This window comes from Mesorhizobium sp. M0968, from assembly GCF_040319065.1.
GTDB lineage: Bacteria > Pseudomonadota > Alphaproteobacteria > Rhizobiales > Rhizobiaceae > Mesorhizobium.
In genome coordinates this window covers 166,519-223,271 of sequence record NZ_JAMYNL010000004.1, presented here as the reverse complement: position 1 = coordinate 223,271, position 56,753 = coordinate 166,519, and the positions used below count along the sequence as shown (strand labels likewise).

Annotated in this window: 56 protein-coding genes and 1 riboswitch (2 of these 57 only partly in view); of the genes, 34 read left to right on the top strand and 22 right to left on the bottom strand. The window is 63.0% G+C overall.

Features of this window, described 5'->3' with window-relative positions; genetic code table 11:
- The 3 genes in view from NKH67_RS09030 to NKH67_RS09020 are tightly spaced (at most 14 nt apart) and all read right to left on the bottom strand, a layout consistent with a single transcriptional unit that may run on beyond the window.
- Positions 1–90 carry the beginning of a PDR/VanB family oxidoreductase gene (locus NKH67_RS09030; protein WP_353030625.1) on the bottom strand. 876 nt of this gene lie to the left of the window's left edge, so 90 of the gene's 966 nt are visible here — the first part of the coding sequence; its start codon is at positions 88–90; the stop codon falls past the left edge of the window.
- A complete protein-coding gene (locus NKH67_RS09025; protein WP_353030623.1) occupies positions 87–683 on the bottom strand; it encodes a dimethylamine monooxygenase subunit DmmA family protein in 597 nt (198 codons plus the stop codon). Before NKH67_RS09025 ends, NKH67_RS09030 begins: the two co-directional genes overlap by 4 nt.
- 14 nt (positions 684–697) lie before the next feature.
- Positions 698–1,831, bottom strand: coding sequence for an aminomethyl transferase family protein (locus tag NKH67_RS09020; RefSeq protein ID WP_353030621.1), 1,134 nt, complete (start codon positions 1,829–1,831; stop codon positions 698–700).
- Between the two features lie 287 nt (positions 1,832–2,118).
- Here NKH67_RS09020 and NKH67_RS09015 point away from each other — a divergent pair, with 287 nt between their 5' ends.
- From NKH67_RS09015 to NKH67_RS08940, 16 genes are all read left to right on the top strand, one after another.
- Positions 2,119–2,406 (top strand): hypothetical protein, encoded by a 288-nt coding sequence (locus tag NKH67_RS09015; RefSeq protein WP_353030619.1) that lies wholly within the window; start codon positions 2,119–2,121, stop codon positions 2,404–2,406.
- An 11-nt stretch (positions 2,407–2,417) separates the two neighbouring features.
- The gene (locus NKH67_RS09010; RefSeq protein ID WP_023673992.1) at positions 2,418–2,795 is read left to right on the top strand and encodes a hypothetical protein; all 378 of its coding nucleotides are present in this window, start codon (positions 2,418–2,420) and stop codon (positions 2,793–2,795) included.
- Between the two features lie 15 nt (positions 2,796–2,810).
- Positions 2,811–2,972, top strand: a complete 162-nt coding sequence (locus NKH67_RS09005) for a hypothetical protein (RefSeq protein WP_023673991.1) — start codon at positions 2,811–2,813, stop codon at positions 2,970–2,972.
- 15 nt (positions 2,973–2,987) lie between these two features.
- Positions 2,988–4,388, top strand: coding sequence for an APC family permease (locus tag NKH67_RS09000; protein WP_352472309.1), 1,401 nt, complete (start codon positions 2,988–2,990; stop codon positions 4,386–4,388).
- 46 nt (positions 4,389–4,434) lie between these two features.
- Positions 4,435–5,115: a hypothetical protein gene (locus NKH67_RS08995; RefSeq protein ID WP_353030617.1), complete on the top strand. Its 681-nt coding sequence runs from the start codon at positions 4,435–4,437 to the stop codon at positions 5,113–5,115.
- Positions 5,112–5,444 carry a hypothetical protein gene (locus tag NKH67_RS08990; protein ID WP_353014207.1) on the top strand — a complete coding sequence of 111 codons (333 nt, stop codon included), beginning with the start codon at positions 5,112–5,114 and terminating at the stop codon, positions 5,442–5,444. The genes NKH67_RS08995 and NKH67_RS08990 overlap by 4 nt, the downstream gene beginning before the upstream one ends.
- 84 nt (positions 5,445–5,528) lie before the next feature.
- Positions 5,529–6,422: a class II glutamine amidotransferase gene (locus NKH67_RS08985; RefSeq protein ID WP_352542208.1), complete on the top strand. Its 894-nt coding sequence runs from the start codon at positions 5,529–5,531 to the stop codon at positions 6,420–6,422.
- Between the two features lie 94 nt (positions 6,423–6,516).
- A complete protein-coding gene (locus NKH67_RS08980; RefSeq protein ID WP_245274607.1) occupies positions 6,517–7,179 on the top strand; it encodes a GltB/FmdC/FwdC-like GXGXG domain-containing protein in 663 nt (220 codons plus the stop codon).
- 6 nt (positions 7,180–7,185) lie between these two features.
- Positions 7,186–8,514: an FMN-binding glutamate synthase family protein gene (locus tag NKH67_RS08975; protein ID WP_352634391.1), complete on the top strand. Its 1,329-nt coding sequence runs from the start codon at positions 7,186–7,188 to the stop codon at positions 8,512–8,514.
- 33 nt (positions 8,515–8,547) lie between these two features.
- Positions 8,548–9,855 (top strand): type III glutamate--ammonia ligase, encoded by a 1,308-nt coding sequence (glnT, locus tag NKH67_RS08970; protein ID WP_023673983.1) that lies wholly within the window; start codon positions 8,548–8,550, stop codon positions 9,853–9,855.
- A 36-nt stretch (positions 9,856–9,891) separates the two neighbouring features.
- Entirely contained in the window at positions 9,892–11,145 is a 1,254-nt protein-coding gene (locus tag NKH67_RS08965) for a sarcosine oxidase subunit beta family protein (RefSeq protein ID WP_352542209.1), read from the top strand.
- A 17-nt stretch (positions 11,146–11,162) separates the two neighbouring features.
- The gene (locus NKH67_RS08960) at positions 11,163–11,438 is read left to right on the top strand and encodes a sarcosine oxidase subunit delta (protein ID WP_352455208.1); all 276 of its coding nucleotides are present in this window, start codon (positions 11,163–11,165) and stop codon (positions 11,436–11,438) included.
- A complete protein-coding gene (locus tag NKH67_RS08955) occupies positions 11,438–14,422 on the top strand; it encodes a sarcosine oxidase subunit alpha (RefSeq protein WP_353030614.1) in 2,985 nt (994 codons plus the stop codon). The genes NKH67_RS08960 and NKH67_RS08955 overlap by 1 nt, the downstream gene beginning before the upstream one ends.
- Entirely contained in the window at positions 14,415–15,044 is a 630-nt protein-coding gene (locus tag NKH67_RS08950) for a sarcosine oxidase subunit gamma (protein WP_353030612.1), read from the top strand. Before NKH67_RS08955 ends, NKH67_RS08950 begins: the two co-directional genes overlap by 8 nt.
- Before the next feature lie 267 nt (positions 15,045–15,311).
- Positions 15,312–17,681, top strand: coding sequence for a trimethylamine N-oxide demethylase (locus NKH67_RS08945; protein ID WP_353030610.1), 2,370 nt, complete (start codon positions 15,312–15,314; stop codon positions 17,679–17,681).
- 397 nt (positions 17,682–18,078) lie between these two features.
- On the top strand, positions 18,079–19,788 hold the full coding sequence (locus tag NKH67_RS08940) for a trimethylamine N-oxide permease (protein ID WP_352542214.1): 1,710 nt from the start codon (positions 18,079–18,081) through the stop codon (positions 19,786–19,788).
- 146 nt (positions 19,789–19,934) lie between these two features.
- Here the strand turns inward: NKH67_RS08940 and msuE are convergent, their stop codons facing one another.
- The 3 genes from msuE to NKH67_RS08925 form a co-directional block, all read right to left on the bottom strand.
- Complete coding sequence (gene msuE, locus NKH67_RS08935) at positions 19,935–20,495, bottom strand: FMN reductase (RefSeq protein WP_352455213.1); 561 nt, start codon at positions 20,493–20,495, stop codon at positions 19,935–19,937.
- Positions 20,496–20,607: 112 nt separating this feature from the next.
- Positions 20,608–21,963 carry an LLM class flavin-dependent oxidoreductase gene (locus tag NKH67_RS08930; protein WP_352502051.1) on the bottom strand — a complete coding sequence of 452 codons (1,356 nt, stop codon included), beginning with the start codon at positions 21,961–21,963 and terminating at the stop codon, positions 20,608–20,610.
- Positions 21,964–22,096: 133 nt separating this feature from the next.
- Positions 22,097–23,590: an aldehyde dehydrogenase family protein gene (locus tag NKH67_RS08925; protein ID WP_352472296.1), complete on the bottom strand. Its 1,494-nt coding sequence runs from the start codon at positions 23,588–23,590 to the stop codon at positions 22,097–22,099.
- A gap of 177 nt (positions 23,591–23,767) precedes the next feature.
- Here NKH67_RS08925 and NKH67_RS08920 point away from each other — a divergent pair, with 177 nt between their 5' ends.
- Positions 23,768–24,139 (top strand): DUF4258 domain-containing protein, encoded by a 372-nt coding sequence (locus NKH67_RS08920; RefSeq protein WP_352472295.1) that lies wholly within the window; start codon positions 23,768–23,770, stop codon positions 24,137–24,139.
- Positions 24,132–24,590 carry a helix-turn-helix domain-containing protein gene (locus NKH67_RS08915; protein WP_352455217.1) on the top strand — a complete coding sequence of 153 codons (459 nt, stop codon included), beginning with the start codon at positions 24,132–24,134 and terminating at the stop codon, positions 24,588–24,590. The genes NKH67_RS08920 and NKH67_RS08915 overlap by 8 nt, the downstream gene beginning before the upstream one ends.
- A gap of 58 nt (positions 24,591–24,648) precedes the next feature.
- On the opposite strand, the gene NKH67_RS08910 is transcribed toward NKH67_RS08915, so the two are convergent.
- The 3 genes from NKH67_RS08910 to NKH67_RS08900 all read right to left on the bottom strand — a co-directional run bounded on the left by NKH67_RS08910 (position 24,649) and on the right by NKH67_RS08900 (position 29,811).
- Positions 24,649–27,783, bottom strand: a complete 3,135-nt coding sequence (locus tag NKH67_RS08910; RefSeq protein ID WP_352472294.1) for an efflux RND transporter permease subunit — start codon at positions 27,781–27,783, stop codon at positions 24,649–24,651.
- 208 nt (positions 27,784–27,991) lie between these two features.
- Positions 27,992–29,140, bottom strand: coding sequence for an efflux RND transporter periplasmic adaptor subunit (locus NKH67_RS08905; protein ID WP_352472293.1), 1,149 nt, complete (start codon positions 29,138–29,140; stop codon positions 27,992–27,994).
- Between the two features lie 62 nt (positions 29,141–29,202).
- The gene (locus NKH67_RS08900) at positions 29,203–29,811 is read right to left on the bottom strand and encodes a TetR/AcrR family transcriptional regulator (protein ID WP_352472292.1); all 609 of its coding nucleotides are present in this window, start codon (positions 29,809–29,811) and stop codon (positions 29,203–29,205) included.
- A 404-nt stretch (positions 29,812–30,215) separates the two neighbouring features.
- On the opposite strand from NKH67_RS08900, the gene NKH67_RS08895 reads away from it, so the two are divergent.
- Positions 30,216–30,770, top strand: a complete 555-nt coding sequence (locus tag NKH67_RS08895) for a tetratricopeptide repeat protein (RefSeq protein WP_352472291.1) — start codon at positions 30,216–30,218, stop codon at positions 30,768–30,770.
- A gap of 192 nt (positions 30,771–30,962) precedes the next feature.
- On the opposite strand, the gene NKH67_RS08890 is transcribed toward NKH67_RS08895, so the two are convergent.
- The 3 genes from NKH67_RS08890 to NKH67_RS08880 are packed head-to-tail and all read right to left on the bottom strand — an operon-like array spanning position 30,963 to position 33,228.
- Positions 30,963–32,603, bottom strand: a complete 1,641-nt coding sequence (locus NKH67_RS08890; protein WP_353030607.1) for an acyl-CoA synthetase — start codon at positions 32,601–32,603, stop codon at positions 30,963–30,965.
- Between the two features lie 47 nt (positions 32,604–32,650).
- A complete protein-coding gene (locus tag NKH67_RS08885; protein WP_352472289.1) occupies positions 32,651–32,965 on the bottom strand; it encodes a type II toxin-antitoxin system RelE/ParE family toxin in 315 nt (104 codons plus the stop codon).
- 17 nt (positions 32,966–32,982) lie between these two features.
- Complete coding sequence (locus tag NKH67_RS08880) at positions 32,983–33,228, bottom strand: type II toxin-antitoxin system ParD family antitoxin (protein ID WP_353030605.1); 246 nt, start codon at positions 33,226–33,228, stop codon at positions 32,983–32,985.
- A gap of 146 nt (positions 33,229–33,374) precedes the next feature.
- Here NKH67_RS08880 and NKH67_RS08875 point away from each other — a divergent pair, with 146 nt between their 5' ends.
- From NKH67_RS08875 to NKH67_RS08860, 4 genes are all read left to right on the top strand, one after another.
- A complete protein-coding gene (locus NKH67_RS08875) occupies positions 33,375–34,340 on the top strand; it encodes a sugar-binding transcriptional regulator (RefSeq protein ID WP_352472287.1) in 966 nt (321 codons plus the stop codon).
- Positions 34,341–34,421: 81 nt separating this feature from the next.
- Positions 34,422–36,476, top strand: a complete 2,055-nt coding sequence (locus tag NKH67_RS08870; protein ID WP_352472286.1) for a bifunctional aldolase/short-chain dehydrogenase — start codon at positions 34,422–34,424, stop codon at positions 36,474–36,476.
- A 75-nt stretch (positions 36,477–36,551) separates the two neighbouring features.
- Positions 36,552–36,809, top strand: a complete 258-nt coding sequence (locus NKH67_RS08865; protein ID WP_352472285.1) for a type II toxin-antitoxin system RelB/DinJ family antitoxin — start codon at positions 36,552–36,554, stop codon at positions 36,807–36,809.
- A 1-nt stretch (position 36,810) separates the two neighbouring features.
- On the top strand, positions 36,811–37,083 hold the full coding sequence (locus NKH67_RS08860) for a type II toxin-antitoxin system YafQ family toxin (RefSeq protein WP_352472284.1): 273 nt from the start codon (positions 36,811–36,813) through the stop codon (positions 37,081–37,083).
- Positions 37,084–37,101: 18 nt separating this feature from the next.
- On the opposite strand, the gene NKH67_RS08855 is transcribed toward NKH67_RS08860, so the two are convergent.
- From NKH67_RS08855 to NKH67_RS08830, 6 genes are all read right to left on the bottom strand, one after another.
- Positions 37,102–37,551, bottom strand: a complete 450-nt coding sequence (locus tag NKH67_RS08855) for a GNAT family N-acetyltransferase (RefSeq protein ID WP_352472283.1) — start codon at positions 37,549–37,551, stop codon at positions 37,102–37,104.
- Entirely contained in the window at positions 37,548–37,823 is a 276-nt protein-coding gene (locus NKH67_RS08850) for a DUF4440 domain-containing protein (protein WP_352472318.1), read from the bottom strand. The genes NKH67_RS08855 and NKH67_RS08850 overlap by 4 nt, the downstream gene beginning before the upstream one ends.
- Positions 37,824–37,833: 10 nt before the next feature.
- Positions 37,834–37,980, bottom strand: coding sequence for a hypothetical protein (locus tag NKH67_RS08845; protein WP_352472319.1), 147 nt, complete (start codon positions 37,978–37,980; stop codon positions 37,834–37,836).
- 240 nt (positions 37,981–38,220) lie between these two features.
- Positions 38,221–39,276, bottom strand: a complete 1,056-nt coding sequence (locus NKH67_RS08840; RefSeq protein WP_352472282.1) for a substrate-binding domain-containing protein — start codon at positions 39,274–39,276, stop codon at positions 38,221–38,223.
- Between the two features lie 46 nt (positions 39,277–39,322).
- On the bottom strand, positions 39,323–40,318 hold the full coding sequence (locus NKH67_RS08835; RefSeq protein WP_352472281.1) for an ABC transporter permease: 996 nt from the start codon (positions 40,316–40,318) through the stop codon (positions 39,323–39,325).
- Positions 40,319–40,401: 83 nt separating this feature from the next.
- Entirely contained in the window at positions 40,402–41,913 is a 1,512-nt protein-coding gene (locus NKH67_RS08830) for a sugar ABC transporter ATP-binding protein (RefSeq protein WP_352472280.1), read from the bottom strand.
- Between the two features lie 135 nt (positions 41,914–42,048).
- On the opposite strand from NKH67_RS08830, the gene mtnK reads away from it, so the two are divergent.
- From mtnK to dhaL, 10 genes are all read left to right on the top strand, one after another.
- On the top strand, positions 42,049–43,320 hold the full coding sequence (gene mtnK, locus NKH67_RS08825; RefSeq protein ID WP_352472279.1) for an S-methyl-5-thioribose kinase: 1,272 nt from the start codon (positions 42,049–42,051) through the stop codon (positions 43,318–43,320).
- Positions 43,317–44,411, top strand: a complete 1,095-nt coding sequence (gene mtnA / locus NKH67_RS08820) for an S-methyl-5-thioribose-1-phosphate isomerase (RefSeq protein WP_352453242.1) — start codon at positions 43,317–43,319, stop codon at positions 44,409–44,411. Before mtnK ends, mtnA begins: the two co-directional genes overlap by 4 nt.
- 181 nt (positions 44,412–44,592) lie before the next feature.
- Positions 44,593–45,477 carry a helix-turn-helix domain-containing protein gene (locus NKH67_RS08815; protein ID WP_031211585.1) on the top strand — a complete coding sequence of 295 codons (885 nt, stop codon included), beginning with the start codon at positions 44,593–44,595 and terminating at the stop codon, positions 45,475–45,477.
- A gap of 130 nt (positions 45,478–45,607) precedes the next feature.
- Positions 45,608–46,267, top strand: coding sequence for a 2Fe-2S iron-sulfur cluster-binding protein (locus NKH67_RS08810; RefSeq protein ID WP_352472278.1), 660 nt, complete (start codon positions 45,608–45,610; stop codon positions 46,265–46,267).
- A 3-nt stretch (positions 46,268–46,270) separates the two neighbouring features.
- Positions 46,271–47,257: an FAD binding domain-containing protein gene (locus NKH67_RS08805; protein WP_353030602.1), complete on the top strand. Its 987-nt coding sequence runs from the start codon at positions 46,271–46,273 to the stop codon at positions 47,255–47,257.
- Positions 47,258–47,328: 71 nt separating this feature from the next.
- On the top strand, positions 47,329–47,799 hold the full coding sequence (locus NKH67_RS08800) for a nuclear transport factor 2 family protein (protein WP_353030600.1): 471 nt from the start codon (positions 47,329–47,331) through the stop codon (positions 47,797–47,799).
- Between the two features lie 96 nt (positions 47,800–47,895).
- The gene (locus tag NKH67_RS08795; protein ID WP_352542230.1) at positions 47,896–50,205 is read left to right on the top strand and encodes a xanthine dehydrogenase family protein molybdopterin-binding subunit; all 2,310 of its coding nucleotides are present in this window, start codon (positions 47,896–47,898) and stop codon (positions 50,203–50,205) included.
- A gap of 116 nt (positions 50,206–50,321) precedes the next feature.
- A riboswitch (FMN riboswitch) is annotated at positions 50,322–50,468 on the top strand.
- Positions 50,469–50,545: 77 nt separating this feature from the next.
- Positions 50,546–51,019 (top strand): 6,7-dimethyl-8-ribityllumazine synthase, encoded by a 474-nt coding sequence (locus NKH67_RS08790; protein ID WP_352503004.1) that lies wholly within the window; start codon positions 50,546–50,548, stop codon positions 51,017–51,019.
- A 69-nt stretch (positions 51,020–51,088) separates the two neighbouring features.
- Positions 51,089–52,096, top strand: coding sequence for a dihydroxyacetone kinase subunit DhaK (locus NKH67_RS08785; protein ID WP_353030598.1), 1,008 nt, complete (start codon positions 51,089–51,091; stop codon positions 52,094–52,096).
- 9 nt (positions 52,097–52,105) lie between these two features.
- Positions 52,106–52,744 (top strand): dihydroxyacetone kinase subunit DhaL, encoded by a 639-nt coding sequence (dhaL, locus tag NKH67_RS08780; RefSeq protein WP_352835260.1) that lies wholly within the window; start codon positions 52,106–52,108, stop codon positions 52,742–52,744.
- Here dhaL and derI read toward each other — a convergent pair.
- From derI to NKH67_RS08765, 3 genes are read right to left on the bottom strand one after another with little or no spacing between them, the layout of a single operon-like run.
- Positions 52,741–53,184 carry a D-erythrulose-4-phosphate isomerase gene (gene derI, locus NKH67_RS08775; RefSeq protein WP_023676015.1) on the bottom strand — a complete coding sequence of 148 codons (444 nt, stop codon included), beginning with the start codon at positions 53,182–53,184 and terminating at the stop codon, positions 52,741–52,743. The two genes, dhaL and derI, sit on opposite strands and share 4 nt — an antisense overlap.
- A gap of 26 nt (positions 53,185–53,210) precedes the next feature.
- Entirely contained in the window at positions 53,211–53,969 is a 759-nt protein-coding gene (locus NKH67_RS08770; protein ID WP_353030595.1) for a triose-phosphate isomerase, read from the bottom strand.
- A gap of 10 nt (positions 53,970–53,979) precedes the next feature.
- On the bottom strand, positions 53,980–54,744 hold the full coding sequence (locus tag NKH67_RS08765) for a DeoR/GlpR family DNA-binding transcription regulator (protein WP_023676017.1): 765 nt from the start codon (positions 54,742–54,744) through the stop codon (positions 53,980–53,982).
- Between the two features lie 256 nt (positions 54,745–55,000).
- Between NKH67_RS08765 and fba the strand changes: the two genes are divergently transcribed.
- Positions 55,001–56,065, top strand: coding sequence for a class II fructose-bisphosphate aldolase (gene fba, locus NKH67_RS08760; protein WP_353030593.1), 1,065 nt, complete (start codon positions 55,001–55,003; stop codon positions 56,063–56,065).
- A 47-nt stretch (positions 56,066–56,112) separates the two neighbouring features.
- On the opposite strand, the gene NKH67_RS08755 is transcribed toward fba, so the two are convergent.
- Positions 56,113–56,753: the 3' portion of a sugar phosphate isomerase/epimerase family protein gene (locus NKH67_RS08755; protein ID WP_352452428.1), read on the bottom strand. Its footprint extends 298 nt past the window's final position; only the last 641 of its 939 coding nucleotides appear in the window; the start codon falls outside the window, past its right edge; the stop codon is at positions 56,113–56,115.

The following is a 56,753-nucleotide window of genomic DNA, read 5'->3' as shown; positions in this document are numbered from 1 at the left end:
GCGCCGGCGGAAATGAAAGCGCGTCACCAGCTCGTTGACCGGGACGACATCGCTGACGACGACATCGAGTTTGGTGGTGCCGGTGCTCATCGAAAGACCTCCTCGATCGGAGGAATTTCGCTGCGGTCCTCGGCGTTGATGCAGACGCCCTGGAAGGCGGCGAGGCGCCGCGAATAGTGATCGCGCACCAGAAGCAGCAGGCCGCAATGCGAACAGGTCGCCGGCTGCGTCGTCACGTTCTCGGTGATGCCCTTGCAATGGACGCACTGCATGCGGCGCGCCAGCGAGCCGCGATGCTCGGTCTGGATCGAGGTGTGGTCGATGCCGGCTTCTAGCGCCGCCTGCATGGCCTGGCCGATCAGCCCCTCGGTGCCGGCGAGATAGAGCCTGAGGCCCATATGGGCGTTGGCCAGCGTCTGCTTCAGCCGCGGCAGGGCGCTGGCGAAGGAATGGCTGAGGTAGAGCTGCGCCGGCTTCAGGGCTTCGAGCGCATCGGCGTATTTGCCGTCGCGGCCGGGAATGAAGATGATGTGGGCGCCACCGAAGAAATCCGCCGGTGCCTTGGCGGCCAGATCGGCAATCGCCAGCGCTCCCTCTGCATCCGCTATGAAAAGATGATGCTTGCCAGGCTGCGGAGACAGGGTCCCATAGACCGGCCGGCTGATGATGCTTTTCGCTGCCATACCCGCAGTATGCCTCAGCCTTTCGCCGTGCGCTTGGTCTTCTTCGGATCATCGAAAGGAAGCGGCTCGGCGGTTGCGCTGATGGTGCCGCTCTTGTTGCGGATCTCGAGCCTGGTGCCCTGCACCGCGCAGTCGACGTCGAGCCGGGCAATGCCCATCGATTTTTTGACCAGCGGCGAATACATGGCGCAGGTCACCACGCCGACCTTTTTGCCGTCGCGATAGACCGGCGCGCCCTCGTCGGCCGGCTCCTTGCCTTCGAGCAGCACGCCGAAGATCTTGAAGCGCTCCTTGTCCTTGAGGCGGTAGTGCTCCTCGGCACCGCGAAAGCCCGTCTTGCCGGGGCTGACGGTGAAGTCGAGACCAAGCTCCCACAGCGTGTCGCCCGGGCCTTCGTTCTCGAACGGGTATTTCTGCGAATTGTCGTAGGGGTAAAACAGCAGGTAGCTCTCGACGCGCAGCATGTCGAGCGTGGTGAAGCGGCACGGGATGATGCCGGCGCTCTTGCCCTCGTCGAGGATCCTGTCCCAGATCGTTCCGGCGTCCTGGCCACGGCAGAAGATCTCGTAACCGCGCTCGCCGGTGTAGCCGGTGCGCGAGATCATCACCGGAAAGCCGAACAACTGGGTCTGCATGTGGTGGAAATAGTTGAGGTCGCGAATGCCGGGCACATGCTTTGCCAGATAATCCACGGCTAGCGGCCCCTGCAGCGAAAGGTCGTGCAGATTGTCGTCGAAGCGCAGCGACACGTCGCGACCGACGGAAGCGCGCTGCAGCTCTTCATGGCCGGTGCCCGAGCCATGCACGACCATCCAGGAATTCGGGCCGGTGCGGTAGAGGATGCAGTCGTCGGTGAACTTGCCGGCCTCATTGAGCATGCAGGCATAGGCCGACTTGCCGGGATAGATCTTTTCGACGTCGCGCGTCGTCGCCAGATCGATCAGGTGCGAGGCGTGCGGCCCGGTGATGTGGACCTTCTTCAAGCCGGACACGTCCATCAGGCCGGCCTTGGTGCGGATGGCGATATACTCTTCGTCGGCGTCCTTGTCGTAGGTCCAGGCGGTGCCCATGCCGCTCCAGTCCTCGAGCTTCGAGCCGAGCGCGCGATGGCGGTCCGCAAGCGTCGAAAATCTCCAGGATGCCGTCATCCGCTGTCCTCCGTTCGAAAGAAACTTTTTTGCTTTGCCCTGCTCCCTGCACACAGGCGGGAGCGTTGCCTTGAATATTGACCGCAAACGCCGGGAGCCTGCAATACCCGTAAGCAAATAATTTCATTGTCAGGCAAATCCGGCGCGCCCAAAACAAACGGTTAACGTCGCGTAAAATCGTCTTGACAATTCCAGAATTCGGCCGGATTTTATGAAAAAAATTTCACTCTCTTGAAAGAGGGCAATGACCGGCCAATCTGGACCGGCGTTGAAAAAGGGGAAAGCCGATGTCCGACCTGCAACAGCGCGTGGAAGCGTTGTACCGTTCCGACGTGCGTGGATCCGTGCTCCTGATCGTCTGCCTGTGGGCGACGATCCTCTTTGTCCTGTTCATGACATGGCCATACGTCCCCGACGCCGGCATCAAGCTCGTCGTCGCGGTCGCCGCCGCCGCGGTGCTGATCTTCAACACGGCCGCCATTCTGGCGATGGTCAACCACTACAAGGAAGACAAGGACTTCATCTACGGCCTCGACATCAAGAACGCCGACGCCTACCGCAACCACAAGTCCTGAGGGGGAGACGCATGGCCCGCTATACACCGCCCGAACAGAGCAAGGCCGGACAGGTTTTCGATATCGCCGTCGTCGTGGTCGCGATTTTCGTCGCGCTGTGGCTGCCGCTGAAACTAGGCCTGGCAGGGGCGGCAAAATCCATCGACGCGCTCGACGCCAAGACGTGGGAAGCGCTCGGCCAGAACCCGACCATGGCCTCGATCTGGGAAAAGCTCGGCTACACGCCGGAAACCGCGCACGACATCATCCAGAACCGGTTCCACTACATCATCGACTGGCCGACGCTGATCATCATGGCGGCGGTGCTGATCGGCTATTTCATCTTTCTGTTCCGCGCATCGGACCGCGAATACCGCGACGTCATCGACGAAAAGTTCGGCGACAAATAGATAGGAAGCATCGTCATGTGGGTGGCACTCTCTTACGCATGCTGGGGCATCTCGATCGTGCTCGCGCTGTGGATGCTCTACGACTGGTTCAAGATCGACACGACCTATTCCGAAGAGATGCTGACCTCGTCCAGGGAAGGCGAACTTGAAGCCGTGTCCGAAAAACACCGGATCTGAGTGGGGGATTGAACGATGACGATCACGGCTGAACCAGCGGTGCAAGTGCAGGGCGACAGGGTTTCACTGCTCAGGGTGCTCGGCCCCGCCCATGTCTGGGCGCTCGGCGTCGGGATCGTTCTGGTCGGCGAATTCACCGGCTGGAATTTCGCGGCGGACAAAGGCGGCGCGCTGGCGGCGCTGATCGTCTGCTGGATCGTCGGGCTGCTCTACACCTCGGTCGCGATGATCGATTCCGAAGTGACCTCGACGGTTGCCGCCGCCGGCGGCCAATATGCGCAGGCCAAGCACATTGTCGGGCCGCTGATGGCCTTCAACGTCGCGCTGTTCCTGGTCTTTGCCTACACCATGCTCGAAGTGTCGGACGCGATCCTGCTCGGCGACACCATCGTCGCCAAAGCCGGCGTCGAGGGCCTCAACCACAATTCCTTCATCGCCGCGACAATCGTCGTGCTGGCATGGCTGAACTATCGCGGCGTGCTGATGACGCTCAACGTCAACTTCGTCATCACCGCCATCGCCTATGTCTCGATCGTCATCCTGTTCTTCTCGGTCAGCCCGTGGACGCAAGGCGCCGTGCTCAAGCTCAACGAGTTGGTGACCCCGGGCAACGCCCTGCCCTACGGCTGGATCGGCGTCATCGCCGCCTTCCAGTTCGGCATCTGGTATTATCTCGGCATCGAGGGCACCACGCAGGCCGCCGAGGAAGTGCGCTCGCCGGCGCGCTCGCTGCCCTACGGCACGATGGCCGGCATGATCACGCTTCTGATCGCCGCCGCCATGACCTGGTATGTCTGCGCCTCGATGATGCCCTGGGAATATCTCGGCATCACCTATTATCCGCTGTGGGATGCAGGCAAACTGACCGGCAGTGCGCTGCTGGAGAACCTGTTGTTCATCGCGACGCTGCTTGCCGCGCTCGCCTCCGCCAATGGCTGCATCAACGACGCCGCGCGCGCCTGGTTTTCGCTCGGCCGCGACCGCTATCTGCCGACCTGGTTCTCGGCGGTGCATCCGAAATACCGCACGCCCTATCGCTCGATCCTGTTTCTGCTGCCGATCGCGCTCGCCTTCGCCTTCATCGCCGACCTCAACCAGGCGATCACCTTCTCGATCCTGTCGGGCGTGCTGCAATACACTTTCATGAGCATCAACATCATCATGTTCAGGAAAAAGTGGCCGCTCGGCTCGATCCGCCGCGGCTACACCCATCCGTTCCATCCGCTGCCGGCGATCGTCTTGTTCTGCCTTTGCGTGGTCACCTTCTTTGCGATCTTCCTCGGCTTCGGCTCGCAGCTGATCGCCATGGTCGCCTTCTACTTCCTGATCTCGCTGTGGTTCCACTTCTACCGCTACAAATTCGTGCGCCGTGGTGCCCAGTTCACCATGCCGTGGCCGAAGCCGCAGGGCTACTGACGGCGCGCCCGGTCTGGGCGGGCATTTGCGTGACGAGGTGCGTTAGGTGATCTCAGCATTGCTCGCCGGGGCGGTTGCCCTGGCTCTCGTCCTCCATATAGCCTGGCTTGCGCGGGCCAGCCGCGCCAAGGCTTCGACCGGGCTTGCCGCCGACGAAGCTGGCGTCCGCGTCGTCGTCCCCGACGCGGCCAACGTCTCGGACGGCACTGCCGGCGTCGTCACCTTCGCCGGCTCGTGGAACGGCCGGCGGGTCCAGGTGCGGACCATCGTCGACACGCTGGCGATAAGGAAGCTGCCGGCGCGCTGGCTGAGTGTTTCGATCACCGAAAAGGTCGCGATACCAGGCACTTTCGATATGATGATGCGGCCCGGATCGCCGACGACTTTTTCCAATTTCGATCATCTCGTCCATCCGCTGCCGAAGGCGGCGGGGTTTCCGGCCGAGGCGGTGCTGCGGAGCGACCGCAAGGGCGTGCGCTTCCCCGAAGCCATCATCGCCGGCCACCTCGATGTCTTTGCCGAGGAGCGCGCCAAGGAATTGCTGATCACGCCGAACGGCGTGCGCATCGTCTGGCTGCTGGCCGAGGCCGAGCGGGCGCGCTACGGCGTATTCCGGCAGGCCGAATTCGGCGCGGTCAGGCTCGATCCGGTGCTGATCGAGAGGCTGCTGTCGTCGGCTTCGGCGCTGCGCGATGCCATCAATCAAAGCGAACGGCAAGCGGCATGATCAGCCAGATCACCACCTCCCCCGCACCACCGAGCCCCTATCTGGTTCTGGGCGCTGCGATCGTTTTGCCGGCGAGCGGGCATGTCGTGCTCGGCGTGCCGGTGCGCGGCCTGCAATTCCTGTTCTTCATGGTGATCCTTGCCTGGGTCACCGCCAAGATCGCGCCGCCCGACGCCAGCTTCGTCGGACGCCATGCCGGCGGCTTCCTGATCTATGCCCTGTCGATCCTGGATGCCTACAAGGTCGCTCGCATCCGCTATGCCAAATGGGTTCACAATGGCGGCCAGCGCAGCGATAGTGCGGCCGGCGGCGCCTCAGCCGATATATAACGACAGGAAAATTTTTTTCATACCAATTGAATTCCCGGGACTCATTCGATACATCTCGGAGGGAACAAACTCGCGGAGGCTGACATGTGCGGAATCGTCGGACTGTTTTTGAAGGACAAGTCGCTCGAGCCCCAGCTTGGCGCGATGCTGTCGGAGATGCTGATCTCGCTCAGCGATCGCGGTCCCGACAGCGCCGGCATCGCCATCTATGGCGCGCCCTCCAATGAAGCCAAGATCACCATCCAGTCGGCCAAGCCGGAGCGCGATTTCCGCAGCCTCGACGCCGAACTCGCCAAGGCAATCGGCGCGCCGGTGAGCATTGCTGCGAAGTCGACGCATGCCGTGGTCCGGACGACGCCTGCCAAGATCGACGAAGCACGCGAGACGATCCAGGCGCTGCGCCCCGACATCCGCATCATGGGCGCCGGCGACGTCGTCGAAATCTACAAGGAAGTCGGGCTGCCCGAAGCGGTCGTCGACCGTTTCGGCGTCCGCGAGATGACCGGCACGCACGGCATCGGCCATACCCGCATGGCGACCGAATCGGCGGTGACGACGATGGGCGCGCATCCGTTCTCGACCGGCGCCGACCAGTGCCTGGTGCATAATGGCTCGCTGTCCAACCACAACAATGTCCGCCGCGAGCTGATCCGCGAAGGCATGACATTCGAGACCGAGAACGACACCGAGGTCGCTGCCGCCTATCTCTCCTCGCAGATGGCGCATGGCAAGAACCTCGGCGAGGCGCTGGAAGGCACGCTGAGCGATCTCGACGGGTTTTTCACCTTCGTCGTCGGCACCAAGAACGGCTTCGGCGTGGTGCGCGACCCGATCGCCTGCAAGCCCGCAGTAATGGCCGAAACCGACCAGTATGTCGCCTTCGGCTCGGAATATCGTGCGCTCACCAAACTGCCCGGCATAGACAATGCGAAGGTCTGGGAACCCGAGCCCGCAACCGTCTATTTCTGGGAGCATTGAACCAATGCCGGCAAGCAATGCCTTCAATACGGGCAACCTCTCCAAGGCCGCGCGCGAGCCGGGCCATGCGTCACGGGTCTTCGATCTGGCCGAAATGTCGCTGCGCGAGCTCAACCAGGCGCTGCACGATCTGGCGCCCGGTTCGAACGAGACCGCCTGGGAGGTGCTCCACCCGCGAGGCAGCCATTCGGTCGCCGTCGGCGTCGACCAGCCGGTCGCCATCGATGTGCGCGGCAGCGTCGGCTATTATTGCGGCGGCATGAACGACGGCGGCACCATCACCGTGCATGGCTCGGCCGGGCCCGGCGTCGGCGAGAACATGATGTCCGGCCAGATCGTCGTCAAAGGCGATGCCAGCCAGTATGCCGGCGCCACCGGCCGGGGCGGGTTGCTCGTCATCGAAGGCAACGCGTCGTCGCGCTGCGGCATCTCGATGAAAGGCATCGACATCGTCGTCCATGGCAATATCGGCCACATGTCGGCCTTCATGGCGCAGTCCGGCAACCTAGTGGTGCTGGGCGACGCCGGCGATGCGCTCGGCGATTCCATCTACGAGGCGCGGCTTTTCGTGCGCGGCAAGGTCGAAAGCCTCGGCGCCGACTGCATCGCCAAGGAGATGCGGCCCGAGCATCTCGAATTGCTGCAAGGCTTGCTCGACCGCGCCGGCGTGACCGGCGTCAAGGCGGCGGAGTTCAAGCGTTATGGCTCGGCTCGTACCCTCTACAATTTCAATATCGACAACGCCGACGCGTATTGAGGCTCAATGACCTATCGCAACCCGCCGACGACGCCGCGCAAATCCGCGACCTTCGACGACTACACGCTTTCCGAGATCCGCCGCGCGGCGGCGACCGGCATCTATGACATCCGCGGCGCCGGCGCCAAGCGCAAGCTGCCGCATTTCGACGACCTTCTGTTCCTCGGTGCTTCGATCTCGCGCTATCCGCTCGAAGGCTATCGCGAGCGCTGTGACACCAGCGTCGTGCTCGGCTCGCGCTATGCGAGAAAACCGATCGAATTGAAAATCCCGATCACCATTGCCGGCATGAGCTTCGGCTCGCTGTCCGGCCCGGCGAAGGAAGCGCTCGGCCGTGGCGCGACGCTGTCGGGCACCTCGACGACCACCGGCGACGGCGGCATGACCGAGGAAGAGCGCGGCCATTCGAAGACGCTGGTCTACCAGTATCTGCCGTCGCGCTACGGCATGAACCCGCGCGATCTGCGCCGTGCCGACGCGATCGAGGTTGTCGTCGGCCAGGGCGCCAAGCCCGGCGGCGGCGGCATGCTGCTCGGCCAGAAAATCTCCGACCGCGTCGCCGAAATGCGCACGCTGCCGAAAGGCATCGACCAGCGCTCGGCCTCGCGCCACCCCGACTGGACCGGGCCGGACGACCTCGAGATCAAGATCCTCGAATTGCGCGAAATCACCGATTGGGAAAAGCCGATCTACGTCAAGGTCGGCGGCGCGCGGCCGTATTACGACACCGCGCTTGCGGTGAAATCGGGCGCCGATGTCGTCGTCGTCGACGGCATGCAGGGCGGCACGGCGGCGACCCAGGAAGTGTTCATTGAAAATGTCGGCCAGCCGACGCTTGCCTGCATCAGGCCGGCGGTGCAGGCGCTGCAGGATCTCGGCATGCATCGCAAGGTGCAGCTGATCGTCTCCGGCGGCATACGCAACGGCGCCGACGTCGCCAAGGCGCTGGCGCTCGGCGTCGATGCGGTGTCGATCGGCACGGCAGCGCTTGTCGCGCTCGGCGACAACGACCCGCGCTGGGAGGCGGAATACAACGAACTCGGCACCACCGCCGGCGCCTATGACGACTGGCATGAGGGTCGCGACCCGGCCGGCATCACCACGCAGGATCCCGAGCTAATGAAACGGGTCGATCCGATTGCGGCCGGCCGACGGCTGGCGAATTATCTTAAGGTGATGACACTTGAGGCGCAGACAATCGCCCGCGCCTGCGGCAAGAACAGCCTGCACAATCTCGAGCCCGAGGATCTTGTGGCCTTGACGATCGAAGCCGCCGCCATGGCCGGCGTGCCGCTGGCCGGCACCAACTGGATACCGGGCAAGAACGGCTTCTAAAACAAACCAAATGCCAGTAAGCGAGGAACTATAATGGGGAACGATCTCGCCGCCTTCGCCAAGGAAAAGGGCGTCAAATATTTCATGATATCCTACACCGACCTGTTCGGTGGGCAACGCGCCAAGCTGGTGCCGGCGCAGGCGATCGCCGACATGCAGCGGGACGGTGCCGGCTTTGCCGGCTTTGCCACCTGGCTCGACCTGACGCCGGCGCATCCCGACATGCTGGCGGTGCCGGATCCGGCCTCGGTGATTCAGTTGCCTTGGAAGCCGGAAGTCGCCTGGGTCGCCGCCAACTGCATCATGGACGACAAATCGGTCGAGCAGGCGCCGCGCAACACGCTGAAGCGGTTGATCGCGGAGGCCGCTGGCGACGGCATGCACATCAAGACCGGCGTTGAGGCCGAATTCTTCCTGATCTCGCCGGATGGCAAGACGATTTCCGACGAATATGACACGGCGTCGAAGCCCTGCTACGACCAGCAGGCGGTGATGCGCCGCTACGATGTGATCGCCGAGATCTGCGACCACATGCTGGCGCTCGGCTGGGGCGCCTACCAGAACGACCACGAGGACGCCAACGGCCAGTTCGAGATGAACTGGGCCTTCGACGATGCGCTGGCGACCGCCGACAAGCATTCCTTCTTCAAATTCATGGTGAAATCGGTCGCCGAAAAGCACGGCCTGCGCGCAACCTTCATGCCTAAACCCTTCCAGGGCCTGACCGGCAATGGCTGCCATGCGCATATCTCGGTGTGGGACAAAGACGGCAAGACCAATGTCTTTGCCGACAATGCGATGGAGCTCGGCCTGTCGGCCAAGGGCAGGAATTTCCTCGGCGGCATTATGAAACATGCGTCCGCGCTTGCCGCCATCACCAACCCGACGGTCAATTCCTACAAGCGCATCAACGCACCGCGCACCATCTCCGGCGCCACCTGGGCGCCGAACACGGTGACCTGGACCGGCAACAACCGCACCCACATGGTGCGCGTGCCCGGCCCCGGCCGCTTCGAGCTGCGCCTGCCGGACGGCGCGGCAAACCCGTATCTGCTGCAGGCGGTGATCATCGCCGCCGGCCTTGACGGCGTCCGCTCGAAGGCCGACCCCGGCCGGCGCTACGATATCGACATGTACCAGTTCGGCCATACGGTCGAGGGCGCGCCGAAGCTGCCGCTCAACCTGCTCGACGCGTTGCGCGAGTTTGACAACGACAAATCGCTCAAGGCGGCGCTGGGTGAGGAATTCTCGTCGGCCTATCTAAAGCTCAAGCAGCAGGAATGGAATTCCTATGCTTCCCACTTCACCCAGTGGGAGCGCGACCACACGCTCGACATCTGATCCGGAATTGTTGCACGCCCGGCGCGAAACAGGTTCATGAAATACTCGATCTTCTCCCTCGCCCGGGCGGCATTTTCCGGCCATAAGAACTGGCAGCGCACCTGGCGCGACGCCAGCCCGAAGAGCCACTACGACGTGGTGATCATCGGCGGCGGCGGCCATGGCCTGGCGACGGCATGGTTCCTCGCCAGCGAATACGGCATCAGGAATGTCGCCGTGCTGGAAAAAGGCTGGATCGGCTCCGGCAATGCCGGCCGCAACACAACCATCATCCGCTCCAATTACGGGCTGCCCGGCAATACCGGCTTCTACGAGCTGTCGATGAAGCTGTGGGAGCGGATGGAGCAGGACCTCAACTACAACACCATGGTCAGCCAGCGCGGTGTCATCAACCTCTACCATTCCGACGCGCAGCGCGATGCCTATGCGCGGCGCGGCAACACCATGCGCATCAACGGCATCGATGCCGAACTGCTCGATCTGACGGCGGTCAGGAAGATGATGCCGTTCCTGAACTTCGACAACGCACGTTTCCCGGTGCAGGGCGGGCTTTTGCAGCGGCGCGGCGGCACGGCGCGGCACGACGCCGTGGTCTGGGGCTATGCGCATGCGGCGAGCGCGCTCGGCGTCGACATCATCCAGAACTGCGAGGTGACCGGTTTTGTCCGCGATGGCAGCGGCAAGGTGACCGGCGTCGAGACGAGCCGCGGCAGGATCGGCGCGGCCAAGGTCGGCATGGCGGTCGCCGGCTCCTCGTCGCGCGTCGCGGCGATGGCCGGCATGCGGCTGCCGATCGAAAGCCATGTGCTGCAGGCCTTCGTCTCCGAGGCGATCAAGCCGCTGATCCCCAACGTCATGACGTTCGGCGCCGGGCATTTCTACGTCAGCCAGTCCGACAAGGGCGGCCTGGTCTTCGGCGGCGACATAGACGGTTACAATTCCTATGCCCAGCGCGGCAATCTGCCTGTCATGGAAGACGTGTGCGAGGGCGGAATGGCGCTGATGCCGATGATCGGCCGGATACGGCTGCTGCGTCAGTGGGGCGGCATCATGGACATGTCGATGGACGGCTCGCCGATCATCGACAAAACACCGGTCAACGGGCTCTATCTCAACGCCGGCTGGTGCTATGGCGGCTTCAAGGCGACGCCCGGCTCCGGCCTGGTCTTTGCCCATCTGCTGGCGCGCGACGAGCCGCACAAGGAGGCTGCCCGCTTTCGTCTCGACCGCTTCCGGCGAGGTGCGATGATCGACGAAAAGGGCCAAGGCGCCCAACCGAACCTGCATTAAAGGCTGGCTGAAGAAGCATGCGCATTGTCTGTCCCTTCTGCGGCGAACGCGAACTCGGCGAGTTCACCTATCTGGGCGACGCCAAGCCGACGCGTCCGGCGGCCGGCGCCACCGAAGACGAGGTCTTCGACTACGTCTATCTACGCGACAACATCGCCGGGCCGATGAGCGAATACTGGTACCATGGCGGCGGCTGCCGGGCCTGGCTGAAGGTCGCCCGCAACACGCTGACGCATGAGATTTCGGCGGTCGAACCGGCTGCAGGCGTTGGTGCCGCCGAGGTTGGGGCCTGATGGTTGGCCCCGCGCAAACACACCGGCTGGAGAGCGGCGGTCTCATCGATCGCGCCGCGCCGCTGGCCTTCCACTTCGACGGCAAGAGCTTTGCCGGCTTCCAAGGCGACACGCTGGCCTCGGCGCTGATCGCCAATGGCGTCAAGCTGGTCGGCCGCTCGTTCAAATACCACCGGCCGCGCGGCATCCTGACCGCTGGTTCGGAGGAGCCCAACGCGCTGGTCGAACTGCGCAGCGGAGCGCGGCGCGAGCCGAACACCAAGGCGACCACGGCCGAACTCTATGACGGGCTCGAAGCCGCCAGCCAGAACCGCTGGCCGTCGCTGCGCCACGATCTGATGGCGGTCAACCAGCTGTTCGCGCCGATCTTCGTCGCCGGCTTCTACTACAAGACCTTCATGTGGCCGGCGAAATTCTGGGAAACGATCTACGAGCCAACGATTCGCCGCGCCGCCGGCCTCGGCCGCGCTGCAGGCGTCGCCGATCCCGACCATTACGACAAGGCGTGGGCGCATTGCGACGTGCTGATTGCCGGCTCCGGCCCGGCCGGGCTTGCGGCGGCATTGGCGGCCGGGCGCGGCGGCGCCCGCGTCATCCTGTGCGAGGAAGATTTTGCGCTTGGCGGCCGCCTGCTCGCCGACGGCGGCATGATCGACGGCGCGCCGGCGGCCGAATGGATTACGCGCACGCTGGCCGAACTCGCCACACTGCCCGATGTCCGCATCATGACCCGCACGACATTGTTCGGCGTCTATGATGGCGGCACCTATGGCGCGATCGAGCGGGTCAACGACCACCTGCCGTCGCCGCCCGAGCACCAGGTGCGCCAGCGGCTGTGGCGGATCGTGGCGAAGCGCTGCGTCGTCGCCGCCGGCGCCATCGAGCGGCCGATCGTCTTTGCCGGTAACGACACGCCGGGCGTGATGATGGCTTCGGCGATGCGGACCTATGTCGCGCGCTACGCGGTTACCCCTGCCAGGAGGATCGCGCTGTTCACCAACAATGAGGATGGCTGGCGCACGGTCGAGACCGCGCTTGGCGCCGGTTTGCAGATCGCGGCGGTCGTCGATGCGCGCCCGGACGTCTCCGCCGCGCATCGCGCGCTTGCCGCCAAGGGCGGCTTTGCCGTGCTCAACGGCTCGGCCAGCGGGGTCGAAGGCGGCAAGGACGGGGTCCGGAAAATCGTGGTGGCGCTGACCGGCGGCGCACGGGCGGAAGTCGAAGCCGACGGGCTTGCCGTGTCCGGCGGCTGGAATCCGGCGGTCGGGCTGACCTCCTATCATCGCGGCCGGCCGAAATGGCAGGACGATATCGCAGCCTTCGTGCCGGATGGTGCGCCGCCCGGCATGATGGCCGTCGGCGCCGCCAACGGCGCCTTCGGGCTGGGCGACTGCCTGCGCCAGGGCTTTGCCGCGGGTGCTGCGGCAGCGCAGAGTGCTGGACGCGGCGGCAATGCCGGCACATCGCCGGTCGCCGACAGCGAGGCGTTTTCGCTGACGCCGCTTTGGTATGTGGCCGGCAAAGGGAAAGCCTTCGTCGATTACCAGCATGACGTGACCGCGTCCGACATCGAGCTGGCGCAGCGCGAAGGTTTCGAATCGGTCGAGCATCTCAAGCGCTATACGACGCTCGGCATGGCCACCGACCAGGGCAAGACCTCGAACGTCGCCGGTCTCGCCATCATGGCGGCAATCAGCGGCAAATCGATCCCCGAAACCGGCACGACGATCTTCCGCCCGCCCTATGTGCCGGTCGCCATCGGCGCCTTCGCCGGCCATCATCGCGACGAAGCCTTCCATGCGACGAGGCTGACGCCGTCGCATCACTGGGCAGCCGAACAGGGCGTGGTGTTCGTCGACACCGGCCTGTGGAAGCGCGCGCAATGGTATCCGCGCGCCGGCGAAAAGGACTGGCTGGAATCGGTCACCCGCGAGGTCAAGGCGGTGCGCTCCGGCGTCGGCTTCTGCGATGTCTCGACGCTCGGCAAGATCGACGTGCACGGCCCGGATGCCGGCGCCTTTCTCGACCGCGTCTACATCAACACCTTCTCCAGTCTCGCCGTCGGCAAGGCCCGCTACGGGCTGATGCTGCGCGAGGACGGCATCGTCTATGACGACGGCACCACGTCGCGGCTGGCCGAGGACCACTATTTCCTGACCACCACCACCGCCAAGGCCGGGCTGGTGATGCAGCATCTCGAATTCTGCCGGCAGGTGCTGTTCCCCGAATTCGACGTGCAGCTGACATCCGTCTCCGATCAATGGGCGCAGTTCTCGATCGCCGGGCCGAAGACCCGGGACCTGCTTCGGGAAATCGTCGATCCGGCGGAGGATTTGTCGAACGAGGGCTTTCCCTTCATGGGGGCGCGGGAAGTCGCGCTTCGCGGTGGCATCAAGGCGCGGCTGTTCCGCATCTCGTTTTCGGGCGAAATGGCGTTCGAAATTTCGGTTCCCGCCCGCTATGGCGAGGCGCTGTTGCGCAATTTGATGCTGGCCGGCAAGCCGTTCGGCGTTACGCCCTACGGTACCGAGGCGCTCGGCGTCATGCGCATCGAAAAGGGCCATGTCGCCGGCCCGGAGTTGAACGGCACGACGACCGCCGCCGACCTCGGCCTCGGCAAGATGATGTCGACCAAAAAAGATTTCATCGGCCGCGTCATGGCCGGGCGCGAGGCGCTGATTGCCCCAGACCGGCAGGTCGTGGTCGGCATCAAGCCGGTCGACAAGACGCGCCGCCTGCGTTCCGGCGCGCATATTATCCCGAAGGGCGAGACGCCCGGTCCCGGCAACGACCAGGGCTATGTCACTTCGGTCTGCTTCTCGCCCATGCTCGACCAGTGGATCGGGCTGGCGCTTGTTGAGCGTGGCCGCGAGCGCATTGGCGAGATCGTCCATGCGCATGACCCGCTCCGCGGCGAAGACTACGACGTCGAGCTGTGCAGCCCGGTCTTCTACGATCCGGATGGAGGGCGCCAGCGTGGCTGAGTTTTCCTGGATTGCCCGCAGTCCGCTGGAGAAAGCGCTTGTTGTCGGCGCGTATGGCGCGCGCGGCACGGCGGCCGGCGTATCGCTCACCGAGATCCGCAATTTTGACCTGATCCAGGTGATGGCGCGGCGCGGCAAAGCGGCAGAACTGGCGAAGGCCGCCGAAACCCGCTTCGGCGTTGCCGCCCCGGAAACGCCCAAGGCGACCCGAACTCCCGACGCTACGCTGATCTGGTCGGGACCGGATCAGTTCCTGGTCCTGTCCAATGGCGGCAAGCACGCAAGCGAACCGCTGAGCCAGGCGTTTGCGCAATCCGCCTCGTTGTCCGACCAGTCGCATGCCCGCGCGCTGATCAGCGTTTCCGGAGAAAAGGCGCGCGCGATGCTGGCCAACCTGTCGTCGCTAGACCTGCACCCCGCGGTGTTCCCGGCCGGCACCGCTGCGGCGACCTCGCTCGATCACACCAGCATCAATCTCTGGCGCGCCAATGACCGGCCGGACGGACAGGCGGTGTTCAATCTTCTGGTGTTCGCCACCTTCGCGGAAAGCCTGTCGCATACGATGCTGGACGCTGCCGCCGAGTATGGCGTCGAGATCGGGCATTCCGAGGAATTGGGGTAGGATTGTGCGCCACCTTCCCTTCTCCCCTTGTGGGAGAAGGTGGATCGGCGCGCAGCGCCGAGACGGATGAGGGGTGTTCCAGCGGAGTGAGAGGCTGGCGTTCCCTGGAACACCCCTCATCCGTCGCCTTCGGCGACACCTTCTCCCACAAGGGGAGAAGGGGGAGCTTGTGCCACCTTCACCTTGCCAAACCCGATCCCCCTGCTATTCTTCCCGCTAAAATAATTTCACACACAGGCAAACTTGTTTCTCGAAACCAAGGTTGAGATGAGCCAGTCGCCCTACCCCGCCGTCGTCGCCGGACCGCCCCGGCCGAGCCTGATCCTGCGGCCAGGCCAGATTACGCTGCCGGCCGGGATGGAGCGCTACTCGGTTCAGGGCAATGGCGCGGTGCTGATCGAGGTCGAGGCCGGCGACATTGTCACCGTGCGCGATGTCGAGGGCGGGCAGGCCTGCGAGCTGCTGGCATGGGACAGCAGCGACGCGACCGATCCCGGCATTCTCGGCCAGAAATCGAACAGCAATGCCGCCGGCATCAAGGCGCTGCTGGCCGAAGGCGACGACAGCCTCGCATCCTTGCGCCGGGGGCTCGAGCGGCGCCAGGTGCAGCTCGACCAGGCGAAGGCGGTTCGCGTTTTCGGCGGCGCCACCCCTGCCGGTACCGAACAGGCTTTTACCGTCGCCCGCGATGGGTCGATGCTGATTGCCGCGCCCGGCGGGCCGATGCTGGTCGACGGCCACGATACGGCGACGCCGCTTAGCGTCATCGTCCGCCGCGCCACCATCCGCCCGGCAGCGAAATCCAGGCTTGTCGACCCGCTGGCCGATCCGGTGCTCGACCTGCGCGTCCATTCGGCGACGGCGGAGGCCTACTTCGTCAAGGCGGGCGACTATCTGCAGATCATCGATGTCGACGGGCGCCAATGCACCGACTTCCAGTGCTTTTCGGCGCGCAAGCTGGACAAGGGCCGCGATCATCCGCTCGACGTGACGACGACGCGCACGTTGATGGGTTCGAGCTATCCGATGCCCGGTCTGCACTCAAAATACTACGACCAGGACATGGAGCCGCTGGTCGAGGTTGTGCAGGACACTTGCGGCCGCCACGATGCATTCGCGCTCGCCTGCGCGGCCAAATATTACGACGACATCGGTTATCCCGGCCATCCCAACTGCTCGGAGAATTTCAACCGCGCGCTGGCCGACAAGGGTGTCACGCCTCGCGCCGGCTGGATGGCGATCAACTTCTTCTTCAACACGGCCATCGACGCGCATGGCGTCGTGGTATCGGACGAGCCGTGGTCGCGGCCGGGCGACTATGTGCTACTCAAGGCGCTCACGGACATCGTCTGCGTCTCGTCCGCCTGCCCCGACGATACGACGCCGGCCAATGGCTGGAACCTGACCGACATCCATGTGCGAACCTATCCCGGCCAGCACAAATTCTCGCGAGCGATCGCCAGACGCATGACGCCCGATTCGGAACCGAAAATGACCCGCGAGACCGCCTTTCATTCGAGCTTTGCCAAGCACACCCGCAACTTCGTCGAGTACAAGGGCTATTGGCTCGCCAATTCCTTCGCCAGGCAAGGCCCGATCGATGAATACTGGGCCTGCCGGCAGGACGCCGTGATCATGGACCTGTCGCCGCTGCGCAAGTTCGAGGTCACCGGGCCGGACTCCGAGGCGCTGCTGCAATACACGCTGACCCGCGACATCAAGAAGCTCGGCGTCGGCCAGGTCGTCTATTCCGCCATGTGCTACGAGCATGGCGGCATGATCGACGACGGCACGCTGCTCAGGCTCGGCAAGGATAATTTCCGCTGGGTCGGCGGCGACGATCTATCCGGCCAATGGCTGCGGGAAACGGCGCAAAAACTCGGCCTCACCGTGCTGGTGCGCTCCTCGACCGACCAGATGCACAATGTTGCCGTGCAGGGACCGAAAAGCCGCGACGTCCTGCGGCAGATCATCTGGACCTCGCCGCTGCAGCCGTCGTTCGACGAACTCGAATGGTTCCGTTTCGCCGTCGCCCGCGTCGGCGGCGGCAACGGCATTCCGGTCGTTGTCTCGCGCACCGGTTACACCGGCGAGCTCGGCTACGAGATCTGGTGCCATCCGCGCGACGCCGAAAAGGTGTTCGACGCGATCTGGCAGGCCGGCCAACCGCACGGCCTGAAGCCGATGGGGCTGCAGGCGCTCGATATGGTGCGCATCGAGGCCGGGCTGATCTTTGCTGCTCACGAGTTTTCCGACCAGACGGATCCGTTCGAGGCCGGCATCGGCTTCACCGTACCGCTGAAGACCAAGAGCGACGATTTCATCGGCCGCGAGGCACTGATCCGGCGCAAGGAAAACCCGCAGAAGAAGCTGGTCGGCCTCGACGTCGACGCCAATGTCGCCGTCGGCCACGGCGATTGCGTGCATATCGGCCGGGCGCAGATCGGCGTCGTCACCTCCGGCATGCGTTCGCCGGTGCTGAACAAGACCATCGCGTTGGCCAGGCTCGACGTCACGCATTCGGCGATCGGCACCGAGGTCGAGATAGGCAAGCTCGATGGTCACAGCAAGCGGCTGCCGGCGCGCGTCGTCGCCTTCGCCCATTACGACCCGCAAAAGACCAGGCCGCGCTCCTGACCGACGCTGCCTGGTTCTTCCCTTCTCCCTTGTGGGAGAAGGTGGATTGGCACGCAGCGCCGAGACGGTTGAGGGTGCTGGACGAAGTGCGGTTTTGCCAATCTGGAACACCCCTCATCCGACCGAGCTTCGCTCGGCCACCTTCTCCCACAAGAAGGGGAGAAGGAAAGACCGCACCCGTTGGCAGCGCCAGCGAAGCTCGACTGTTTCACAAACGCAATGTGCACAGCGTCACAAACCACTTGACGTGAAAGCGCCTTGGGTCAATCTTCACTGCTAAGAAAAAAATACTACTGAGCGGAAAACGCCTGAGGCCGTTCAACGTGAGCGTCGATGACGCCTCGCGAGATTGCGGCTGTTGCCGATGGGGAACATCAAAAATGGGGAATCCACGTAAATGAGCACGATAGTCACCACCTTGGTGCCACCTGCCGAAGGGCAGCTGCACCGGAACATCGATTGGCGCGGCGCCTTCTGGGTGGCAAGCGGCGTTCCGGCCCTTGTCTTGTTTTCGATCGGCGGCATCGCCGGCACCACCGGAACACTGGCCTTCCTGATCTGGGCCGTATCCATGGTCATGGGCTTCCTGCAGTCCTTCACCTATGCGGAGATCGCCGGGCTGTTCCCGAACAAATCCGGCGGCGCCTCGGTCTACGGCGCCACCGCGTGGCTGCGCTATTCGAAATTCATCGCGCCGCTTTCGGTGTGGTGCAACTGGTTCGCCTGGTCGCCGGTGCTGTCGCTCGGCTGCTCGATCGCCGCCGCCTATATCCTCAACGCACTGGCGCCGGTGCCGCTGTTCACCGACACGTCGCCGGAGGTCGCCGCCTATATCGCGGCCCATGCCGGAACCAGCGCCGCCGACGCCATCACCGCGGTCACCGCGGCGGCGACGCCGGCGATCCGTAACTGGACGCTCTACGGTCACACGCTTGGCCCGGTTTCCTTCACCTTCAACGCCACCTTCTTCATCGGCGCGGTGCTGATGCTGATCATCTTCTCGATCCAGCATCGCGGCATCCTGGGCACGGCCAACGTGCAGAAATATATCGGCCTGCTGGTCATCATCCCGATGCTGATCGTCGGCGTGGTGCCGATCGTCACCGGCCAGATCAACTGGGCAAACTTCTCGCCGCTGGTGCCGCTCGCGGCAGCCTATGCGCCGGAGCCCGGCGCGTGGAACATCGCCGGCTGGACGCTGGTGCTCGGCGGCATGTTCATCGCGGCGTGGTCGACCTACGGCTTCGAGACCGCGGTCTGCTACACCTCCGAGTTCAAGAACCCGGGCACCGATACCTTCAAGGCGATCTTCTATTCCGGCCTGTTGTGCATGCTGCTGTTCATCCTGGTGCCGTTCACCTTCCAGGGCGTGCTCGGCTTGAACGGCATGCTGGCGACGCCGATCGTCGACGGCTCCGGCGTTGCCGATGCGCTGGCCGGTATGGTCGGCGGCGGACAGCTGATCCACAGCCTGCTGGTGATGCTGATGATCCTGGCGCTGGTGCTCTGCATCATGACGGCGATGGCCGGCTCCTCGCGCACGCTCTATCAAGGCTCGGTCGACGGCTGGCTGCCGCGCTATCTCAGCCATGTCAACGAGCACGGCGCCCCGACGCGGGCGATGTGGACCGACCTGATCTTCAACCTGATCGTGCTGGCCATCGCCTCGGCCGACGCAACAAGCTTCTTCTTCATCCTCGCCGTGTCGAATTGCGGCTACATCATCTTCAACTTCCTTAACCTCAATGCCGGCTGGATCCACCGCATCGACAATGGCCACATCGCGCGGCCATGGAGGGCGCCGAGCTGGCTGCTCGGCCTCGGCGCCATCTTTGCCTACGTCAACGCGGTCTTCATGGGCGCCGGCGCCAAGGTCTGGAACCCGATGGCATTGTGGGCCGGGCTGATCACGGCAGCCTTGATCATCCCGGTGTTCTGCTTCCGGCACTACATCCAGGACAAGGGCAAATTCCCCGACCACATGCTGGCCGATCTCGGCATGAGCTCGTCCGACCTTGCGGTGAAAAAGGCGGGGATGCTGCCCTATCTGACGCTGGTCGCCGGCGTCGTGGTGATGCTGCTCGCCAACTGGCTGTTCGTCATCTGACGGCTGCGTTGAGGGATCGGGCACGCAAGGCGCGCTCGATTCCTGCATTTTGTTCTTGCTTTGTGCCGGCAGCTATGCTACTAATTGTGGCATGGTGCTGATTCGCCCCGAGACCCGCCGCTGAGGCGGGTTTTTCTTTTTAGGGGCTATTCGGCAGCGGTGCCGGCGCGGGAGCGACCGCCAAGCGCTGCACCGATATCCTCGAGGACCTGTCCGACGCGCGCCTGGATCGTCTCGGACGCAAGCACGCCGTCGATGAAATCCCTGTCCGAAGCGTAGATCGCGGTCGGCAGCGTAAAGGCCTCGAAGAAGCCGAACAGCGGTCTCAGCTGGTGCTCGATGATCAGCGCATGCCGGTCGCCGCCGCCGGTCGCCAGCAGCACCACCGGCTTGCCCCTGAGCGCCGTTGGGTCGACAAGATCGAAGAAGTGTTTGAACAGGCCGGTATAGCTGCCCTTGTAGGTGGGCGAGCCAACGACGAGCACGTCCGCCGCGACGACGCGCTTGAGGATATCGCCCGCTTGCGCATCCAGTTCACGCGCCCATTTGGCGCCACCGAGGCTGGGGCCGAGGTCGACGACGTCATGCGTGCTGGCGGCCAGGCCATATCTGCCGGCTACCTCGTTCACGATACGATCGACGAAGCCGCGCGTCTTGGACGGCCGGGTGAAATTGCCTGAGAAACCGACAACGGCCGGATTGGTCATGATGCAAAGCCCTCGCGATGATTTCGGGCTGCCAGCCCGCTGCTGACCCTATGGACATTCGGGCCGAACGAAAAGAACGGATGCTTGCCACGGTCTAAAATCATTACCGGTTCTAGCCAGCTTTGCGGATCGCTGCCGTCTCAGGTTGGAAGAACCGGTTTGGCGGCCGCTTCAGGCCAAGATTTTCGCGCAGGGTCGATCCTTCGTATTCGCTCCTGAAAATGCCGCGCCGCTGCAATTCGGGCACGATTTTCTCGACGAAGTCATCCAATCCGGCGGGAAGATAGGGGAACATGACGTTGAACCCGTCCGAGCCTTCGGTGACCAGCCATTCCTCCATCTCGTCGGCGATGGTTTTCGAAGTGCCGACGAAGGCAAGACCGGAATAGCCGCCCAGCCGCTGCGCAAGCTGCCTGACGGTCAGGTTTTCCTTGCGCGCCAGTTCGATGACGCGCTCGCGGCCGCTCTTGCTGGCGTTGCTTTCCGGGATTTCGGGCAAGACTGAATCCGGATCGAACCGCGACGCGTCGTGGCCGAGCGCGATCGACAGCGAGGCGACGCCGCTCTCGTAGTAGACGAGGCTGTCGAGCTTGGCCCGCTTCGTCTGCGCCTCCTCGACGGTCTCGCCGACAATGACGAAGGCGCCGGGCAGGATCTTGATGTCGTCGCGCGACCGGCCAAGTTTTTGCGCACGTCCCTTGACGTCGGCAAAGAAGCGCTGCCCCGAGGCGAGATCGGCATGGGCGGCGAAGATCACCTCGGCCGTTTCCGCCGCGAGCTGCCGTCCGGCCTCCGACGCGCCGGCCTGCACGATGACCGGCCAGCCCTGCACCGGCCGCGCGATATTGAGCGGTCCCCGCACCGAAAGATATTCGCCCTTATGGTCGAGCACATGCAGCTTCGCCGGATCGAAATAGAGCCCGCTTTCGGCGTCGCGGATGAAGGCATCGTCGGCAAAACTGTCCCACAGGCCGGTGACGACATCGTAAAACTCCCGCGCCCGGCGATAGCGCTCGTCGTGCTCGACATGCTCGTCGAGGCCGAAATTCAGCGCGGCGTCGGGATTGGATGTGGTGACGATATTCCAGCCGGCGCGCCCGCCGCTGATATGGTCGAGAGAGGCGAAACGACGGGCGATGTGGTACGGCGCGTCGAACGTCGTCGAGGCGGTTGCGATCAGCCCGATACGATCGGTGACGGCGGCAAGCGCCGACAACAGCGTGAACGGCTCGAAGGACGTGACCGTGTGGCTGCGCCGCAGCGCCTCGATCGGCATGTTGAGCACGGCCAGGTGGTCGGCCATGAAGAAGGCGTCGAACTTTGCCGCTTCCAGCCTTTGCGCGAAGTGCTTGAGATGCGCGAAATTGAAGTTGGCGTCGGGATAGGCGCCCGGGTAGCGCCAGGCGCCGGTATGAAGGCTGACGGGCCGCATGAAAGCGCCAAGCCGCAATTGTCGATTTTCTGCCATGGAAAAACGCACCGATGACGACGAGCGTAACGCTCCAATTGCTCGAGCATGGGATGGCTTTGCGGCCATGGGAAGGAATTCTGTTTTGCAAAACCGGCGTCGGGGAGCATTTTTTGTGCGGGCGGCGGACAAATCAATCGATCTTGATGAACACGCCCTTGGTGTTGAGATATTCGGCGAGGTGCTCGGCGCCGCCCTCGCGGCCGTAGCCGCTCATCTTGTAGCCGCCGAAGGGCACGGCCGGATCGATGGCGTGATAGGTATTGACCCAGACCGAGCCGGCGCGGATCTTGCGCGACAGCTGGTGGGCGGTGGCGAGATTTTGGGTGAAGACCCCTGCAGCCAGGCCGTAAGGCGTGTTGTTGGCCCGCTCGACTGCCTCGTCCAGCGTATCGAACGGCAAGGCTGAAATCACCGGCCCGAAGATCTCCTCACGGGCGATCTTCATGTCGTCCGAGACGCCGGCAAAGACGGTCGGCGCGACGAAATTGCCGGCGCCAAGCGCGCCTTCCACAAGCCGGGTGCCTCCGGTGACGAGTTTCGCCCCTTCCGCGGTGCCGGCCTCGAGGTAACCGGTGACCCGTTGCAGCTGCTTTTCGGAGACGAGCGGACCGATCTCGGTCGCCGGGTCGATGCCGTCGCCGACCCTGAGACCCTTGGCGTATGCCGCGAGCCGCTCGACGAACTCGTCATGGACGGGCCGTTCGACGAAAAGGCGCGAACCGGCGATGCAGATCTGGCCGGAATTGGCGAACACCGACATCGCCGCCACCGGCACCGCCTTGTCGAGATCGGCATCGGCGCAGACGATGACCGGCGACTTGCCGCCGAGCTCCAGCGAGACGCGCTTGAGATTGCCGGCCGAGGCCCGCACGATCGACTGGCCGGTCGCCGTCGAGCCGGTGAAGACGATCTTGTCGACGCCCATATGCTCGGCGAGTGCGGCACCTGCCTCGGTGCCGGTGCCGGTGACGATGTTGACGACGCCTTCCGGAACGCCGGCCTCGTTCATGATGTCGGCGATCAAAAGCGGCGTCAGCGGCGCCTCTTCCGATGGTTTCAGCACGATGGTGCAGCCGGTCGCCAGCGCCGGGCCGATCTTCCAGATCGACGCCGCCGTTGGCGCGTTCCAGGGAATGATGGCGCCGACGACGCCGACCGGCTCCTTGCGGGTGAAAGAGACGATTTCGCCGGGCAGCGAGTTGTCGATCGTCTCGCCGTGCAGCGCCGTCGCCATGCCGGCATAGTAGCGCAGCATGCCGATGACCCGGTTGCGATTGGCGCGGGTGCGTATGATCGGCATGCCCATGTCGGTGGTGTCGGAGCGGCTGATCTCTTCCCAGTGCTTTTCGAAGAGGTCGGCGATCCTCAGCAGCAGCACCTGGCGCTCATAAGGCTTGAACCGGCTCCACGGGCCCTCGAACGCCTTGCGCGCAGCAGTCACCGCCAAGTCGATGTCCTGGCGGTCGGCGCGCGGCACCGTGGCGATGACCGCGCCGGTGGCGGGATTGCGGCTCTCCGTGGTCCGACCGGAGCGGGCATCGACCCAGCCGCCGCCGATGAACATCCGGCGATGGCGCCCGTCGATCGGCAGCCGCAGCGGTGCCTTTGTCTGAGCTATGGTCATGACTGTCCTCCAACCACGCGCTAGTCTTAATAGCGGTGTCGTCCTGTGTTCGGTAGCGAATTTGTCACCACCCAACGGGCGTCAATGGCATGCCGCTTGTTTATTGACGTTCAGCACTTATGTAGGTATCACCATGATAGATGAAGCACCGGAAGGAATGCCATAGAAGGGGGATTTGTGACGATCACGCAACCTTGGGATGCCGGCCGTGCGACGATTGAAATAAGATCTATCGCGAGAAATCTGAAACTAAACATCTCGTACAAGCTGCATGCGCAGGATCGGCTTTCCGAACGCGGCTTGATCATGTCTGATGTGCTGCATGCGCTCAAGTTTGGAAATGTGTACCAACCACCTGTGCCCGCAACCCGGCCGGGTCATTTCCGTTATCGCGTGGAGTGCAAGACACCGAACAGCGGGAGTCGATCCATCGGGGTCGTTATCATCCCTTCCAAGAACGGATGTCTCGTCAAAGTTATTTCGGTCATGTGGATCGATGAGTTCGAGCGAAAAGCGGGCTCGATAATTGGAGTTGAAGCTGATGAATAACGCACACCACTACACAGAAAGCGGTCTGCTCAACGTTTACATCGAAGGCATCGCCGTTGAGGTGGATGACGATGGCGACGACATCATCACGATTCCTGCTGTGAATGAACTGCATCAAGTAATCGCGCTTGGGATCGTAAGCCATGCCAAGGGCATGAGCGGGGACGAGCTTCGTTTCCTGCGCTCCGAAATGGGTCTGACCCAAGCTGAATTGGCCGCCATGGTCCACCGTGACAAGCAGTCGATTGGCCGATGGGAGCGCAACGAAATCGACATTGACAGCTCGGCTGAGGCCCTGGTGCGTCGTTTGGCAATCGAAAAGCTGGGGCTGCCTGTTGACGCGGGAATCGATGAGTTGTCGCGTCGGAGCGTTCCTACCGCGGACGAGCAACCGATCAAAATACAGAAAATGAATAACGATGCTCGGCCGTACGAACTGATTGCGGCCTGACCCGACCCTGATAACCCCGCCTCGGCGGGGTTATCTATGGAAGACGTTCGCTCGACCGCTATTCGGCCGCCAGGGCCAGTTGCGGCCTTTCGTTCTTTTCTTCCGTCTCGGCCGGCTGCTCCACCACCTTCTTGGGCTCCCTGCCGAAGAACAGCGCATAGGCTGCCGGCAGGACAAGGATGGTCAGCACCGTGGCGACGAGAATGCCGCCCATCATGGCGTAGGCGAGCGGCCCCCAGAAGACGCCACGCGAGATCGGGATCAGCGCCAGCACCGCCGTCAGCGCCGTCAGCACGATCGGCCGGAACCGGCGCACCGCCGAGCCGATGATGGCCTCGGAACGCTCCACGCCGGCGGCGATGTCCTGGTCGATCTGATCGACCAGGATGATCGAGTTGCGCATGATGATGCCGAGCAGGGCGATGACACCGAGGATGGCGACGAAGCCGAACGGCGCGCCGCTGATCAAAAGTGCCGCCGCCGCGCCGATGATGCCGAGCGGACCGGTCGCCAGCACCAGCATGGCCTTGCCGAAATGCTGCAGCTGGATCATCAGCAGCACGACGATGACGGCCAGCATGATCGGCGCTTTCGCCGCAATCGAGGCCTGGCTTTCGGCCGCATCCTCGGCGCCGCCCTGGATCTCGATCTTGTAGCCGGGTGCGAGGCTGGCGCGCAGGCCCTGCATGTCGCTGTACATTTTCATGGCGACATCGTTCGGCTGCACGCCGTCCGGAAGCGTGGCGCGTACGCTGATGGTCGGCAAGCGGTCGCGCCGCCATTCGACGCCTTGCTCCAGCACCGGGACTACCTTGGCGACCTGCGACAGCGGCACGGAGCCGCCGAAATCGGTCGGGATGTAGACGGAGTCGACCGCCGACAGCAGGTGACGGCTTGCCTCCGGCTCACGGGCGACGATCGAAACCGTCTCCTCGCCGTCGCGGAAGTCATCGAGCGGCGCTCCCGACATGGCCGCCTGCAGCGTCTGGCGGATGCGCTGCGAGGTGACGCCGAGCGCACGGGCGCGATCCTGGTCGATCACCAGCTTCATCGTCGGCACCGGCTCCAGCCAGTCGTCGTGGATGGCGCCGAGCAGCGGATTTGCCTGGAACTTCGCCTTCACCTCGTCGGCGATGCGGCGCACCTCCTGGCGATCCGGACCCATGACGCGCATCTGCACCGGCCAGCCGGTCGGCGGACCAAGGAACAGGCGGTCGACCTTGGCGCGGATCGATGGGAAATCATTTGCCAGGATGGTGCGCAGCTTGACAATCAGCCGCTCGCGGGCCGGTTCGTCATTGGCCATCACCAGAAGCTGGGCGAAATTCGGGTTGCGAAGCTGCTGGTCGAGCGGCAGGAAGAAGCGCGGCGCGCCTTCGCCGACATAGGTGGCGATGAAGCGCTTGTCCTTGTCGTCCATCATCCTGGCTTCGAGCGCCTTGGCCTGGGTCTCGACTTCCTTGATGCTGGTGCCTTCCGGCAGCCAGAGGTCGACAAGGATTTCCGGGCGCGACGATTGCGGGAAGAAATTCTGCGGGATGAACTGGAACGCCCACAGGCTGGTGGCAAACGTCATCAGCGTCATCACCAGGACGATGATGCGGTGGCGCACCGCCCATGCAACGGTCGAGCGAAGACGGCGGTAGAAGCGCGTGTCGAAGACATCGTGATGGTTGCCGGCGTGCTTGCGCTGCTTCAGGATCATGTGGCCGAGCCATGGCGTGAAATAGACCGCCGCGAACCAGGACACGACCAGCGCGATGCCGACGACGTAAAACAGGGTGCGCACATATTCGCCGGCGGTCGAGGCCGCGAAACCGACGGGGATGAAACCGGCCGTGGTGATCAGCGTGCCGGTCAGCATCGGGAAGGCGGTCGAGGAATAGGCGAAGCTCGCCGCCTCGACCTTGACCAAGCCTTCCTCGAGCTTTCGCTCCATCATTTCGACGACGATCATCGCGTCGTCGACCAGGAGGCCAAGGGCGATGATCAGCGCGCCGAGCGAAATGCGCTGCAGGTCGATGCCGAGCTCGTACATGATGGCGAACGTGGCGGCCAGGACCAGCGGAATGACGATCGCGATCACCAGGCCCGAGCGCCAGCCGATCGACAGGAACGATACGAAAAGCACGATCAGCAGCGCTTCGCCGAGCGCTTCCATGAACTCGCTCACAGCCTCCTTCACGACATGCGGCTGGTCGGAAATCTGATCGACCGAAACGCCATAGGGCAGCGCCTCTTCGAAGCGCTTATAGGTCGCTTCGACGTCCTTGCCGACGTCGGTGACGTTGAAGCCCTTGGCCATTACGACGCCGAGCTGGACGCTGTCGTGACCGTTGAAACGGTATTTGCGCTGGTACGGATCCTCGAGGCCGGAGGTCACGGTGGCGATGTCGCCGAGGCGCGTCACCTGGTTGCCGGCGCGCAGGCGAAGCTCGCGGATGTCGGCCGCCCTGGTGACATCGCCCTCGACCGAAATGCGCACCGAACGCTGGCCGGTGTCGACCGAACCTGCCGGGTCGACATTGTTCTGGCCTTGGATCGCATTCTGCAGGTCGGTCAACGTCAGGCCGCGTTCGGCAAGCACCTTGGAAGAAACGTCGATGTAGAGCTTTTCCGGCTGGTCGCCGATGATCACGGCCTTCTCGACACCGGGCGTCGTCAGCAGCATGTCACGCGCCTGGATGGCGAATTTCTTCAGCTCGGGATAGCTGTAGCCGTCGCCGCTGATCGAATGCAGGGTGATGAACGTGTCGCCGAATTCGTCATTGAAGTAGGGCCCGAGCAGCCCTTGCGGCAGCTCATTGGCGATATCGCCGACCTTCTTGCGCACCTGATAGAAAGCATCGGCGACCTGCGCCGGATTGGTGTCGCCCTTGACCTGCAAGGTGATGATGGCGCTGCCGGCGCGGGTGTAGGAGCGGACGAAATCGAGGTGCGGCGTTTCCTGCAGCTTGCGCTCGATCTTGTTGACCACCTGGTCCTCCATCTCCTTGATCGAGGAGCCTGGCCAGATCGCCTGGACGACCATGACGCGGAAGGTGAAATCGGGGTCTTCCTTCTGGCCCATGCGCATCAGGCCGAGTGCACCGGCGACGATGATCAGCCCGAACAGGAAGCGGGCAATGCTCGGATGGCCGATTGCCCAGCGCGAAAGATTGAAAGACCGCTTTTCATTGGTGTCGATGGTCATCGGCGTCAGTCCGTTTCAATTTGATCAACAGAGCACGCGCTTTCGCATGCCCAAGGAACTTCCGATGTGGGCTTCCGGGCGGCGTGGCTTTCCGAGTTGAGAGATCTGCATCGCGGTGGGACGCGAGGATCGACGTGGGGGTTACATCGACCTGAGATCTCGAAAATCGGGGGCGCCTGCCGCCCGGAAACCGTGAATTGCCTGGCCGTCAGCGCAAGCGCCTTGCAGCGTCATCGGCCGACGCCGACTGTTGCGCTGCATCACCGGTCAGCTTGACTTTCAGATTCTCGGTCATGAACTGCGTGCCGGCGGCGACGACGACGTCGCCCGGCTTCAGCCCATCGGCGACGCTGACGCCGTCGGGGGTGAAGGCGGCGACCTTGACCGGATGCGCATGGACGGTCCCGCCGTTGCGGTCGACTGTCCAGACGATCGATTGGCTGTCCTTCTGCGCCAACGCGGCCAGCGGGATCGACACCAGCTGCTGCCGGTTGTCCACCGCGGCTTCGATGGAGGCGGTCATGCCTAGCAGCACGCGAGGATCGTTGGGCAGGCTGACGCGAACGGCAAAGGTGCGCGACTGCGGATCGGCGCTGCCGGCGACTTCGCGGACCTTGCCGTCGAGCGTCAGCGCCTCATCGGACCAGAAGCCAGCCTTGACGGTCTTGCCCGGCTTGAATTCGGCAATATCGGTTTCCGGAACAGCGATCAGGACTTCCTTCTCGCCGTCGATGGCAACGGTCACCACCGGCGTGCCGGAGCCGACAACCTGGCCGACATCGGCGGCAACTGATGTGACGATGCCGTTCTTGTCCGCCTTGAGATCGGTATAGCGGACCTGGTTCTGTGCCTGGGCAAGCTGCGAGCGGGCGGAGTCTCGCGTGGCGACCGCCTGATTATAGGCGAGCGTCGCCTGCTCGAGCTGCGACTTCGGGGCGAAATTCTTGGCGTAGAGCTGTTCGGCCCGCTTGCGCGTAAGCTCGACTGTCTCGACCTGACGGTCGGCAGCATCGAGGCTGGCCTGAGAGCTTCTCACCGAAAGCTCGTAGTCGGTGGGATCGATGCGGGCGAGAACGTCGCCCGGCTTGACGCGGTCACCGATGTCGACAAGGCGCTCGGTGATCTTGCCGTTGATGCGAAAGCCGAGATTCATCTCGGTGCGGGCGCGCACCGATCCGGAATAGGAAAGCTGACGGGTATCGCTTGCCTTGGCGATCTCGACCACCTTGACCGGGCGGATGATCTCCTTGACCTCGGCTTTCTCCTGCGAGCAGCCGGCGAGGCCGAGAGCGGCAACGATAATCAGTGCCAGGCCGGCGGCCGGTCGCCTGTAGGTGATGGACTTGGACAAAGACACTTTTCGTACTCCCGAACTGTGGAGATGAATTGCCGACATCACCGCCCGACGGGCGGCAATGGTCATTTCTTCAAGGCTCTGATGGCAAACTCGGTAAGCTCGTCCGGCGTCGCCCGGTTCTTCTTGGCGAGGCACTGGGCCATCATCTGCGGATGAGAGAGGCTGATAATGGCAGCGCCGAAACACCGGGAAGCGATCACCGGATCCTGATCGGCGAACTCGCCGGTGGCGATGCCCTCGCGGATCACGTCAGCGACCAGGTCGTGGATGCGGTCGATGTGCTTTTCGATGACATGCCAGTCGCGCTCGATGGCGACGATGACCATCTCGTGCACCTTCTCCTGGTCGATCATGGTTTCCAGCGTCCACTGATAGTGCGTATGCACGTAGCGGCGGAGCTTCTCGCTGGCGGTGCCGGAACCATGGCAGGCTTCATAGCTCAACCGGTAGCAGGTCTCGAGCATACGGCCGCAAACCGCCTGGTGGATTTCCACCTTGGAGGCGAAGAAGCGGTAGATGTTGGCGGTCGACATGCCGAGTTCGCGCGCTATGTCGGCGACGTTGGTCTTGCCGTAGCCGTAGTGGCGGAACAATCGCTCCGCGCAATCCAGGATGCGCGTGACATTTTCCTGGCGGGCGGAATCGGCGGTGGTGTCTAGGGTTTCAAGCATCTCGTTGGCCAAATTTACGACTGACGAATTTAGAATTTCGTCACTCGTAAATTGAAAACCATCACCTGTCAAGCCGCGATTTTGGCTATTAGTGACAGATGGTGACATCGTCCGAGGGGAGTCCGCTTGTGAAGGCGTGGCCTGAGAGTGGTTCTCGAGCCATCTGCTAAGCCCCCCGGAGCGCCTACAGCCTCGCATGTTCTTTGGGCCCGCAAAGACGCTGTGGTACTTTGATTTCCGTATGGTGTTTTCCGAAATCGGTTCTGATTTCGACTTAATGGGCGCATACTGAATTCAAGCGCAACGTCGGTTCAGAAGCCCCCACTGGTAGATGTACCGGCCCAATTGATATTGATGAAGTCACGATACCCGGATCGCAGACGACCAAAGTGAGAGAGAACCGTATGTCTGACGAGGATATTCATTTGTTGCAGGCTAAGCAGGCACTCGGGAGAGGTGATATGGGGACAGCGATATCGATACTCTTAGATGCCATGAAGTATGACGTTAAGAAAGCAGCCGCCGCGTATTCACTGGGCATAGTTTATGATATGCGCGGCACCTGTCAGAACATAGACTTAGCTATGAAGTATTATTCGATATCAGAATACCTTGGCAGCGATCTCGCGACATACAGAATTGGTGGCATCCAACATAGAACCGGAAAAGCAGCTGAAGCATTGGAAACTTTTAAGAAAATTTCGGACAAGAGCCCGTCGGCGGCGTACTGGTGTTATAGACTGACAAAAGAGATGAACCCATCCAATCCGGAGGTGGACGTATTTCTATACAAAGCTGCGTCATTGGGGCATGTTCTTGCGAAAAGGGACATTTTATTGGAGGGATTGAAGGGAAAAAATGGGCTAAAACGCATTTTTGCGTCTGCCTTTAGCATCGTAGGATTGTTTCTTGAAGTTAAATCTGCAGTCGCAAAGAAAGATGAGATGTTGTACCAATAAGCTCTAGACATTTCCTATCAGTTCTCGTTGCGAATAACTTCATTTCGAGCGGCTGTACTTCTCTGGAGCAAGTTTACCGATTAATATTTGAGCAGCCCTTACAACTCTCCAAAGAGTCAATCCGCGCTCAAGGCGGCACATGATCGCGCGAACCGAACAGCAGCAGGGTTCGCAGGCGATGGTCTGAACTACCTAAGGCTGCTTTGCCATCTCCCGCAGCCGGAACTTCTGGATCTTGCCCGTCGAAGTCTTCGGGATTTCCGCGAAGATCACCGCTTTCGGCACCTTGAAGCGGGCGAGCAGCGCGCGGCAGTGCTCGATTACCTCCGCCTCGGTCGCCGCCTTGCCCGGCTTCAGCTCGACATAGGCGACCGGCACCTCGCCCCATTTGTCGTCGGATCGGGCGACAACGCCGCAAGAAGCGACGGCGGGATGCTTGTACAGCGCCTCCTCGACCTCGATCGAGGAGATGTTTTCGCCGCCGGAGATGATGATGTCCTTGGAACGGTCCTTGAGCTGGATGTACCCGTCCGGGTGCATGACGCCGAGGTCGCCCGAATGGAACCAGCCGCCGGCAAAGGCCTCGTCGCTCGCCTTGCGGTTCTTGAGATAGCCTTTCATGACGATGTTGCCGCGGAACATCACCTCGCCGATCGTCTCGCCGTTGGCCGGCGTCTCTTGCATCGTCTGCGGGTCCATCACCGTGAGGCCTTCGAGCGCGGCATAGCGTACGCCTTGCCTGGCCTTCTTCGCCGCCCTCGCCCCTTTCTCCAGCAGGTCCCACTCGCCATGCCATTCGTTGACGACGGCCGGGCCATAGGTTTCGGTCAGGCCGTAGAGATGGGTGACGGCAAAGCCCGCATCGGCCATGCCCGACAGCACCGCCTCGGGCGGCGGCGCCGCGGCGGTGTTGAAGGTGACGGTCTGCGGGAACTGCCGCTTGTCCTCGTCCCTGGCGTTGATCAGCACCGACATGACGATGGGTGCACCGCAGAGATGGGTGACGCCGTGATCAGCGATGGTGTCGTAGATCGGCTTCGGCCGCACCCAGCGCAGGCAGACATGGGTGCCAGCCTGCACGGCAAGCGTCCAGGGAAAGCACCAGCCGTTGCAGTGGAACATCGGCAACGTCCACAGATAGACCGGGTGCTTGCCCATGCCGGCATGGATGGTGTTGGCATAGGCCATCAGTGCCGCGCCGCGATGGTGGCAGACGACGCCCTTCGGATTGCCTGTGGTGCCGGAGGTGTAGTTGAGCGATATGGCGTCCCATTCGTCGTCCGGCATCGACCAGGCGAAATCCTCGTCACCGTCGGCGACAAACGCCTCGTAGTCGAGCGTGCCGATCCGCTCGCCCTTGGCATAGGGCGCATCGGCGGCATAGTCGGGATCGTCGTAATCGATCAGCAGCGGCCTGACCTTGGCCAGCGTCAGCGCTTGCCGAACCACGCCGGCGAATTCGCGGTCGACGATCAGCACCTTGCTTTCGGCATGATCGAGCTGGAAGGCAATGACGGCGGCGTCGAGGCGGGTGTTGAGCGAATGGAGCACCGCCCTGGTCATCGGCACGCCGAAATGCGCCTCCAGCATCGGCGGTGTGTTGGACAGCATGACGGTGACGGTGTCGCCCTTGCCGATACCGCGCTTCGCCAGCGCCGAGGCAAGCCTCAGCGAGCGCTTCCAGAAAGCGCGATAGGTCGTGCGCTGGCGGCCATGGATGATGGCGGTCTGGTCGGGAAAGGTTTTTGCCGCCCGCTCAAAATAGGTCAGCGGCGTCAGCGGCTGGTGGTTGGCCGGATTCCTGTCGAGGTCCTGTTCGTAGGGATTGCCCATCCCGTCCTCCGCAATGTCTGGTCGAGCCTTCTTACCACCTTCGCCCATTACTTGGGACGCCCCTCCCCGCCCTCACCCTCCGGCCACAAAGCGTCGATGTCCCGATGCCCTTCCACGATATTCGCCACTTCGAAAAAGTCGCCATTATAGCGGAAGAAAATCACGTATCCCCTGAAAGCGAAACTTCGGACGTCCGGCCGGAGTTCGGGACGAGCACGACCAATCGTCGCCGGCAAGCTCGCCAGATCACGGCATTTCTGGCGCAGAGCATCCACAAAACGCCCGCCAATAAACAGGCTGCCGCTTTCACGAGTGAGGTATTCAAGGATATTGACCAAATCTGCTTGTGCCGACGGCAGCATGCGCAGCCGTGGCACTCCTAAAAGCCTTCCCTTGCGAGTTGCTTGGCCTTGGCTTCCAAGGCGGCGTCAATATCCTGCTCAGCGGCTTCGCCGCCTTCAGCAAACGACTTGTCCACCATGGCACGGAGCGCCTTCAGCTTTTCCTCGCGCTCTTCGATAAGGCGCAGGCCCTCGCGCACGACTTCGCTGGCAGAACCGTAGCGGCCGCGCTTGACGATGTTGGAAACAAAGGTTTCCCAACGCTCTCCCAGTGATACGTTCATTGTCGGACCTCCTGATCGGTTTATTGTACCGAGATAACAATAAATGCGCAATTACTGACATCCGGAATGCCAGGTGTCGGATCAGATGCGCAGCCTAAGGTTTGACTTTTGTCGAGAGCCGTGAATAATGTCAGCGAGGAGATGGCATGGCGATCCGACCGGCAGAACAGCTTATCCACAAGGCCGCCTGGCTTTACTATGCACACGGCCTGCGCCAGGACCAGGTGGCCAGCCAGCTCAAGATTTCCCGTGCCTCGGTGGCGATGTATCTGCGCAAGGCGCGCGAGACCGGCATCGTCAACATCTCGACCTCGACCCAGCTTTTCACCGACGACGTGCTGGCGCGCAAGCTCGAAGACGCACTGCAACTCGACGCCGTCTGGATAGCGCCGGAAAACGGCTATGTCGCCGACCCCTCGACCGACATCGCGGTGCTGGCGGCAAGCGTCTTTCTCGAGCTGGTCAGGAAGGGCGACCGTATCGGCGTCGCCTGGGGGCGGACCATCTACACCATCGCCGACATCATGTCCTATGCCGATCTGCAGGACGTCACCGTGGTGCAGCTCTGCGGCAATCTGGGCGCCCCCTATTCGTACCGGCCGGACCAGTGCACCATGGAAATCGCGCGCCGGCTCAACGCCAAGGGGCTGAATTTCTACGCGCCGCTGGTGCTGACGACGGAAGAACTGGCTCGCGGCCTGCGCGCCGAGCCGGTGATCCGCGAGCAATTGTCGGGCATCGGTGAGTGCGACCTGGCGCTGTATTCGGTCGGCTCGGTGGACACCGACAGCCATCTGGTCAAATGCGGCGCGCTGACCGAGAGCGAAATGGCTGCATTGCGCAAGGCGGGTGCGGCCGGCGTCATTGCCGGGCAGATCATCGACGCCCGAGGCCAGGCGCTCGACTGCAGCTACAACCGCCGGCTGATTTCGGCAGAGCTGTCATCGCTGCGCAGTATCGAAAAGCGCCTTGTGGTGGTGCAGGAGGACAGCAAGTTCGAACCGCTCGTCGCGGCGATCGCCGGCGGGCTCTGCACCCATCTGGTCGTAGGCGCGCGCATGGCGCGACGGCTGCTCGACCATGCCGGAGCAGCAGCAAAAGAGGTCGCCTGATACCTAGAGCCGCCGACGCATTGTCATCAAGCCGTCGCGGTATTCCTGTTCACAATAAAAGAGAAATCGGACGAAGCTGACATGAAGAACCTGTGGAATGACGGCGAGGCGGAGAAGCTGGTCGCCGACTATGCAAAGAAGGGTGTGGCCCGCGACCTGGCGCTGCGCGTCTATACGACCAGGCTGCTGGGCGGCGAGCCGCGGCTCGTCCTCCATGGCGGCGGCAACACCTCCTGCAAGACCAGGGCCACCGATCTCGTCGGCGACGAATGGGACGTGCTCTGCGTCAAAGGCAGCGGCTGGGACATGGGCGTCATCGAGCCGCAGGGCCTGCCGGCGGTCAAGCTCGGCGCGCTGTTGAAGGCGCGGTCGCTCAAGAAGCTCTCCGACGAGCACATGGTCGCGCTGCAGCGGGCAAACCTCATTGATCCGTCCTCGCCCAACCCTTCGGTCGAGACGCTGCTGCATGCCTTCCTGCCGCACAAATTCGTCGACCACACGCATTCGACGGCAATCCTGGCCATCGTCGACCAGGAGGACAGCGAAGCGCTGAGCCGCAAGGTGTTCGGCGAAAAGATGGGCTTCGTGCCTTACATCATGCCGGGCTTCGATCTGGCCAAGGCGGCCGCCGATGTATTCGACGCCGATCCGACGGTCGAAGGCCTGATCCTAGACAAGCACGGCATCTTCACCTTCGGCGACGATGCCAGGCAGGCCTACGACCGGATGATCCACTATGTGACCGTCGCCGAGGATTTCATCGCCGGGAACGGCAAGCCGCGCACCGAAAAAGTGGCACTGCCGGCCAGGCTGGCGAAGCCCGCGGAGATTGCGCCGATGCTGCGCGGCGCAGTGGCGGTGGCACGCGGCGAAGGCCGCTTCGACCGGATGATCAGCGATTTCCGCACCTCGGATGCGATCGTGGATTTCATCAATTCGGCAAAAATTGCCGACTATGCCGGTCGCGGTGTGTCGACACCCGACCTGTCGATCCGCATCAAGACCGGACCGATGGCATTGCCGGCGCCCGACGCGGACAAGGTCGGCGACTACAAATCCGTCATCCGCCAGCATGTCGAGAAATTCGCCAAGGACTATCGCGCCTATTTCGAAACCAATGATGCGCTCGACGACGTGAAGCGCACCATGCTCGACCCGATGCCGCGGCTGACGCTGGTGCCCGGCCTCGGCATGTTCGGCCACGGCCGCACGCTGAAGGATGCGAAGATCGCCTCCGACGTCGGCGAAATGTGGATCGAGGCGGTACGCGGCGCCGAAGCCGTCGGCGATTTCCGCCCGCTCTCCAAAGCCGACCTGTTCCCGCTCGAATACTGGTCGCTCGAACAGGCCAAGCTCGCCGCCAACAAGCCGAAGCCGCTGACCGGCCAGGTGATGCTGGTCACCGGCGGCGCCGGCGCGATCGGTGCTGCCACGGCAAAGCTGTTCGCCGACAACGGTGCCCATGCGGTCGTCGTCGATCTCGATGGGTCAAGGGCTGCCGAGGCGGCAAAAAAGGCCGGCAACGGTTCGATCGGCATTGGCGCCGACATCACCGAACCGCTGCAGATGCGCGCCGCCTTCGACAAAGCGGTCGAGGTCTACGGCGGCCTCGACATTCTTGTCTCCAATGCCGGTGCTGCCTGGGAGGGCCGGATCGGCGAGCTCGACGACGCCACCTTGCGCAAGAGTTTCGAACTCAATTTCTTCGCCCACCAGTCGGCGGCGCAGAATGCCGTGCGCATCATGCTGGAACAGGGCACCGGCGGCGTGCTGTTGTTCAATACCTCCAAGCAGGCGGTCAATCCGGGGCCGAAGTTCGGCGCCTATGGCATTCCCAAGGCGGCAACGCTGTTTTTGTCCAGGCAATATGCCCTCGACTACGGCGCGCATGGCATCCGCTCCAATGCCGTCAACGCCGACCGCATCCGTTCGGGGCTGTTGACCGACGCCATGATCGCCAGCCGCTCGGGCGCGCGCGGCGTGTCGGAGAAGGAGTACATGTCGGGCAACCTGCTCGGGCAGGAAGTGACGGCAGAAGACGTCGCCCAGGCCTTTCTGCATCAGGCGCTGGCCGAGCGGACCACCGCCGATGTGACGACGGTCGACGGCGGCAACATCGCGGCTGCGTTGAGATAGCCCCTGATCGGGATCACTCTTGCGAAATTGGTATTTTGTAGCTACATTGTGGCTCAGACCTCAAGGAGTCACAACATGGCAACGGATACCGTGGTCCGCGCTCGGATCGATACGGCGACAAAGGATCAGGCAACGGAGGCCTTGGCGGCAATGGGATTGTCCGTTTCCGACGCCATTCGCCTGCTGCTGGTCCGCGTCGCCGCCGACAAGGAATTTCCCTTCCCGGTGAAAGTGCCGAACGCAACGACTCGAAAGGCCATGACCGAATTGGAACGTGGCAAGGGCAAGCCTTTCGCCTCGGCCGATGAGTTGTTCAAGGATTTGGGAATGTGACGTGCTGACGCCCGTTCGCTCTGGGCAATTCCGTCGCGACGTGAAACGTGCGGAGAAGCGGGGCAAAGATCTTGGCAAGTTGCGCGAACTGCTAGGCCTCCTGCTCGCCGGAGATGAGCTACCGGCGAGCTATAAGGACCACTCGCTGAAAGGCGATTGGAAAGGCTTTCGTGACGCTCACATAGAACCGGACTGGCTCTTGATCTACCGAGTTGCCGGCGATGAACTCCAGCTAGCTCGCGCCGGCTCCCATTCCGATCTGTTCAACGAATAGCCGAAGCTGTCGCGAAACTTAGGAATTCTGCGACTGGAAAGGGAACGAGAAGCGATACACGTTGCTCTCCCGCCGCTCGAAACCAAGTTTCTGATATAAAGCGTTGGCAGCCTTTCGCGACGGGCGGGAAGTTAAGTCCACTGTTCTTGCGCCAGCCTCTTGTGCCTGCCTCAGCGCTTCTCGTGTCAGGGCTTCCGCGAAGCCCTGACCTCGATGACCAGCGTCAACAACGACATCTTCAATTATAGCCCTGATCCCCGTAGGGATTTCGAAGAGCACGAGCGTCAACATGCCAACGTAGGCACCCTCTTCCGAACGGGCTACGAGAAGAATAGTAGCAGGCGATTTTACGACCCTAGTGATGCTGTCGAATGTTGGGGTGGCTGCCGTCGTTGATAGTTGAGACACCAATTGGGAGATCGCTTCCGTCACGGTCGGAGTTGCCTCTGTCAAAACCTCAATCTTCACAAGCTACCTCTCCGAGGTTCGCAAATATCCGAAACTGACGACACATACGGAACAATCGTTCCTTGATGGAAGAGCATCTGCCATCGCCCATCAAAAAGCTTCCAGATCGAACTCCGAAGAGTCCTCCTCTCAGGCGTCCCCCCATCTGATCGGCGGATACTACGATATAGAACCAAGACAGCATCCGCCGCGATGGGCTTGACGGCGAAATCACGGATTTCAGGTAGAGTGGCTCTGCCCGAGTGCGTTTCTTGGAACAGAGAATCAATCACTACAGCTTTGTCATAAACCCGCCAGAACTGCCAAAATCCAAGAAATTTCCCCCAAAAATGGGGAGACGGCGTCCCGGGAAGAACGAACCTCTGGCCAGTGCAATTGCTGTTCGATCTGCTTAAAGACTTCAACATCAATCTCATTCGCTGACATCATCAGCCTTTCGCAAAACTCCCGATAAACCGATACTTTCGCGCATGATTTTTGCAACGTTGCAAAATCGGAACTGGCGACAATTAAATCCGGCAAACCCGCGGTGAAAACATCTTCGGCAAGACAAGAAGAGCCGCCTGCAACACCCTGCAGCAGGCGGCTCTTGGTTCCGAGTACGCGTCTAGTTCCACATGTCCGCCAAAGGCTTATAGCATTGTCCGCTCTTTCCTTTTGCTTGAAACGCTACTTCGCGTTCGGGTTCGGCATCCAGGTCGGCATCGCGACATCGGCATGGGCGAATTGCGGCAGCTTGGCCGAGAGGTCCTCCATGTTCTTAATGTCCTTGTCGAGCAGATCCTTCTGGGTGATCAGCGTCGGCGGCACGATGACGTTGTGGCCGGGATCCTCGCCGGCCAAGAGCTGCGCCAGCGCACGCACCGAGACCTGGCCGACGACGGCCGGGTTGGTGGCGGCGGTTGCCGCCCAGGCGCTGTCCGGCTCGCGCATCGCGGCGATATCCGAGGTCGAGATGTCGGCCGAATAGATCTTGATGTCCTTGTTCAGCCCGGCCTCGTCGACCGCGATCTTCACGCCCTTGGCGAATTCGTCATAGGGCGCGAACATCACCTTGATGTCGGGATGGGCCGATAGCACCGAACGGGCCTGGTTGGCGACCGAATTGGCGATCGGATTGTCGAGCGTGCCGAACATGGCGGCTTCGTTGATGCCCGAATATTTCTTCTTGAATTCGACCCAGGTCTCGTTGCGGCGGTCGAGCGGCGCGATGCCGGCGACATAGACATAGCCGGCCTTCCAGCTCTCGCCATTGTCCTTGACCGCCTGTTCGAGCGCCAGGCGCGCGAGGTCGCGGTCGGACTGTTCGATCTGCGGGATCTTGGGGTTTTCGACATTGACGTCGAAGGCGACGACCTTGATGCCGGCGTCGACCGCACGCTGGGCGGCGTCCTTCATCGATTCCGTCAGTCCGTGCTGGATGATGATGCCCTGGACGCCGAGCGCGATAGCCTGGTCGACCATGTCCGCCTGAAGCGCCGCGTCCTGGCGGCTATCGAGCACGCGCAGGTCGACACCGAGCGCCTTGGCCTGCGCCTCGACGCCGGAAAGGTAGGCCTGGAAGAAGTCGCCGGTCGAGAGATAGCGGACCAGCGCTATCTTGACGGCACCCGGCTTGTCGAACGGCGCCGGCCTGTCCTGCGCTATTGCCGGCATCTGCATCAGCAATGTTGCGCCGGCAAGCCCGAGCGCTGCCTTCCCCAAAAGCCTTCTTGTGATGTTCACGTCGTTTCCTCCACTTGTTGAACCCAAAATATGACCCGGTCGAACCCTATCTCCTGCCCCTGCCGGAAAGGGCGAAGGTAAAGACAAGGGCGACCACGAGAACCACGCCCTTGACGAAATCCTGCGTGTAGTAAGGCGCGTTCATCATCGTCAGGCCTTGCAGCAGCACGCCGACAAACACCGCGCCGACAGCCGTGCCGAAGGCGTTCGGCTTGGCGGCGCCGAGAACCGCGTAACCGATGAGTGCCGCAGCCACCGCGTCGAGCAACAGATTATTACCCGAGGCGATGTCGCCGCGTCCAAGCCGGGCAGCGAGCAAAATGCCGCCGATCGAGGCAAAAACTCCCGAAATAACGTAGGCCCAGATTTTGTATGCCTTGACAGGCGCGCCGGCGAGTTCTGCGGCGCGTTCGTTGCTGCCGACCGCATACATCATGCGCCCGAAACGCGTGTATTCGAGAAAAAACCAGATCAGCACCGCCAGCACGAGCAGAACGACGACCGACACCGGAATGAGGTTCGGGATGAAGAAATCGAAGCGATGGCGGCCAAGCGCCAGGAACGCGGCGCCGAAGCTGCCGTTGGCGACCGAGCCGTCGGGCATGGTCATGCCGGTGGCGATCGAACGGCCTTCGGTCGGGATGCGCTGCAGGCCGACAAGCAGGAACATCATGCCGAGCGTCGCCAAAAGGTCCGGAACCCGCATATAGACGATCAGCCAGCCATTGATCAGGCCGACGACGGCGCCGATCACAAGACAGACGACGACCGCCACGACAGCGTTCTGCCCCAGCACCACCATGACATAGGCAGCCGCCATCATGGCGCTGGTGGCGACAGAGCCGATCGACAGGTCGAAGCCGCCGACGACCAGCGTGGCGGTGACGCCGAGCGCCAGAACGCCGGTGATGGCGACCGACTGGAAGATGAAGACAGCACTTTGCGGCGAGACGAAACCATCGGCAGCGACGGCGAAATAGCCGATCAGCCCGAACAACAGAACGATGAAGCCGTAGCGAATAGCATTGTCGCGCAGGATCATTCAGCGCTCCCGCACGCCGGCACCGTCTTTATCCAACCCGAATTCATGCCCTCTCCATTCCAATTCTCATCGTCATCCCGCCGTCAGGCTGCGCTGTGCAACGGCCCGCCCGCCACTTCGGCCAGCAGACGCTCGAGATCGACATCGGTATTGCGGTGCTCGCCGACGATCGTCTGCTCCGACATCACCAGGATGCGATCGGCCGTCTCCAGGGCTTCGTCGAGTTCGGTGACGAACAGCAGCGTCGCGCGGCCGTGGGCGCTGGCCCGCAGCTTGGCGGCGATGTCGCGCCTAGCCGAAATGTCGACGCCCTGAAAGGGCTCGTCGAGGATGAAAAGCCTTGCCGCCTGCGACATCCAGCGGGCGACCATCACCTTCTGCTGATTGCCGCCGGAAAGCGACGCCATCTCGTCCCTCTCCGAGCGGCAGACGATGCCGAGCTCCTGGATCTGCTGGCGGGCAATGGCGCGTTCGATACGGCGTTTGAGAACACCGAGACGCGACATGCGGCTGTGGAACGGCAGGCTGATATTCTCCTGGATGTTGAAGTCGCCGACGATGCCGTTTTCGCCTCGGTCCTTGGCGACGAGAAACACACCGGCGGCAATCGCTTCGCCGGTCGATGCCGGAGCATAAGGTTTCCCGTTCAGCACCATGGTCCCGGCCAGCGGCTGGCGCAGGCCGAACAGCGTCTCGGCGAGCACGGTCTTGCCGACACCGACAAGGCCGGTGATGGCAACGACCTCGCCATCGCCGAGGGTCAGCGAGATCGGCCTGGCGCCTTCAGCAATCCGCAGCGCGTCGGCAGTGAAAATTGCTTTGGCCGAATTCCTGGCGACGATCCGCTCGAGCTGGATCTTGCGGCCGAGCATGGCGTTGACCGCACCTTCGTAATCCAGCGGCTTCTTGTCGAAGATACCTGAGATAACCCCATCGCGCATCGAAATGATGCGATCGGCAAGCCGTCTGATATCCGACATACGGTGCGAGATGTAGAGGATGGCCACGCCTTGCTGGCGAAGCCGGTCGAGCAGCGCGAATAGCCGGTCGGCTTCGGCGCTGGACAGCGAGGAGGTCGGCTCGTCGAGGATCAGCACTTTCGGCCGATGCGCCATGGCGCGGGCGATCGCCACCATCTGGCGGTCGGCCAGAGAGAGATCGCTGATCCGGGCCTTGAGGTCGATGGCCAGTCCCATGCGGTGGGCCACCGCCTTTGCCTCGCGACGCACCCGGCCTGGATTGAACAGGGTCGGCACGCCGCTGCCGCTCAACCTGTCGAGGGTAAGGTTGGTGGCGACGTCGAGGTCGGCGACGACACCGTCATTGATGTTCTGGTGGACGGTAACGACGCCGGCGCGGATCGCCTCCGCCGGCGTTTTCGGGTCGAACACGTGACCGGCAAGCGACATCGTGCCGCCGCCATGGTCGTAGACACCACTGATGATCTTGACGAGGGTGGATTTGCCGGCGCCGTTGGCGCCCATCAGCACGGTCACTTCGCCGGCACGCAATTCGAGCGAGACGCCGCCAAGCACCTCGATATGGCCAAAGGATTTCCTCAGGCCGTCGACGCGGAACACGGCATCATTGCCCATTCGTTCCTCCCTGAACATGACGCTATGGGCTATATCGGCAATTGTCAACACGATTGACAATTGCCAGCAGGCTTCCTAGCTTGGCCCGACCGCGTTGGCTCCGCTATCATCGGAGCACATGAGCGGGAGGTGAGGATGACTGGGAAATCGCCGTTCGAAGCACTGTCGGTCGAGACACTGGCGGGCCGTCTCGGTGCCAACGAGGCCCTGTGTTCGCAGATCGGCAAGGATACGAGCCAGTGGAAGGTTCGTGAAGTCGGCGACGGCAATCTGAACCTGGTGTTCATCGTCGAGGGTGCTGAGGGTGCGGCCGTCGTCAAGCAGGCCCTGCCCTACGTCCGGCTGGTCGGCGACAGCTGGCCGCTGCCGCTAAAACGCTCCTTCTTCGAATACCATGCGCTGACGCGGCAACAGGCGCGGGCGCCGGGTTCGGTGCCCTATATCTATCACTTCGACGAAGGCCAGGCGCTGATCATCATGGAGTATCTGTCGCCGCACATTATCCTGCGGCGGGCGCTGATCGAAGGCCGGCAATTGCCCAACATCGCGACAGACATCGGCTTGTTCATGGCCCGCACGCTGTTTCGCGGCTCCGACCTGCATATGGCGACCAAGGACCGCAAGGCCGATCTGGCGCTGTTCGCCGACAATGTCGAACTCTGCGACATCACCGAGAACCTGGTTTTCTCGGATCCGTATTTCGATGCCAAGATGAACCGGCACACCAGCCCGCAGCTCGACGGCATTGTCGCCGAGCTGCGCGCCGACCGCGACCTCAAGGTCGAGGCGCAGCGCATGAAGCACATCTTCGCTGCCAATGCCGAGACGCTGCTGCATGGCGACCTGCATTCCGGCTCGATCATGGTCACCGACACCGAAACGAGGATGATCGACCCCGAATTCGCCTTCTACGGGCCGATCGCCTTCGACGTCGGCATGCTGCTCGCCAATTTCTGGATGGCGTTCTTCTCGCAGCGCGGCCATGAACAGGACGGAAGCCGCGACGCCATGCGTGACTATCTGATCGGCGTTACGGTCGAGACATGGTCGGTGTTTCGCGCCGAGTTCTCGCATCTGTGGCGAACCGAGCGTACCGGCATGCTCTACCAGAAGAGCCTGTTCGAGGATCAGGGCGACAGGCTTGGCGCCGAGCAGGCGCTAGACCACATGCTGCATTCGATCTGGACCGATCTGCTCGGCTTTGCCGGCGTCGAGGTTCACCGGCGAATTCTCGGCCTTGCCCACAATGCCGATTTCGAGACCATTGCCGATCCGGATCTGCGCGCCAGATGTGAGGCAAAGGCGCTGAAATTCGGCCGTCACCTCGCCGTCAACCGGCGCCAGATCCACAGCATCGACGAGGTCAACCGGTTGGCCGCGCTGATCGAACGGGAGAGCAGGATTTGAACGTCGGCGACCGCCACTACCGCACCATCTGGCCGAGTGACGACGGGCGTTCGGTGGAGATCATCGACCAGCGCTGGCTGCCGCATGATTTCCGCATCGAAAAGATCGATACCGTCGCCGGCATCGCCACGGCAATCCGCGACATGTGGGTGCGCGGGGCGCCGCTGATCGGCGTCACCGCGGCCTATGGCGTCGCCATGCAGATGGCCGACGATCCGTCGGATGCAGCACTCGACGCCGTCTGGGCAACCTTGCACGAAACGCGCCCGACGGCGATCAATTTGCGCTGGGCGCTGAACGAAATGCAGCGCTTCCTGCTGACGCTTCCCCTGGCAGAACGTGCCGCGGCTGCCTATCGGCGTGCCGGCGAGATCGCCGACGAGGATGTCGGCCTCAACCGCGCCATCGGCGCCCATGGGCTCGAAATCATCAAGGCGATCGCGGCGCGCAAGCAGCCGGGCGAACCGGTCAATATCCTGACCCACTGCAACGCCGGCTGGCTGGCCACGGTCGACTACGGCACCGCCACCGCGCCGATCTATCTGGCGACGGAAGCCGGCATTCCAGTCCATGTCTATGTCGACGAAACACGACCCCGCAACCAGGGTGCCCAATTGACCGCCTGGGAGATGGCCGGCCACGGCGTGCCGCATACGCTGATCGTCGACAATGCCGGCGGCCATCTGATGCAGCGCGGCCAGATCGACATGGTCGTCGTCGGCACCGACAGGACCACCGCCGACGGCGATGTCTGCAACAAGATCGGTACCTATCTCAAGGCGCTCGCCGCCGCCGACAACGACGTGCCGTTCTATGTCGCGCTGCCGTCGCCGACGATCGACTGGACCGTGGGCGACGGGCTGGCCGACATCCCGATCGAACAGCGCTCGCCCGACGAGGTCTCACTGGTCTGGGGCAAGACCGCTTCCGGCGAGATCGCCCAGGTCCGCGTATCGCCGGAAGGCACGCCGGCGGCCAATCCGGCCTTCGACGTGACGCCGGCGCGGCTGGTCACCGGCTTGATCACCGAACGCGGTGTCGCTACGGCCTCGCGCGAAGGCCTGAGGGCGATGTTTCCCGAGCGCGGATGATCGGCTTTTCCGGGAGGGTGCTCCGGATTTGCCTGATCTCACGATTTCTTGAACACGGCACGGTTAAAAACGCCCGTTACCTGTCCCACATGGACGGCCGGATGCGTAGCGGCGGGGCGGCGCCCAACGCTCGAAGCCGGGGCTGCCCACGGCTCGGCGAGTGAACCAGCGGGATACCGCGATGTCATTCAGACCGTTGCTTGGTGACGGACGGGTTCGGAGCCAGGACGAGAAGTCGGAGCCCCTGCAAACCGCGTCATGGGTCAGCTCCTCGATCGTCTTCGACAACCGGCGGTGGGCGTGCCGGGAGGCGGAGCTCCGCTGGACAGCCCCTCATCATCTGATTGTGCTGACCGAAGAAGGCGGCACGTCCCATACATCCATCCGGCACGAGGCACGATCCCTTTACGACGGAATGGACCGTCCCGGAGCCCTCACCTTCGTCCCGGCAGGCGCGGAACGACAGGGCTTCTATCGCGATGTAAACCTCTCCTATTCAGCCCTGTGGATCGATCCCGATATCGGGCTTCCCGGATGCGAACGCCTGAGGAACCTGCCTATACTGGTAAACAAGAAAGACGCGGTCGTCGCCACGCTCTTGAGTTCGCTTCGTGACGAGATGGCACTCGGCCACAAGCCAGACACTGCCTATGTCGAGCATCTGGTCGCCCTCGTCAGTCTCCGCGTGGCCAACCTGAGCCGGGAGCAACCGCGGTTTGTACGTCACGGCTGTCTCAGCCGCCGGGCACTTGGTCGCGTTCGGGATTACATCGATGCGCATATGAATTCCGACATTTCGCTAAGCGAGCTGGCAGCCGCCGCGGGCATGGCCGTCGACAGTTTTGCGCGTCGCTTCAAGGCGACGACCGGCCTTGCACCCTACGCCTATGTGATCGAGGAACGGGTGCGGCGAGCGGAGGCGCTGCTGCGCGAAACGGGTTTGTCGATCGGTGTCATTGCCTTTCGGCTCGGCTTCTCAAGCCAGAGCCACTTCACCACGACCTTCCGACGTCTGAGGGGCATGACGCCTCGTGCCTATCGGGTGAATTCTTCTCCAGAATCCTGATAGTGCCGCCGGTTTCTTGAAAGAAAGCCGCCGCCCGCACTCCCACCTCCAGTGTCGTTGGGTGACAGAACCCGAGGGTTCGCTCGGGTCAAGTTGCCGTCTGCGCTTCATTGCGGCTGGGAGATCATGCATGGCCAAAACGGACAACAGGAGCGGGCCGACGCGTCGGATGGTATTGGAAGGCGGTGTTGCGACCGGGGTGCTCCTGGCTACCGGACTACCGGTTGACGCCGAGCCGGCCGAGACCGTCACGGCGGCTGCATCGTCCTCGCCGCTACCGACGATGACGATGTCGTTACGGATCAACGCGAAGGATCTTGCCGTCGAGCTCGACCCGCGGACGACGCTGCTCGACGCCCTGCGCAACCATCTCGGCCTCACCGGCTCGAAGAAGGGCTGCGACCACGGCCAGTGCGGCGCATGCACGGTGCTCGTCGATGGGCGCCGGATCAATTCCTGCCTGACGCTTGCCGCAATGCATGAAGGCGACGAGATCACCACTATCGAGGGCCTTGCCGAGGGTGACCGGCTGCATCCGGTCCAGGCCGCCTTCGTCGCCCGCGACGGTTTCCAGTGCGGCTACTGTACGCCAGGCCAGATCTGCTCGGCGGTTGGCATGCTGGGCGAGGCGCGGGCCGGCTGGCCAAGCCATGCGAGCGCCGACGTGGCAGCGGCTTCCGTCGCTCTCACCGATGCCGAGATCCGCGAGCGGATGAGCGGCAATATCTGCCGTTGCGCCGCCTATCCGAACATTGTCGCTGCAATCCGCGACGCGGCAGAGGAGGCATGAGCAATGCAGACCTTCACTTATGAACGTGCGGCGAGTGCTGAGCAGGCGGCGGCCGCGGTTGCGGCCCGGCCGGACGCCAAGTTCATCAGCGGCGGCACCAACCTGCTCGACCTGATGAAGCTCGAGATCGAGCGCCCAGCGCATCTCGTCGACATCAGCCGGCTGCCGCTTGATCGGATCGAGGAGACGGCGGAAGGCGGGCTTCGGGTCGGCGCCCAAGTCCGCAATAGCAATCTCGCCGCCGACCCGCGAGTAAGGTCGCGCTACCCGATGCTCACGCAAGCGCTGCTGGCGGGAGCGTCCGGACAGATACGCAACAAGGCCTCGACAAGCGGCAATCTCCTGCAGCGCACGCGCTGCCCTTACTTCTATGACCGCAACATGCCCTGCAACAAGCGCCAGCCGGGTTCGGGCTGCGCGGCGCTTCAGGGCTTCAACCGCATGCACGCCGTACTCGGCGCGAGCGAAGCCTGCATTGCGGTCCATCCCTCCGACATGGCGGTCGCCATGTCCGGGCTCGACGCCAGGATTGAGACCGTCTCGCCCGGCGGCGAGACCCGCACGATCCCGATCGGCGATTTCCATCGGTTGCCCGAGGCGACGCCCCAGGTGGAGACCGTGCTCGGCCACGGCGAAATAGTCGTCTCGGTTGCCCTGCCGCCGCCGCCACCCGGCCGACAGGTTTACCGCAAGGTGCGCGACCGTGCTTCCTACGCCTTCGCGCTGGTGTCGGTGGCAGCAATCGTCGAGAAAAGCGGCGACCTTATCCGAAGCACTCGGATCGCCATGGGCGGCGTGGCAGCGAAACCCTGGCGCGCGACGGAGGCGGAGCGGAGGCTCGCAGGCGCGGCGGCATCCGACGGTGCCTTTAGCGACGCGGCCGAAGCCGCGCTCGCCGGAGCCGTCGGTCATGGCGCCAATGGTTTCAAGATCCCGCTGGCGAAACGGACGATACGGCACACGCTGGCTGCTGCCGCCGAGAGTGCATGAGGCGATGCGATGACAGAGACGACGACCCCGAACCGCTGTTCCCAGATGCCGGCGCCGAGCAGGAGATCGATATGAAACTCACGCGACGCGCCGTTGCCGCCGCGGGTGGCGGCCTTCTCGTCTCTGCCGCCACAGCCTGGGGCGCCACATCCGACCCGGGAGCTCGTCACGGGCTCGAGGCCGCCGTAGACGCCTTCTTTGCCGGCTGGGCCTCTGGCGACTGGACGGCATTCCTTGACTGTTGCGATGAGACGATGACCTTCCAATTCCCTGTCGGCGAGCAACGAGGCCGACACGGACCGCCAGAGGGCAAACGGGCACTCGCAGCCTGGACCGCCGCGCATCAAGCGCAGGGGAACAGGATCACGAAATCGACCGTCGATCTCAAGCTCCTCGCCGCCGACTGGGTCATCGTCTGCGATCGCGGGAGCGGGACAATCGGTGGCGCGCCCTACACTGGCCTGCATGCGATCTTCATGCGAGCCGGCCCAACAGGGAGGCTGGTCGAGTTTCGCGAGTATTTCGGCGAGATCGCCGCGTGAGCTCCGGCCGCCGCGCGACGAACATGAAGGTGCGAGGAAGCGCGTCGTCGCGGCCTCGATGCCTCCGAACTCCAGATGAAAATCTTTAGGTGACTTATGAACGAGACCATACCCGGACTGCCCGGCTCCGCCACCCATTCAAGGGTGAAACCTCGTGCCGATGCTGGCATCATCGGGCGGCCGATCGACCGCATCGACGGTCCGCTCAAAGTGACGGGCGGCGCCACATACGCTTACGAGAATGAGCTGGATGGTACAGCCTATGGCTACATTCTCGGCGCCTCCGTCGCCAAGGGCCGCATCGCCGAGATCGACACGGCCGAAGCCGAACGGGCGCCGGCAGTGCTGCTCGTCATGACGCACCGGAATGCGCCGGCCCAGCCGGATTTCGGCCCAACGGTCACGCCAACGGTGCCGGAGGTCTTCGCGCGCCCCCGGCCCGCGCTCAACAGCGATCAGGTACGGTATTACGACGAGCCGGTCGCGCTGGTCGTTGCGGAGACGTTCGAGGCGGCGCGCGCTGCTGCGGGCCTCATCAGAGTACGCTACGACGAGGAGCCGGGCCTCTACGATCTACCGGGACATATCGCCGACGCCTACGCGCCAAAGCGGACCAATGCCGGCTTCGAGACCGACAGCGTGGTCGGCGACTTCGAGCGCGCCTTTGCGACGGCGCCGATCAAGATCGATTCCACTTACGGGACCCCCTTCGAACATCACAATCCGATGGAGCCGCATGCGACGCTTGCTGCCTGGTCAGGCAACGAGCTGACGATCCGAACATCGGCGCAGACCCTCGCGAACTTCCGGGCCGGGGTCGCCAGCACGCTTCGCATCCCGCTCGAGCGAGTGCGCATCGTCAGCCCCTTCATCGGCGGAGGCTTCGGCTCCAAGCTGATTGCCCATGCCGACACGATCCTGGCCGCACTTGCAGCGCAGGTGCTGCAGCGCCCCGTGAAGATCGCGCTGACGCGACAACAGATGTTCGCCAATGCCGGTCATCGCGCAGAGATGGTCCAACAGGTACGTCTCGGCGCGGACACTGACGGGCGGCTCACCGGGATCGCGCACGATGTCTGGTCGGCAACGTCCAGCTTCGAGGAGTACTGCGAACAAACGGCAGTTTTTGCGCGCTCGCTCTACGCGGCGCCGAACCGTCTCACCCGCCATCGCCTGGTTCCGCTGGACATCAACCGCGGCGAATGGATGCGCTCGCCCGGCGAAGCGCCCGGCATGCTGGCTTTCGAATGCGCCATGGATGAGCTCGCCGAGCGCGCCGGTCTGGACCCGATCGAACTCAGGATCCGCAACGAACCGGCACAGGATCCCGAGCGCGGCGTGCCGTTCTCCACCCGCAATCTCGTCGCCTGCATGGAGGAAGGCGCCCGCCGTTTCGGCTGGGAGCGGAGAAACCCGACACCGGGCCGAACTCGGGAGGGCCGCAAGCTTATCGGCCACGGCATGGCGGCGGCGATCCGTCCGAACTATATCGGCGCGGCGACGGCGCGGGTTGCGATCGACCGGGACGGTCGGGTGACGGCGCGGCTCGACATGACCGATATTGGGACCGGCACCTATACGATCCTGACTCAGATTGCCGCCGAGAGCCTGGGCCTGCCGATCTCGTCCGTCAAGGTGGAGCTCGGCGACAGCCGCTTCCCGCGTACCGCCGGCTCCGGCGGATCCTGGGGCGCAGCAAGCGCGGGTTCGGCCTTGCATGATGCGTGCAACATCCTCAAGAAACAGATCCTGGAGGCGGCGCAGTCGAACGAAGCCTCGCCGTTGCGCGGCGCGAACGCCACCGAGGCAAGCTTTGCCGACGGCGAGGTCAGGGTCGGCCAGCGATCGGCGAGCCTGGCCGATCTTATCCGAGGGATCTCTCCCGACGGGCTCGAAGCCGAAGGCTCCGTAGCCGCGGGCGCCACCACCCAGTCATACAAGACCTATTCGCAGCATTCCTATGGCGCGCATTTCGCAGAGGTCGCTGTCGATTGCGATACCGGTGAAATCCGCATGCGCCGGATGCTGGCTGTGATCGGCGCCGGCCGTATCCTCAACGCCAAGACCGCGCGCTCGCAAATCATCGGCGGCATGACCTGGGGGATCGGTGCAGCGCTGATGGAGCAGACGGTGCTCGACCCGCGCTACGGCCACTTCGTCAATCACGATCTTGCCGAGTATCATGTGCCGGTCAATGGCGATGTCCCCGATATGGAGGTCGCCTTCCTCGAGGAAGACGACGACAAGGCCAACCCGCTTGGCGCAAAGGGTCTCGGCGAGCTCGGCGTGTGCGGTGCGGGGGCTGCTGTCGCCAACGCCGTTTACAACGCGGCCGGCGTGCGAGTGCGTGAATTTCCCATCACCTTGGACAAGGTGCTGCCTGCCTTACCTGTGATCGCCATTTGACGCTCTCCTCCCTCGCCCTCAACGGTGACCAGGTCGAAACGGATCGCTATTTCTGCGCCATCGACGACGACGCAGGTGGTTGACAGCGCTTTCCGACCCTTCCATACAAACGCCGTCAATGTTCTCAGGGCGGGGTGAAAGTCCCCACCGGCGGTAAGGGTCTCGGCCCAAGCCCGCGAGCGCTTTCCGGTTAGCCGGAGAGGTCAGCAGATCCGGTGTGATTCCGGAGCCGACGGTCACAGTCCGGATGGAAGAGAACGAAATGGAAGACGGTCCGCTTTCGCGGTTCGGACTCCGTATCGTGCGTCCTGATTCTGGTTCGAAACGGAAGGATGGACCCATGAATCAGCATTCCCACAACGACTATGAAGCGATCCGCGTTGCCGTCATTCGCGCGCGTTGGCATGCCGATATCGTCGACCAATGCGTTGAAGCATTCGAGGCGGAACTGGCGGTTCTCGGAGAGAAACGCTTTGCCGTCGATGTCTTCGATGTGCCTGGCGCTTATGAGATTCCCCTGCATGCAAAGACGCTTGCCGTGACCGGCCGCTATGCCGCTATCCTCGGCGCCGCGTTCGTCGTCAATGGCGGCATCTACCGGCACGAGTTTGTTGCAAGCGTGGTCATCGACGGTATGATGAATGTGCAATTGTCGACTGGCGTGCCGGTGCTTTCGGCGGTGCTGACGCCACACAACTACCATGACAGCGCGGACCATCACCGCTTCTTCTTCGAGCATTTCAGGGTCAAAGGCAAAGAGGCGGCCAGTGCCTGCGTGCAACTGCTGGCGGCACGCGAACACATCGCGGCGTGAAACCTCCACCGCCGGGTGGAAATCCCGGTAAGGCGCTGTAGTATCTCACGAAAACCAGGGAGGATGCCGGTGCAGACCAAGAAGATCATCAATGACGGTAACCGCTCCGTCGACGAGATGCTGGAGGGCATCCTGGCCGCGCATCCGCGCCATCTCAGAAGCGCGGACGGCAGTCCGCGCGCCATTATCGCCCGCGACGGACCGCGCCCAGGCAAGGTCGGTCTCGTCATCGGTGGCGGCTCGGGCCACGAGCCGACCTTCCTCGGCTTCGTCGGCAAGGGGCTGGCCGACGCCGCCGCGATCGGCAATGTCTTCGCCTCGCCGCCGCCGGACCCGATCCTCGAATGCGCCAAGGCGGCCAGTGGTGGCGCCGGCGTGCTGTTCATGTACGGCAACTATGCCGGCGACGTGATGAACTTCGACATGGCCGCCGAAATGGCGGCAATGGACGACATCGAGGTGCGCACCGTGCTGACCACCGACGATGTCGCCTCGGCGCCGCGCGACCAGAGGCAGAAGCGGCGCGGCGTCGCCGGCAATTTCTTCATCTTCAAGGCCGCCGGTGCCGCATGCGACCAGATGCTGTCATTCGATGAATGCGAGCGTATCGCCAGGAAGGCCAACGATCACACCTTCACCATGGGCGTGGCGCTGTCGCCCTGCTCGCTGCCGCAGACCCGCCGGCCCAATTTCGAGATCGGACCGGACGAGATGGAGATCGGCATGGGCATCCATGGCGAGCCAGGCATCGCGCGCGGAAAGTTGAAAACGGCCGACGAGATCACCGACGAAATGCTGGACAAGGTCCTCGACGAGATGGCGCCGGCGCGCGGCGATAAGGTCGCCGTTCTGGTCAATTCGCTCGGCTCAACGCCGTTGATGGAGCTCTACATCATGAACCGACGCGTCAAGCAGAGGCTGGATGAGATCAGCGTTTCCGTCCACGCGACCTGGGTCGGCAATTACTGCACCTCGCTCGAAATGGCCGGCGCCTCGGTGACGCTGATGCATCTCGACGGCGAGTTGCAGGCGATGCTCGATCATCCTTGCGACTGCGCCATGTTCCGCGCCGGCTGAGAAAGCATCATGACCTCGATCGATTCAGTCGGCTTGAAAAGAATGTTCGATGAGATCGCGGCGGCGATCGACGCCGACAAGGACAGGCTCTGCCAACTCGACGGCGTCATCGGCGACGCCGACCATGGCATCGCCATGGCACTAGGCTTCACTGCTGCGCGCGATGCACTAGCGCAACTCGACCTCGCGGCGACCGAGCCGACGGCGCTGCTCAACACTGCGGCGAAATCCTTCCTCAACGCGGTCGGCGCCTCGTCAGGCCCGCTCTATGCGACCGCCTTCATGCGCGGTGCCGCCGCCGTCAAAGGCAAGGCAATTCTGGAGGACGCTGACATTATCGCCATGCTCCGGGCGATGGCGCAAGGCATCCAGGATCGCGGCAAGGCCGAGCTCGGCGAAAAGACCATGGTCGACGCCTGGCTGCCGGCGGCGCAAGCAGCGGGTGCCGCGCAGCAAGCCGGCAAGAGCCTGTGCGGGAGCCTGGAAGCCGCACTCGCCGCAGCCGAACAAGGCGCCGAGACGACCAAGGGCATGATCGCCGCCAAGGGCCGCTCATCGCGGCTCGGCGAGCGCTCGCTCGGGCATATGGACCCCGGCGCCGCGTCGGCCGTGACGATCATCAGGGCGATGCGGAACAGTCTGGCTTAGCCCCGCTTCGCCGCGTCGAGCCTGTCGATGGCCTGGACATTGCCGGCCGATGGTCCCTTCTCATCGAATTCCGATGCGAGCCAGGCGTCGACGATCGACTTGGCCAGTTCCGGGCCGATGACGCGCGCGCCCATGGTGATGATCTGGGCGTTGTTGGATTTCGCGGCGCGCTCTGCCGAATAGGTGTCGTGGGTGAGTGCGGCGCGAATGCCGGGCACCTTGTTGGCGGATATGGATACGCCGATGCCGGTGCCGCAAAACAGGATGCCGCGATCGTTTTCGCCGTCCAGGATGGTCTGGGCGAGCTTCTGTGACAGGTCGGCATAGTAGCCCGACTGGCTGAGGTCGCTAACCGTGAGGCCGGGCTTGGTAGCAAGGTGAGCGGCAATGACGTCGAGCAGCGGCTTACCGGCGCTATCAGCTCCAATGGCAATTTTCATGTTCCGTTTCCTTCCTGTTTGGTGATTCAGATCGCCGCCGAGGCCCGCTTGAGGATGTCGATATAGCCGTCCGCCTGCCAGGCCGAGCGGCCGATGAACAAGCCGTCGATGTTGGGCTGGCCGACCAGTTCGGCGGCATTTTGCGGATTGACGCTGCCGCCATAAAGCAACGGCGGCACCACCGGCAGCAGGTCGCGTGCGATTTTCTTGATTAGCGCCTGCTGCCTGTCGGCATAGTCCGAACTGGCCGGCACGCCCTTGTCGCCGATCGCCCAGACGGGCTCATAGGCAAACAGGATCGTCGCCGCCTTCGCCGCGCCTTCGAGAAACTGCAGCGCGCCGTGCACCTGCAAGGCCAGCACCGCAGCGGCCTGCCCGCTGTCGCGTTGAGCCAGGGTCTCGCCGACGCAGATGAGTGGCACGAGACCATGCTTCACCGCCGCCGCAGTCTTCAGACCGACGGCGTTGTCGGTCTCGCCGAAATGCTCGCGCCGTTCGCTGTGGCCGAGCTCGACCATGTCGAGGCCGCAGTCTTTCAGCATGACCGGCGAGATCTCGCCGGTCCAGGCGCCGGCGTCGGCCCAATGCATGTTCTGCGCGCCGACCTTGATGCGCGTCGGCGACAGCGCTTTCTTGACCTCGCGGATCGCCGTGAAGGGCGGGATGACGAAAGGCTGGATGCGCTCGTCGAAACCGGGGACGAACTCCGCCAGCGCCTCGGCGAAAGCCATCGCCTCGGCGAGCGTCTTGTTCATTTTCCAGCTGGTGCCGACCCAATAAACCATACGTGCCCTCCTATTCTGCGATCACTGTCAGCGAAACGCCGGCACCATCCAGCGCGGCGCGCATCTGCGGCTGCGGCTCGCGGCCGGTGAAGACCGTGTCAAAGGCCTTGAGATCTGTCAGGAAGTGCAAGGCAGTGCGGCCGAATTTCCCATGATCGACCAGCAGATATTTGCGCGCTGCTGCGGCCATCATCAGCCGTTTGGTCTGGACCACTTCCTGATCCTGGTGAAAGGCAGAGGCACCATGGATGGCCGATGACGACAGGAACGCGACATCGGCGCGCAATGATTTCAGCGTGTCCTCGGCGAGCAGGCCGAAGAAGCCGTGAAACTTCTTGTTGTATTGGCCGCCGAGCGCAATCAGGTTGATGCCGGCAACGCCCGCCAAATCCTGGATGACGGCCAGATTGTTCGAGATCACCGTCAGCGGACGCAGATCGGCAAGATGCCGAGCAACGCCGCCCGCGGTTGAGCCATCGTCGATGATCACCGTCTGACCCGGTTCGATCATCGTCACGGCAGCGGCGGCGATGCGCTTCTTCTCGTCGCCGGCCAGCCGCTGGCGGTAGCGGAAATCGCTCTCGAAAAGGCTGCTCGGCTGGATCGAGGCGCCGCCGCGCACCTTGCGCAGGAAGCCGCTTTCCTCGAGCTCGTCGAGGTCGCGGTGGACAGTCATCTTTGACACGCCGAAGCGTGAGGCAAGATCGTCGACACTGGCGGTGCCGATGTCCATCAGAAAATCCATGATGCCTTGCCGACGGCCGTCGCTCTTCATTTCCGCGGCTTCCTCGTGCAATCCGGTTCCGAGATATAACAGCAAACGTCGCACAAGCCACCAAATTTTTTGTGATAATGTTATATCTCTATGGGATATCATGACGCTTCTGGTCGCGTCCTGTAACAAGAATTGCTGCCGGTCGAGCGCCCAGCGGTTGCGGTGCCGCGGAAATCCGGCCAGAAGCATCAGGGGCTCGACGACAACCGAACGGCCCGCAAACACTGGCTCGAAACCGGATACGGGAGACTACTGAGTGGCTCGCATCACACTGAGACAATTGCTCGATCATGCCGCCGAATACGGCTATGGCGTGCCTGCCTTTAACATGAACAATATGGAACAGGGCCTCGCCATCATGGAGGCAGCCGAGGAGACCAAATCGCCGGTTATCCTGCAGGCGAGCCGCGGCGCGCGAGCCTACGCCAACGATGTGGTGCTAGCCAAGCTGATCGACGCGCTGGTCGAAATCCATCCCAATATCCCGGTCTGCATGCATCTCGACCATGGCAACAACGAAGCGACCTGCGTCACCGCGATCCAGCACGGCTTTACCTCGGTGATGATGGACGGATCGCTGAAGGAAGACGGCAAGACGCCGGCCGACTACGCCTATAATTCCGGCATCACCCGCCGCGTCGTCGACATGGCGCATTGGGGCGGCGTCTCGGTGGAAGGCGAGATCGGCGTCCTTGGATCGCTTGAGATGGGCGGCGGCGAGCAGGAAGACGGCCATGGCGTCGAGGGCGTCATCAGCCACGACCAGCTGCTGACCGATCCCGTGCAGGCCGAACAGTTCGTGCGCGACACCCGTGTCGATGCGCTGGCAGTCGCCATGGGCACCAGCCACGGCGCCTACAAGTTCAGCCGCAAGCCGGACGGCGCTGTACTGGCCATGAACGTCATCGAGGAAATCCACCGCCGTCTGCCGAGTATGCATCTCGTCATGCACGGCTCGTCCTCGGTGCCGGAGGAGTTGCAGGAGATCATCAACAAATATGGCGGCCAGATGAAGCCGACATGGGGCGTGCCGGTCGAAGAGATCCAGCGCGGCATCAAGCACGGGGTGCGCAAGATCAATATCGATACCGACAACCGCATGGCGCTGACCGGCGCAATCCGCAAGGTGCTGACCGAGAACCCGAGCGAATTCGATCCGCGCAAATATCTGACGCCGGCAATGGCCGCGATGCGGAAGCTGTGCAAGGAGCGCTTCGAGCAATTCGGCACCGCCGGCAACGCACCGAAGATCAAGCCGCTGCCGCTGTCGGAAATGGCCAAGCGCTACAAGTCCGGAAGCCTCGATCCGAAATTTGGCTGACGTATTCCGGCTCTGAGCAGGAGCTGCCTCAGCTCCTGCTCATCCGATCATGCTCGCGGCAAGAGATCGGCCCTGCCGGTCTCGATAAAGGGTGCCCAGTAGTCGACCGACTCGCGGATCATGGCGATGACCTGGTGGTCGACGGGCTCGCGCTCGCGGAACGACAATTCGAGGCAGATCTCGTTGTCGACGCCGCCGCCACGGCGAACCGTCTCCAGCAGCTTTTCCGGCGTGATGCGGCCGTCCTTGTTGTGAGCGGCAATGAACGGCCAGTGACCACCCTTATTCATCGACGACTGCTTGACGTGGATGATCGGCGATTGCCTGGGAAAGGCTTCGGCCCAGGCATAAGGGTCGGTGTCCGCCGGATTGCTCGAGGTCACGTCGCCATGGTCGATGTCGACCATCATCTTGAACGGGACGGCCATGCCGGCCGCTTCGATCTCGCGCTGCAGTGCCCGGCAGCTTTCGATCGTATGGCCGAATTCGCGGCCGACCGACATCGGCTCCCAGAACAGGTAGGTCAAGCCGGCTGCTTTGGCATGCTCGGCGACCTCGCGCCAGCATTCCAGCGCGATGTCGAAAAGCCGCGCGCGACGCTCCGGATTGTCGTAATCCCGGTGGGTGAAGATCGCGAATTGCGTGCCCATGCCCGCGGCGCCGAGCTCGGCCGAAACTTCTGAAAAGG

Excerpts from the sequence above, each read along its gene's own strand:
- NKH67_RS08940 (WP_352542214.1), top strand. The coding sequence starts at position 18,079 with ATGAGCACGATAGTCACCACCTTGGTGCCACCTGCCGAAGGGCAGCTG.
- NKH67_RS08765 (WP_023676017.1), bottom strand. The coding sequence starts at position 54,744 with ATGAAGAGCGACGGCCGTCGGCAAGGCATCATGGATTTTCTGATGGAC.
- NKH67_RS08845 (WP_352472319.1), bottom strand. The coding sequence starts at position 37,980 with ATGATGTCAGCGAATGAGATTGATGTTGAAGTCTTTAAGCAGATCGAA.
- NKH67_RS08960 (WP_352455208.1), top strand. The coding sequence starts at position 11,163 with ATGCGCATTGTCTGTCCCTTCTGCGGCGAACGCGAACTCGGCGAGTTC.
- NKH67_RS08880 (WP_353030605.1), bottom strand. The coding sequence starts at position 33,228 with ATGAACGTATCACTGGGAGAGCGTTGGGAAACCTTTGTTTCCAACATC.
- NKH67_RS08835 (WP_352472281.1), bottom strand. The coding sequence starts at position 40,318 with ATGATCCTGCGCGACAATGCTATTCGCTACGGCTTCATCGTTCTGTTG.
- NKH67_RS08885 (WP_352472289.1), bottom strand. The coding sequence starts at position 32,965 with ATGCTGCCGTCGGCACAAGCAGATTTGGTCAATATCCTTGAATACCTC.
- NKH67_RS08930 (WP_352502051.1), bottom strand. The coding sequence starts at position 21,963 with ATGGCAGAAAATCGACAATTGCGGCTTGGCGCTTTCATGCGGCCCGTC.
- mtnK (WP_352472279.1), top strand. The coding sequence starts at position 42,049 with ATGACTGGGAAATCGCCGTTCGAAGCACTGTCGGTCGAGACACTGGCG.
- glnT (WP_023673983.1), top strand. The coding sequence starts at position 8,548 with ATGGGGAACGATCTCGCCGCCTTCGCCAAGGAAAAGGGCGTCAAATAT.
- NKH67_RS08870 (WP_352472286.1), top strand. The coding sequence starts at position 34,422 with ATGAAGAACCTGTGGAATGACGGCGAGGCGGAGAAGCTGGTCGCCGAC.
- NKH67_RS08990 (WP_353014207.1), top strand. The coding sequence starts at position 5,112 with ATGATCAGCCAGATCACCACCTCCCCCGCACCACCGAGCCCCTATCTG.
- NKH67_RS08800 (WP_353030600.1), top strand. The coding sequence starts at position 47,329 with ATGAAACTCACGCGACGCGCCGTTGCCGCCGCGGGTGGCGGCCTTCTC.
- NKH67_RS09010 (WP_023673992.1), top strand. The coding sequence starts at position 2,418 with ATGGCCCGCTATACACCGCCCGAACAGAGCAAGGCCGGACAGGTTTTC.
- NKH67_RS08900 (WP_352472292.1), bottom strand. The coding sequence starts at position 29,811 with ATGCTTGAAACCCTAGACACCACCGCCGATTCCGCCCGCCAGGAAAAT.
- NKH67_RS08890 (WP_353030607.1), bottom strand. The coding sequence starts at position 32,603 with ATGGGCAATCCCTACGAACAGGACCTCGACAGGAATCCGGCCAACCAC.
- NKH67_RS08945 (WP_353030610.1), top strand. The coding sequence starts at position 15,312 with ATGAGCCAGTCGCCCTACCCCGCCGTCGTCGCCGGACCGCCCCGGCCG.
- NKH67_RS08915 (WP_352455217.1), top strand. The coding sequence starts at position 24,132 with ATGAATAACGCACACCACTACACAGAAAGCGGTCTGCTCAACGTTTAC.
- NKH67_RS08865 (WP_352472285.1), top strand. The coding sequence starts at position 36,552 with ATGGCAACGGATACCGTGGTCCGCGCTCGGATCGATACGGCGACAAAG.
- NKH67_RS08810 (WP_352472278.1), top strand. The coding sequence starts at position 45,608 with ATGGCCAAAACGGACAACAGGAGCGGGCCGACGCGTCGGATGGTATTG.
- NKH67_RS08910 (WP_352472294.1), bottom strand. The coding sequence starts at position 27,783 with ATGACCATCGACACCAATGAAAAGCGGTCTTTCAATCTTTCGCGCTGG.
- NKH67_RS08895 (WP_352472291.1), top strand. The coding sequence starts at position 30,216 with ATGTCTGACGAGGATATTCATTTGTTGCAGGCTAAGCAGGCACTCGGG.
- NKH67_RS08770 (WP_353030595.1), bottom strand. The coding sequence starts at position 53,969 with ATGGTTTATTGGGTCGGCACCAGCTGGAAAATGAACAAGACGCTCGCC.
- NKH67_RS08965 (WP_352542209.1), top strand. The coding sequence starts at position 9,892 with ATGAAATACTCGATCTTCTCCCTCGCCCGGGCGGCATTTTCCGGCCAT.
- dhaL (WP_352835260.1), top strand. The coding sequence starts at position 52,106 with ATGACCTCGATCGATTCAGTCGGCTTGAAAAGAATGTTCGATGAGATC.
- NKH67_RS08795 (WP_352542230.1), top strand. The coding sequence starts at position 47,896 with ATGAACGAGACCATACCCGGACTGCCCGGCTCCGCCACCCATTCAAGG.
- NKH67_RS09005 (WP_023673991.1), top strand. The coding sequence starts at position 2,811 with ATGTGGGTGGCACTCTCTTACGCATGCTGGGGCATCTCGATCGTGCTC.
- NKH67_RS08805 (WP_353030602.1), top strand. The coding sequence starts at position 46,271 with ATGCAGACCTTCACTTATGAACGTGCGGCGAGTGCTGAGCAGGCGGCG.
- NKH67_RS08830 (WP_352472280.1), bottom strand. The coding sequence starts at position 41,913 with ATGGGCAATGATGCCGTGTTCCGCGTCGACGGCCTGAGGAAATCCTTT.
- NKH67_RS09025 (WP_353030623.1), bottom strand. The coding sequence starts at position 683 with ATGGCAGCGAAAAGCATCATCAGCCGGCCGGTCTATGGGACCCTGTCT.
- NKH67_RS09020 (WP_353030621.1), bottom strand. The coding sequence starts at position 1,831 with ATGACGGCATCCTGGAGATTTTCGACGCTTGCGGACCGCCATCGCGCG.
- NKH67_RS09000 (WP_352472309.1), top strand. The coding sequence starts at position 2,988 with ATGACGATCACGGCTGAACCAGCGGTGCAAGTGCAGGGCGACAGGGTT.
- NKH67_RS08955 (WP_353030614.1), top strand. The coding sequence starts at position 11,438 with ATGGTTGGCCCCGCGCAAACACACCGGCTGGAGAGCGGCGGTCTCATC.
- NKH67_RS08985 (WP_352542208.1), top strand. The coding sequence starts at position 5,529 with ATGTGCGGAATCGTCGGACTGTTTTTGAAGGACAAGTCGCTCGAGCCC.
- NKH67_RS09015 (WP_353030619.1), top strand. The coding sequence starts at position 2,119 with ATGTCCGACCTGCAACAGCGCGTGGAAGCGTTGTACCGTTCCGACGTG.
- NKH67_RS08980 (WP_245274607.1), top strand. The coding sequence starts at position 6,517 with ATGTCGCTGCGCGAGCTCAACCAGGCGCTGCACGATCTGGCGCCCGGT.
- NKH67_RS08975 (WP_352634391.1), top strand. The coding sequence starts at position 7,186 with ATGACCTATCGCAACCCGCCGACGACGCCGCGCAAATCCGCGACCTTC.
- msuE (WP_352455213.1), bottom strand. The coding sequence starts at position 20,495 with ATGACCAATCCGGCCGTTGTCGGTTTCTCAGGCAATTTCACCCGGCCG.
- derI (WP_023676015.1), bottom strand. The coding sequence starts at position 53,184 with ATGAAAATTGCCATTGGAGCTGATAGCGCCGGTAAGCCGCTGCTCGAC.
- NKH67_RS08925 (WP_352472296.1), bottom strand. The coding sequence starts at position 23,590 with ATGACCATAGCTCAGACAAAGGCACCGCTGCGGCTGCCGATCGACGGG.
- NKH67_RS08790 (WP_352503004.1), top strand. The coding sequence starts at position 50,546 with ATGAATCAGCATTCCCACAACGACTATGAAGCGATCCGCGTTGCCGTC.
- NKH67_RS08815 (WP_031211585.1), top strand. The coding sequence starts at position 44,593 with ATGTCATTCAGACCGTTGCTTGGTGACGGACGGGTTCGGAGCCAGGAC.
- NKH67_RS08875 (WP_352472287.1), top strand. The coding sequence starts at position 33,375 with ATGGCGATCCGACCGGCAGAACAGCTTATCCACAAGGCCGCCTGGCTT.